This is a genomic window from Comamonas sp. 14P8.1.4 (assembly GCF_057799285.1).
Map to the genome: position 1 here is coordinate 1 of NZ_JBYOKN010000016.1, position 49,966 is coordinate 49,966.

The following is a 49,966-nucleotide window of genomic DNA, read 5'->3' on the forward strand; positions in this document are numbered from 1 at the left end:
CAGGTAGGAAAGCAACGACCACAAACCAGAGCTTTTTTTCTTCAAAGAGGGCTCTGCTTTGTGGGTTACCTGAACTTACCAAGAAGGTGTAACGCACGCACTTCTGGTTGCGAAAGAGATTACTGTGAGCTTGGGGAGGCAGTCGTTTTTATTTTTTCAATCGGAGGTCTTATGTCATGGTTCCACAAGTATTTACCCTCGTTCTGCAAGAACTCTCAGCGCAATTCAAACGCCGCAGCCCAGCAACCAGCGCCGCCTGATAAGGCTCCAAGCCCGCAGGATAAAACAGGCTCACAGCCAGTACCCCCAAGAAAGCGCACACCTCTCAGTGCATCACAGCTGGATTACTAAACACCGAGCGCTCTTCAAACAGAGCACTCTCACTAACAGGGAATAACAAAATGAAAGAATCTAAACAGCAAGGCCAACCTAGCAAGCCTGAGCCGCGCAATCACAGCAAACCGGCTGAGCAAAAAACCAATTCCAAGCCTTCTTCAATTCAGCCATCCACCTTTGACAAGGGACACCCTGGACAGTGCCCAAAGGAAAAAACTGAAGACGTGTACGAGTAAGGAGGATGCGTTTTTTTGATTAACGCACCTGTCTATCAATAGAGCTTTGCCTGCCTAGTGCAGGTTTTTTTTATCCATACAAAAGCTGGCTAACACCCTATTGAATGCTGTGAAGCTAAGCGGATGTAACGCCCAACCAGCAGTCCCCACAAAGATGTACTCTGAACGTGGGAGGGTTTATGGCTATTTCTTAAAGAGGTGTTGTATGTCTTGGCTTCAAAAATGCTTTAAAAACCTGTGTAGATGCTGTGGCGCGAAACCTAACGCCACCGCTACGCACCCTCCTCCTAATCAGCCCGATAAGGCGCCCACCGATCAGGAGCAAAAAAACGATCAGCAGCAACAGCGGCAGCGAATGAATCCGTCAAACCCTCTGCCCCTCACCAAACTTGAGGCTGAATACTAGGTGCCGTAGGCGCTCATCATCACAAGATGAAGCCCTACTTAAACAATGTCGTTACTTACGTATTCGTACAACGATGGTACTCATTTAGGTTCACTGTGAAGACGTGGCAACCATTTCGGTTACCACAAACTTAAGGAGTCATCGCTATGACACAAACCAACCAACCAGGTTCTACCAACCCCAGCCAAAAGCCAGGCCAACCGCAACAAGCAGCGCCTAACGAGCCACAGCCTGGGCAGCAGCCTTCGGATAAAAAGCAAGACGACAAGTCCAAGCAACACAGCTAAAGCTTGTTTCTTGCCAAGGTAACCGTCTCGCTTGCCTGTCTGGATCCTAGTAACAAGGCCCGCACATAGCGGGTTTTTTTTCGTCTTGTTTTAACAGAGCCATCCAGTGAACCCTTTGCGCTTTACGGGTCTCGCTTGCAACGCCTATCCCTCTGGGCAAAGCAGGTAGCAAAGGGTTCGCTAGATGGTGAATGCGCGGCAAGCCGCGTGGCGCTTTGGAATTGAACCGGCGTCGGAATGTCCTAGGCTGTACCCGAAAGGGCTAGGCAGCTGCCATGAAAAAACAGGCGCGACCCTGACCACCATCTACCTTTCCAGCCGGGTCGTGGGCGTCTCCTCCCTCCCTCTCTTAATTCCCATGACATGCCGAAAGGCACCGACTCTTTATCCCCCAGCCCGCAGCACGCGGGCTTTCTTGTTTCTGGAGGTTCCCCATGTTGATGACCGCAAGCCCATGCGCGGATGCTGAGCGCTGGGAAAACGAACAAGACCGCCGCGCCTTTACGGCCGAAGCGCTGGAGATTGAAGCCGGCCAAATGGTGCTGGTCGTCCTCACTGAGGCCAAGCCCACGACGTGGCACACCACCGTCGGCCTCGGCTCCAACAACTGGTCGCCCGACGAGCTGCTTGTCGAAGCACTGGATTGCGACGACGAAACGATCAGCGCTTTTGCTGAGCTGATGACCAGCCCCGCTGCGCAGAAGGTGCGCGAGGCCATTGCAGCGCACCGCGCCAAAGCCTACTGGCGCGACATCGTGGGGGACAAAGCAGATGGAGTTTGAGTACACCCCGCCACCAACATACCCAGAGCCACGCAGCCCTGAAGAAGTGCGCGAGAAGCTGGGGCCAACTGAGAACGAACACCAAGCGGAGGCGATATGAAAGAAACAGGACTGATGTTCAAAGCGCCGCTGGTGCGCGCAATCCTCGCCGGACAGAAGACGCAGACGCGGCGCATTGTGAAAAGGCTGCCATTGCGACTCAATCGTGAGACCAACACGATGGAGATTGATGTAGCCAACATTGAAAACGGGAAATTCGCAAAGCTCGTCCCCTGCCCCATGGGTAAGCCAGGTGACCGCATCTATGTGCGCGAAACATGGCAGCACGCCAATTTCCCACTTGGGCCATACCAGGACGGAACACCTGTGTTCTATCGAGCCGACTACTTGGATGATCCACATGGACCAGATGGCGAAAAGTCACCAGAAGGAAAGTACCGCCACTGGCGCCCTGCAATCCACATGCCTAAGTCGGCCGCCCGCATCTGGCTTGAAATCACTGGAGTGCGCGTCGAGCGCCTGCAGGACATCAGCAACGCTGACTGCATTGCCGAAGGCGCGCATGGCGGGCATGGCTCTATCCCTGGCTATAACTACAACGCACCACCCTATGAGCACTTCAAGCACATATGGGAATCCACAGGCGGCGACTGGAGCGCCAACCCTTGGTGCTGGGTCATAGACTTCAAGCGTACAGATAAACCAGCCGCCCAATGAGGCGGCTTTTTCTTGGAGACAACACCATGGCATTCCTAATCAAAGTGGCCGGCACAAAGTACCCCGGCATCTTCCCTAGCGTAGATGCCGCACAAGCTGATGCCTACGCCAAGTTTCCCGAAGCACGTGCCGTGGTGGTGCTTAACGCAGCGAGACTTAAATGAGCCCACCCATCCAACTCCAGCGCATACCGCGCAAACGCCGCCCCTTCAAGCCCGCCACTGTGCGGGCTTTGTTTTGGGTGGTTCTCGCCTTCGTTCTGGCCGTCTTCGTCTGGGGCTTCATCTCCAAGGTGACTTCGTGAAAGCCGTTTTCCATCTTTTCATCTGGCTGGGCGTCAGCGCCAGCACTTTTGCAGCCGCCGCGCTGATGACTTTTCCACTGTGAGGTTTGAATGAATGCCGTAGTCCAACCAACCGCAAGCACTGCCTTGCGCCCATCGGGTCAGTTTGATCTGAGCCCTCAGACGTTTGAGCAGGCACTGACTTTCTCCAATTACTTGGCAGAAAGTGACCTGGTGCCCAAAGACTTCAAGGGCAAGCCCGGTAATTGCCTGATAGCTATGCAGTGGGGCAGTGAGCTGGGCCTCAAGCCATTGCAGTCCCTGCAAAACCTCGCAGTCATCAATGGTCGCCCCGCCCTCTGGGGTGATGCAGTCATTGCCTTGGTGCTGGCCAGCCCTGTGTGTGAGTACGTCACAGAGGACGATGACGGCAAGACCGCCTTTTGCCGGGTCAAGCGCAAAGGCGCCCCCGAGCAGGTGCGCACTTTCAGCATTGACGATGCGGTGAAAGCTGGCTTGTCCGGAAAGCAAGGTCCTTGGTCACAGTATCCAAAGCGCATGCGCCAGATGCGTGCCCGTGCCTTTGCGCTGCGGGACGTATTTCCGGATGTGCTGCGCGGTATGCCGGTGGCCGAAGAGCTGCAAGACATGGAAACAAGCCAGCAGCACACTGGCGGCGAAAAGAACATGGGCCCTGCTGAAGTCATTCAGCCTGAATGGCCAGCAGACAAGTGGGCAGCAGGCCTGCCCAAGTGGACCAAGGGTATTGCTGGCGGAAAGCCGCTAGATGAAGTGCTGGCGTGGCTTGCCAGCAAGGGGAAGGTATCGGATGCGCAAGAAAAGCAGCTGCGCGATGAAGTGGCCAAGCTGCAGCGACCAGCAAGCACCGGCGCCCCACAAGTAGACCCAGCCAAGCTGGAATCCGACATGAAGTCGTGCACCGACCTGGACAAGCTCTACGAGCTGGGTGGCCTGATTGAAGCCATCTCCGATGAAGCCACAAAGCTTCACCTCAACGAAATCTTTAACGCCAAGTGCGAAGAACTGGAGCAAGCATGACCATGCAAATCGTCAAACTGATTCAGGGTACGCCAGAGTGGCATGCCCACCGCGCTAAGCATTTCAATGCCTCCGACGCACCGGCCATGATGGGCTGCAGCAGCTACAAGAGCCGCTCGGATCTGATCAAAGAGCTGGCCACAGGCCTGACGCCTGAGGTTGATTCCAACACCCAGCGCCGCTTTGACGATGGCCACCGCTTTGAAGCCTTGGCCCGTCCACTGGCCGAGGAAATCATTGGCGACGACTTGTCGCCCTGCGTAGGAGTGAAAGGCAAGTACAGCGCCAGCTTTGACGGCTTGACGTTCATGCATGACGTGGCTTTTGAGCACAAAACACTCAACAAGGCGCTGCGCGACATCATGCACGAAGGTTGTACTGGCGCTGACTTACCTCTGCAATACCGCGTGCAAATGGAGCAGCAGGCCATGGTCTCTGGCTGTGAGCGCATCCTGTTCATGGCAAGCATATGGGTGCCAACTGAAGGCTGTCCACGCGATGCTGAAGATGCCTACACAATGGCAGAGCGCAAATATTGCTGGTACGAGCCCGACGCCGAGCTTCGCGCCCAGATCATTGCTGGTTGGGAGCAGCTGGGAAAGGATGTGGCCGCCTACGACCCCACAGCCGAGCGCCCTGCCCCTGCCGTAGCCGCACCCGTGGAAAGCCTGCCCGCAGTCGTGGTGCAGGTCAAAGGTGCACTCACCGTAGGCGGCAATCTGGACGCTTTCGGTGCTGCGCTGCGCGCTTTCATTGAGCGCATCCCTGCAAAGCCAGCCACTGACCAAGAGTTTGCCGATGCCGAAGCCGCATGCAAGGCGCTCAAGAAGGCTGAAGATGCTCTGGCAACTGCTGAAGATGGTGCACTGGCACAGATCAGCGATGTGGAGCTGATGCGCCGCACCGTGGCCGACCTCAAAAACTTGGCGCGCACTACCCGCTTGGCTACGGTAAAGCTGGTGGACGCTGAGAAGGATGCACGCCGCGCTGCCATCGTCACCGGTGCACAGCAGCAGCTGGACCAGCACATCATCAGCCTGAACCAACGCCTTGGCGCCAACTGGCTGCCACGGGTAAACGGTGGCTTTGGCGAAGTGATCAAGGGCAAGAAGTCGCTGGCCAACATGGATGATGCTGTGGCCGTGGCTTTGACCGGTGCCAAGCTCGAAGCCAACCATCTGACCGACCGTCTGGAAGCCAACCGCAAGCACCTGGTGCAAGAGGATGGTGACTGGATTGCCTTGTTTGCTGACTTCGCCACCGTGGGTACCAAAGAGGCCGAGGACTTTCAGATCCTGACTGCCCACCGCATCGGTCAGCACAAGCAGGCTGAGGCGAAGCGCCTTGAAGCCCAGCGCGAGCAGATCCGCAAGGAAGAAGCAGAGCGCCTGGAGCGCGAAGCCGCCGAGAAAGAGCGTCAACGCATTCAAGAGCAGACTCAGGCACAGCAAGCCGAAATCAACGCTGCTCAGCAAACCGGCCAACTGCCAGCGCCACTAGCTCAAGACCTCACAACTCTGGCGGCTGACAAGGCCGCCGAGGCTGTGGCCGGTATTGATGCCCAGCAGGTCATTGCTGCAGCCAAGACAGGAGCCACACCAAGCGCGGAAGGAGCAACCCTCAAGCTTGGCCAGGTCAACACCATGCTCAAGGATCAAGGCCTTGGTCAGATCTCTGCAGAGACTCTGGAAACCAACGGCATCGCCTTCACCAAGGAGCGTGGCGCCGTGCTGGTGCAGACATCTGACGTGCACTGCCTGTTGATCAAAATGGCAATGGGCATGCGCAAGCTGGCTGAAAAGCTGGCTGTTTCTGCATAAAACCATAGCTGCCAGCGCTTGAAAGACTTGCGCTGGCGCTTCTTTTTAAACAAGGAGAACCCTGTGAACAAAGCAGAGTTGATCGACAAGATCGCATACGACGCCGATATCTCCAAGGCTGCAGCAGCCCGCGCCTTGGACGCCGCCACTGCTGTAGTCACCCGCATGCTGCAAAAAGGCGGCAAGGTGCAAATCGTTGGCTTCGGAACATTCGAGTCCAGCAAGCGCGCAGGACGCACCGGACGCAACCCTCGTACCGGTGAGCTTATCAAGATCAAGGCCTCGAAGGTTCCAGTCTTCCGCCCTGGCAAAAAGCTCAAAGAAGCCCTGAACTGAGCCACCCATCACCCCAGCAAGCCCGCAAACAGCGGGCTTTTTTATTGCCCCACTAAGCTCAATAAAGGAGACCAACGTGAGCTTTGAAATCTCAGAAACCACCGCCGTCGTTGTCACAAACGCCAACCCTCGCCGTGAGCTGCACGGCGAAGAGAAGGTTCGTGCAATCGATATCGCCTGCTCTCTGACCACAGAGAACAACATCCTGAACCAACTCCAGGACGGACTGCGCGAGCACCACTTTTGCAACAAGGCTGCAGACGCACAGCAAGGCACGCTGCCAGATGTGATGATTCCGCTGCCCAATCTGCGCTTCCCACAGTTGCCGACAACCTACCACTTCAACAAAGGCGTGAAGCTGCGTGGCTACACCTTTATTCGTGACTTTGGTACCGACGATGAGCGCGTGCGTTTTGAGGATGCCGTGCTCTCAGCCATCAGCTACGAGATCTTTGAAGGCGGATCTGTCAAGCTGAACTTTACCGTGCAGTACAACGGTGACGAGCTGCAGGACAACGAGCTGTATGGCGATCTTTCTGGCCTTGCATCAGAAGGCGAGATCCACATCCGCCTGCTCAAGCCCGCTGAGCTGAAGGTAGCCAAGAAGGGATATCGCGCTGGCAAGCCCGACACGCAGACCGCCCCGGAAAAGAACAAGGATCAGATGGAGCTTGGTGATGGCCAAACCCCAGAGGATGCCTTGATGCTGGCCGCCCTTGGCAAGGTCTGGTCACGCGGCTGCGAAGAAGAGAAGCACGAGAGCATCGACGCACTGCTGATCGCCACCAACGAAGAGAACCCTCTGGAAGTTGGCGAAGAGCTGGACATTGACTCCGAGCAAGGCACGTTCTTGGTCATTCGCATCAGCGAGATCGATGAAGAAACTGGCAAGGCCGGCTTTGACATCGTGAAGCAAGAAGCGCCAGAGGCAGAAGCCGCCTAAACCCAGCCACCCCAATTCCCGCCTCGAGCGGGCTTTTATATTGAACCCAATCTTTAATGGAGTTTGACATGGTAGTAATGGCATATCTCAGATAAAGATTCACAATTACTAATAAGTTCTTCTTTCTCTTTTATTAGATCTTTGCCTTTGCTCTGCAATTTAAGATTTAGCCTTGCAAGATTGCTAAATAAAACTTCAGTTGCGTGAGTTATTTGCCAGTGATTATTAATATTAGAGATATTTTTTAGAAATCGTCTTTCAAATTGATTCAATTCGAGGATCAATAAGTCTTTGGATTTTTCCAATCTTTCAACAGCATCATTGTTGCTGCCATCGTACGATGGATGTATCTATGGCTGCAATCAAACAGTCACATTCAGTAAGCTTTTTTTTAAGCCAGCTGCAGTTATTTGAAATATCGAAAACTGTATGAAACATTAGCTTGTCTTCATCTAACGACCGCAATTTAATCTCGGATTTGTAGTGCAATTTAGCTTGAACCAAAATACCAAATAAAGCAACTATAGAAAAAATTGCTTGTATCCAAGCCGCAAGCCCATCATTGCGATTAATCCAGCAAAGGATTTCATCACCAATAGCAATAAATAAAAATATAAGAACCAATGAGGCGACTAAAGCGAAAGCAGCAATAAACGACTGATTGGACGTCATTGGATAAATCTTAGTTTTACTCACTTCACCCTCGCAATGCTTTTAATTGCAATGAGGTTACACGAAACCATCCAACAAACACAGAGGCATGAGCACAGCGCCTGCCCGGGCGCTGTCCTGATCCCCCTGAACACGGAGACCGACATGCACGCACAAGCACATAACCCATTCAATATTGCCAATACAGCAAAGACCAAGACCGGCTACCGCACCCGCGTGAATCCCGAAGACTTGGAGATCTGCGACGACCCCGTCCCTGTCAAACGCCAGCTCGGCAGCCAGTACGACAGCATCTTCGCAAAGATGAAGCCCGGCCAGTGCATCAAGGTAGAGGCTGAATACACCGGCACCGTAGGCAACGCACTGCGCAACTGGATCCGCAGAAACAAGAAAAAGGGCGTGACCGTCAAAAGCGTGCGCCTGTATCCAGGCTGCAAAGAGAAGCTGGGCCGCGTTTGGCTGATTGAAAAGCCCAAGGCCGCATGACCCCGGCATACGTTCGCTGGCGCTGTGAGCGCATCGACCAGCTGCTCAAGACCGTGGGCAGACACGAAGCTCTGCAAGCCATCAAGGCTGAAGAGTTGGACAAGCCCTGGGAGCATGACCCAAGACCAGTGCCGAAGCCTCTGCCCATGGGCGGGCCCCACGGCCTGAACCCACCACACCTGCAACCCGCCTGAGAGCGGGTTTTGTTTTATCTGGAGAGAGACATGATGGATTTCACAATGAGTCAGTTCGCCAGCAAGGACGACTTGATCAAAGCTCAGGCTGCGCGGATAGCGGAGCTGGAAGGCCAGCTGGAGGCAATAGGGGCTGGTGGTGTGGAGCCGCTGCGCAAGCTATCCAGCGCGCAGAGCGGGGAGCAAGCAGCACCGCAGGAAGTGCAGTACGAAGTGCCGGATGGCTGGGCACTGGTGCCGGTGAAAGTTACGGATGAAATGCTAATGGCTGGCTATACCGCTGTGGCGCCCGACGTAATCTTGGGACCTGCTTGGGACAGGATGCTCGCCGCCGCCCCCGCGCACCCCGCAGAGGGAGTGCCATCGCATGCAGTGGCTGGGAATGATCTGATTCGCGCGGCAAAACAGGCGCTCGCATGCATGGATGGGTTGCAGCAGCACCTGGGGCGAGCAGTTTGCCAGATCGAGGCCGACGAACTTCGCACCGCGCTTGCCGCCACCCAGCCAACAGAAGCAGCCCGCAGCGGACTTGCAGAGCGCGCCCGCCAGATTGCCGCCGAGGGCTGGACGCCAGAGAAAGACGATGCATACAACCCTGGAGTACTGGCAGAAGCTGGCGGGATTTACGCGCTGCACGCTTTTGACCCATTCCGAGCCAAAGAAGCCCCAGAGGGTTGGCCATGGTCCCCCGGCTGGTGGAAGCCAAAAGACCCGCGCACCAATTTAGTGAAAGCTGGCGCGCTGGTCTTGGCTGAAATTGAGCGCATTGACCGTACTTATGCAGCCCAAGCCAAGCAAGGGGGTGCAGCATGAGCCAAACCAGTACAACTCCAGCAACTCCTCAAGAGGCAGAGCAACTGGCCATCGAGGCGGTGAATGAGTACCTGGCCGCCTGCCGCGCCAATCCAAGCGATCCAAACTACGGCAACTACTTGATGAAGTTGTGCAGCGTTGCAGGCGTGTTCATTGCCAAAAGAGATGGCTATGTCACAGCAGCACAGCGCCTAGAGGGAACTGCCCTTTTTCTGCTCGGCCAAGCGCCTGCAGCAATACAAGGACAACTCCAATGAGTCGCAGAGCTCGCAACAGACGTGACAAGCGCACACCTTGGCCTGATTTTGACGAACCCCAGCCCCGCCACTGAGCGGGGTTCTTTTTTTGGAGAGAGCAATGCTCACCCCTCAATTTCTGCTTCCTGTACACAGCGAGCTGGTGGTGGATCTGTTTGCCGGCGGTGGCGGCGCGTCAACTGGCCATCGAGCAAGCCATAGGCCGCCCGGTAGACATTGCCGTCAACCACGACCCCGAGGCCATCAGCCTACACACAAAGAACCACCCGCAAACGCGCCACTTCTGCAGTGATGTGTTTGAAGTGGATCCGCTGACCGTCACCGAAGGCCAGCCCGTGGGCCTGCTATGGGCCAGCCCCGACTGCAAACACTTCAGCAAGGCCAAGGGCGGCAAACCCGTGAGCAAGAAGATTCGAGGCTTGGCATGGGTAGTGGTCGAGTGGGTTAAAGCACTCTTGCCAACTGATACGCACCCCAAGCTCATCCTGCTGGAGAACGTGGAAGAGTTTCAGACGTGGGGCCCACTGGGTGCTGATGACCGCCCTTGCCCTGAGCGTAAAGGCCAAACCTTTCAGCTGTGGGTGCAAGAGCTGCGTAACCTTGGCTACAAGGTGGAGTGGAAAGAGCTGCGCGCCTGTGACTTTGGTGCTCCCACGATCCGCAAACGACTGTTCCTGGTGGCGCGCCGTGATGGGTTACCTATCGTGTGGCCCGCCCCTACGCATGCAAAACCCGATGCAAAGGGCAAGGTGCCCGCTGGTATGAAGCCATGGCGCACAGCAGCAGACTGCATCGACTGGAGCATCCCAGCCCCCAGCATCTTTGAGCGCAGCAAGCCGCTGGCAGATGCCACCTGCCGGCGCATTGCCAAGGGCATTGATCGTTATGTGGTGAAGGCGGACAAGCCTTTCATCGTGGGCGAAAGCGCACCCTTCCTGACAGAGCACGCCAACGCCAGTACGCAGCGCACATTCCGCGCCAACGACCCCCTGCGCACTCAGGTAGCCCAAATCAAGGGCGGGCACTTTGCCCTGGTGCAAGCCTTCCTGGCCAAGCACTACACCGGCGTGGTGGGCAGCGATCTGCAAGACCCCATCGGCACGGTCACCAGCGTGGACCATCACAGCCTGGTGACGGCACACATGACCAAGTTTCGGGTGGGCAGTGTCGGTACCGCAATGGATGAACCGGTGCACACCATCAGCGCGCAAGGCACCCATCACGGGGAGGTACGCGCCTTCTTGGTGAAGTACTACGGCAATGACAAGGATGGCCAAGACCTGCCAGACCCGCTGCACACCATACCTACCCGGGACCGCTTCGGGCTGGTGATGGTCAAAGGTGAGTCATACGCCATCGTAGACATTGGTCTTCGAATGCTTACCCCGCGTGAGCTGTACCGCGCCCAAGGTTTTCCTGACAGCTACGTCATCGACACCGGTGCAGCTGGTGAGCCAATTACCAAGACAGCCCAGGTGCGCATGTGTGGCAACAGCGTATGCCCGCCACTATCTCGCGCACTTGTGGCAGCCAACTACAGCGAGCAGCAGGCATTGCGCCTAGCAGCCTAACAACCAGCCCCGCTAAGTCGGGGCTTTTTTACACCTGAATGAATATGAGCCTTCACCTCACTGAACAAGAAGTCAATGAGCTGTGTGCGCCTAGAAAGCAGCGCGCAGCACAAATGCGCTTCATTGAAAAAGTTCTTGGTATACCTGTTGCTGGCCGACGCCCAGATGGCCTACCGCTTGTAGGCAGAACTGCTGCCGAACAGCGACTAAACAGTAAGCAAGCACTAGCATCGAACCAAAAATCCGGATTTAAATGGAGTAAATGATGGGAAGAAGACGCGAACGCGCCTCAGGCTTTGGCCTCCTGCCACGCATGGAGGCACGCCCGCGCAAAGATGGGAAAGTGACATACCGCTATCACCCTTTGGGTGGTAAGCCGGTAAACCTTGGCACTGATCGAGAAGAAGCAATTCGCCAAGTCCTTGGTGTAAATGCAGAAGCGCACCACCAAGGAACAGTGAGAGAGCTTTGGGGGCTGTACCAAAAGACTCAAAAGTGGTTAGACCTTAAACCTCGCACACAAAGTGACTACCAGCAGTACAGCATGAGACTCATGGAAGTTATGGGCGATGTGCCAGCAGCCGTTATCAGGCCAACAGACATTGCACGCTACCTGCGAGTCGAGCGCGCAGATGCTCCGGTTCGAGGAAATAGAGAGATCGCACTACTCTCCAACCTAATGACACTAGCCATTGAGCGCGGTGAGATAGATGCAAATCCATGCAAGCAGGTTAAAAAGAACAGTGAAAGACCGCGTACAGAAGCTCCTGAGCCAGAGGAATTGCGCGCATTCTTAGATTGGCTTTTTAGATCAGGACCTGCACGGCGCATGCTAGCTCTTATGGCTGAATTTGCTGCTTTAGCTGGGTCACGCCGTGTTGAGTTCTTGACTTTGCAAACACCACAGATTGATCTACAGGCTGGGGTTATCCGTTTAATGCGCGCCAAGCAGCATGGTGGCACCAAGAAAGCCGAAAGCATTGTCATGGGTCCAGCAATGGTGGATTTAGCCAAACGCCTGCTTGCCCTGCCGCGCCCTGATGCATCGCTGAATGTATTTATCAATCAGCAGGGCAACCCTTTAACTGAATCTGGATTTACCACCGGATGGCAGCGCGCTATGGTCGAAGCCCTGGGTGAAGGCGTGATTCAACGAAGATTTACTTTCCACGACTTGCGGGCTTACTACACGACGCAATTCAAGGAGCAGCACGGAACGCTGCCAGAACTGCATGCAAACACAGCCACTACCGCCCGCGTCTACGACCGCTCAAAGATCGCAAAGAGAGCTTCGTTGAAGTGATGAATATTCCCACGGTGGGAATATAACGAGAAAAGCGCTATAGCCTTTATAGCTATAGCGCTTTGAAATCTCTGGTGGGTCCTGAGGGATTCGAACCCTCGACCAACGGATTAAAAGTCCGCTGCTCTACCGACTGAGCTAAAGACCCAACCGACTAATTAAACAAGCTGTCTAACTAGCGAATAAATGAATTCTAACATTGCTTTTTTGGCGTTTTCCCAAATTCGTGCTATTTTTTCGGATTGCTCGAAATTTGGTCCAGCACCCAACCTGCCGCGCATTGACCAAAGGTGGCAGTAACCGCCACGACAGAGCCATAACCGCTGCAGTTCAAACTGCCATCACGGCCTTCCACGTTGCAAGAAGCATCGGGTTGCGCCACAGCCTCACGGCTGAAAACTGCGGTCACACCCATTTTTTTGCCATCCTTGGGGGCATTGAACTCTTTGCGCAAACGGTAGCGCAGTTGTGCCAGCAAAGGGTCATGGGTGGTTTGCGACAGGTCGTCTATTTCTACCTTGTGGGCCAGTCGTTTACCGCCCGCGGCGCCAATGCTGATGAACAAGCGCTTGTTACGGCGCGCCCACTGCGCCATGGCCAACTTGGCTTTGATCTGGTCACACGCATCAATCACAGCGTCGACACCCTCAGGCAAAATGCCCGGCCAATTCTCAGGCTCGGCAAAATCTTCCACGCAATGCACTGTGCATGTGGGGTTGATCTGCGCAATACGCTCGCGCATGGCATCCACCTTGGCCTGCCCCACCGTGCCAGTTAGCGCATGAATCTGGCGATTGATATTGGACTCTGCAATGTTGTCCAGGTCGATCAATGTCAAAGCGGCCACGCCACTGCGTGCCAGCGCTTCGGCTGTCCAAGAGCCCACGCCACCAATGCCAATCACAGCGACGTGCGCACGCCGGATACGGGATGCCCCCTCGACGCCATAAAGGCGCTCGAGCCCACCAAAGCGACGCTGTAGATCCACGTCACCCAAAAAATCATCGCCGGCAGAGCCGGCGATGATGTTGCTTACATTGTCAGCAGAAGTCATTACTTCAAACGTTGCAGGCGTTCTTTCGCCGTGGTGGCAGCTTCGCTGCCAGGGTAGTCTTTCACCAAGTCCTGCAATGTTTTGATTGCACCCTTGGTGTCTTTCAGCTCAAGCTGGCAGTTCGCAATGGATAACGATGCATCGGCTGCACGCGCATGCTGCGGGGCAGCCTTGAGCATGGAGCGGAAATTCGCAATCGCCTCTTTGTAGTCGCGCCCGGCATACTGCGTATTGCCCAGCCAAAAGCGCGCAGAAGGCATGTAGCCGCTGCTGGGGTAAGCATTCACAAAACCTGCGAATGCCTTGCGTGCGTCGGCAAATTCACCAGCGCGAAACTTCTCCAGTGCTGCATCAAAGTCCCGCTTTTCAGCAGGATCTGCCACAAACTCCAGACCATCCATTTGCACACGTGTGGGCTCGAACTTGCGCAGGCGATCGTCCATGCCGGCAGCCAAATCTTTTTGGCGGCGCTGCATTTCAGAGACGTCACGCTCCAGCTGTTCCTTGTTGCCCGTCAGCTGGGCAATCTCACGACGCATGGTTTCAATTTGCGACTGCAAATCCAGCATGCTGCGGCGCATCTGTGCCGCTTCTTCCGCACTGCTGTCAAAGCGCTGGCGCAGTTCCAAAATGGCACGCCGCGCTTCAGCGTCTTCCAGAAAAGCGTGAGCAGGATGAACAAATGCCGTGCACAGACCAATCACGGCCAGTGCACGGCAACTCATCCGCAAATATCCATTGCGAACGTTCATGCTTTAACGGTAAGAGATTTCAGCGCGACGATTCTGCGAGAAAGCAGCTTCGTTGCTGCCAGTAGCAGCAGGCTTTTCTTCACCAAAGCTCACGGCTTCGACTTGGCTGTCGCTCACGCCCAGCAGTGTCAAAGAACGACGCACAGCTTCTGCACGCTTTTGGCCCAGAGCCAGGTTGTATTCACGACCACCGCGCTCGTCGGTGTGACCTTCTACAGTCACCTTGCGCGAAGCATCAGCCTTTATGAAACGCGCATTAGCGTCCACCAGGCCTTGGGCTTCTTGCTTCACAACAAAGCTGTCGAAGTCAAAGTGCACCACGCGACCAACGCCCTTAGGGCCGCCGTCTGCGTCGATTTGCGAACCGGTCAGGTCCACACCAGCCACGCCGCTGGCGGAGCCGGAAGTGTTTGCGCCGTTACCGGCAGCATTCGCGTTTTCATCCAGCTTCACGCCGGAAGAGCAGCCTGCCATCAAAGCAGCTACGGACAATGCGATAGAAACTCGCTTGAAAGTCATCATTAAATTCTCCTTGCCTAGGGATGCTAGGTCACTAATAGAACGCAAGCCAGACACAAAGGTTTACGTAAATTCAATATTTTTGATAAGGGCCCCAATCCGGCTCTCGGATTTCACCGCCTTGACCCGCCAGACGCGCTTTGATTTTGCCGTCCAGCGTGGTGGTCATCAGCGCCTCGCGCCCACCTTGCTTGGTTGCGTAAGCGATTAGACGACTATTTGGCGCAAAGCTGGGGCTTTCATCATCGGAAGTGTCGGTCACAGCAGTGGCATTGCCCGTCTCCAGCTCCATGACGTAGAGCTTAAAGGCGCCGCCAACGCGGGAAATGTAGGCCAACCACCGGCCATCAGGACTGACCGAAGGCGAGATGTTGTAGTTGCCCGAGAAGGTAACGCGCTGTGCGCTACCACCCGATGCAGGCACCTTGTAGACCTGCGGCGAGCCGCCACGGTCGCTGACAAAGTAGATGGTCTTGCCGTCTGCAGAAAATGCGGGCTCGGTGTCAATACCGTTGCTTTGCGTCAGGCGCGTGGGCTGGCCGCCATGGGAGCTGATGCGGTAGAGCTGAGAGAGACCATCGCGCGTCAGGGTCACGGCCAAAGAAGCGCCGTCTGGCGACCATGCTGGCGCACTGTTCGAGCCACGGAAATTGGCCACCAAGCGGCGGCGGCCACTGGCCACCTCGTGCACGTAGACCACGGGCTTGCGGGCTTCGAACGACACGTAGGCCAGCTCGCCCCCATTGGGCGACCAGGCTGGAGAAATGATCGGCTCGGTGCTCGACAGTGCAGACTGGGCGTTTTCGCCATCGGCATCGGCCACCCACAGCACGTAGCGCTTGCCGGCCTTGGTAACGTAGGCAATGCGGGTCGAGAAGATACCGCGCTCGCCCGTCAGCTTTTCATAGATGAAGTCTGCGATGCGGTGTGCCACCAGACGCAGGTCGGCTTGAGACACTGCAAAACCTTGGCCACCCAGATCTTGGGTTTTCACCACATCCCACAGGCGAAAGCGCACGTCATAGCGGCCATCGGCCAAGCGCGTGATGCTACCGGTCACCAGGGCATCTGCAGCACGCTGGCGCCACTGCGCCATGTCTGGGCGAGAGGTTTCGTCCAGCTTTTCGCCTGCCGCATCAATGTTGCGGAATTGACCGCTGCGCTCCAAGTCGGCGCGGATGATCTGTGAAATTTTTTGCGGTGCGCCCTCTTCCCCACGGAAAGCAGGCAAGGCAATAGGCAACTGGGTCAGGCCAACGCCGGTGACTTCCACACGGAATTGCGCCAGAGCAGGCAACGCAGGGGTTGCGACCATGGCCGCAAGCAAGGTGCGGCGCGAGGCAAGCGGCATAGCCGCTTGAAGGGAGGAAATGAGGGATTGGTGTTCAGTATTCATGCGCAGCCAATATGTGCCGGAAGATGCTCCGGGTACGCCCTAGGATGTTACACATACTTCTCCCCATTAGGCCGCTTTGTTGCTGTGTCAATGTGTATAACAGGGAGTTGTTAACGGCCACGTAGAATCCTAAGCCACATGCACAACACCGACAAAAAAATCCGCATGGCGGCCCCGGCCACCACCGAGTTAACCCTGCGCCAACGCTTGGCACGCGTTGCACCCTACTTTGGCAATCAACGCCTGGCTTGGGGCCTGGCAATATTTGCCACCCTGATTGGAGCGATCACCGAGCCGCTGATCCCCGCCCTCTTGCAACCCTTGCTTGACAGTGGGTTTACCCAAGGAACGCTGAACCTGTGGATGGTGCCGCTGTTCATCATTGGCTTGTTCTTGATCCGCGGCGTTGCCCAATTCGCCGGCCAGTACGCACTGTCGCGCATTGCCAATGAGGGCATGCTGCGCCTGCGCAAGGATTTGTTCGAGCGCGTGCAGGTCGCGCAGATGGATCTGTTTTCCAAGCAATCGGCCAGTGCCTTGTCCAACACCGTGGTGTACGAGGTGCAAACCGGCGCCACGCAACTGGTGCAAGCGTTCTTGGCCATTTCGCGCGATGGTTTTACCTTGGTGGCCCTGCTGGGTTACCTGCTGTATTTGAACTGGCAGCTGACCTTGGCGGTGGCCTTCATCGTGCCAGCGGTGGGCTGGATCATGAAAACGCTGTCCAAGCGCCTGTACCGCATCACCAAAAGCAGCCAGCAGTCCACCGATGCCCTGGCCTATGTGGTGGAAGAGAACGTGCTGGCCCACCGCATGGTGCGACTGCACGGCGCGCAACAGGCACAGGCCACGCGCTTTGTGGAACTGAGTCGCCAACTGCGCAAACTCAACATCAAGTCCACCATCGCCTCTGCGGCCATGACACCCACCACCCAGCTGATGGCCGCCGTGGCTCTGTCGGCCGTGATTTGCATTGCGCTGTGGCAAGGCCGCAGTGAGAACGTCTCCGTTGGCAGCTTTGTGGCCTTCATCAGTGCCATGCTGATGCTGATTGCCCCCCTGCGCCGCATGGCCGATGTGGCCAACCCGATCACCCGTGGTGTGGCTGCACTGGAGCGTGGCCTGGCCCTGATGGAAGACAGCAGTGCCGAACAAAGCGGCACGCAGCAACCCCATCCTGTGCAAGGTGCCATTGAGTTGCGCGATGTGGGCGTGTCCTTTGGCGACGACAAAGCGGCCGCACTGGCGGGCGTGAATTTACAAGTGCGCCCTGGCGATGTGGTCGCCCTGGTGGGACCTTCCGGTGCGGGCAAGACCACCCTGGTCAACCTGCTGCCCCGCTTCCTCAACCCCACCACGGGTGAGGTGCGCATGGATGGCGTCGCCCTGCCGGACTGGGATCTGCAGTATCTGCGCCAGCAATTTGCCATGGTCAGCCAGGACGTGGTGATGTTCAACGACACCGTCGCCGCCAATGTGGCACTAGGCGCTGAAGTAGATGAAGCACGCGTGTGGTCCTGCCTAGAGGCGGCCAACCTGGCCAGCCATGTGCGCCAGATGCCCGAGGAGATTCACACCGAGGTGGGCCACAACGCCGCCCAGCTGTCTGGCGGCCAGCGCCAGCGCCTGGCGATTGCGCGCGCCTTGTACAAAAACGCGCCCGTGCTGATTCTGGATGAGGCCACATCGGCCCTGGACACCGAATCCGAGCGCCTGGTGCAGCAAGCGCTGCAGACCCTGATGCAGGGGCGCACCACCTTGGTGATTGCCCACCGCCTGTCCACCATTGAGCACGCGGACCGCGTGGTGGTGATGGAGCGCGGGCGCATTGCCGAGCAAGGTACACACGCCGAATTGCTGGCGTTGAATGGTTTGTACGCACGCCTGCAGGCGCACACCAGCCACTAAAGCTCAAAAAAACATAGCGCCTTGCGCTGGTCAATCTTCACTTTCAGCATCCAATGCTTTGCAAGTGCAAGAAATACCAGCGCAAGGCGCTATTTTTTTGAATGCAGCGGGTTACCAGCTGCCTTTGGAGCGGCGCGTGGCCTGTTGCGCCGTCTGCAGCAGGCGCACCATGTACTCACGCTCGGAACGCTGGGCAAAATCTACCGCGCTGAGCCCCAGCTGGTTGCGCAACTGCACATCGGCGCCCGCATCCAGCAGCAGTTGCACCATGGCCTGCGAGCCGTATTGCGCGGCCAGCATCAAGGGCGTGCTTTTGTTGGCCGACTCTGCATCAATGTACGCATGGCGATCCAACAGCAGTGTGGCAATGGCCAGGCTGTGTTCATGATCGGCGCTGGCCGCGTAATGCAGCGGCGTCCAGCCGGGCTGATTCACCCGCGCATCCATGGCCAGCAACTGCTGCACCACATCCAGATGGCCTTTGATGCAGGCGTGCATCAGCGCGGTTTCGCCGGAAGGGCTGGCCGCATCAATGCGCACGCCCGGGGCCTTGATCAGCTCTTGCGCCACCCGCAGCGAATCCAGCTGCATGGCCTTGGCCAATGCAGGCCGGCCGTGCTCGTCTGGCGTATTGGGGTCCATCCCCTGCTGCAACAGCTTGCGCACCGTGACGTAGTTATCGCGAATGATGGCGGTTTGCCAGTTCGCTGCCGCATCGGCATGCACCAGCGGCAGCGCGCCGCTCAGCCCTGCGGCCAGCAGTGATTGCAGCAGCGTACGTCGTTTCATCCGGTCACTACCCCTGTAAACAAACGGTCAAAGTTAGTGCTGGTCAAGTGCGCCACATCTTCCACGGTCAGGCCGCGCACCTGCGCCACTTGTTGGGCCACAAAAGGCACATAAGCAGGCGTATTTGTCTTGCCACGATAAGGCACGGGCGCCAGATAGGGACTGTCCGTCTCAATCAAGATGCGGTCGGCTGGCACAAAGGCCGCCACATCGCGCAGGTACTGCGCGCTTTTGAAGGTCACGATGCCGGAAAACGAGATGTAAAAGCCCAGGTCCAGCGCTTGCTTGGCCACTTCCAGGCTCTCGGTAAAGCAGTGGAACACGCCGCCCGCACTGCCCGTGCTGCCGTCTTCACCCTCTTCCTGGAGGATACGAATCGTGTCTTCCTGCGCCGCACGGGTGTGAATCACCAGCGGCTTGCCACACTGCTGGGCTGCACGAATGTGGGTGCGAAAACGCTCACGCTGCCATTCCATATCGGCAATGGTGCGACCGCCCTTGCGGTCTTCCATACCGTAGTAATCCAGCCCCGTCTCGCCAATGCCCACCACGCGCGGCAGCGCCGCACGCTCCACCAGATCTTGCACGCTGGGCTCGGTCATATGCTCGGTATCAGGATGCACGCCGACGGTGCACCACAGGTTCTCGTGCTGGGTGGCCAGGGCGTGCACATCGGGGAACTCTTCCATCGTGCAAGAGATCACCATGGCGCGCGTGACCTGCGCCTGCGCCATGGCCTCCTGAATGGCAGGCAGATTGGCGGACAGCTCCGGAAAATTCAGATGGCAGTGGGAATCGGTAAACATCAGAAATCGATCGTACAAAAAACAATGCCGGCCTGGGTGTGCCCCCAGCCGGCATGGCAAGAAAAACCGTGGTTGGCCTACAGCGTCTGCGTGGGCCGCTCCGAAGCGATTGCTGCGCCCAGCAGTTGCTCAATCTTGGCCTTGAGCTGCGTAGATTTTTCGTCTTTCGGAAAACGCACACCAATGCCCTGGGTGCGATGACCGCCTGCGCCCGCCGGTGTGACCCAGCCGACTTTGCCAGCAATGGGGTAGCGCTGCGTGTCGTCCGGCAAGGTCAACAACACATACACATCATCGCCCAGGCGGAACTCTCTGGGTGTCGCTACAAAGATACCGCCTTCGGCAAACAACGGAATGTAGGCAGCATACAAAGCCCCTTTTTCTTTGAGGGCCAGCTGCAAAACACTGGGACGGGGTGGCGGCGTCTGCATATCCATCACACGAATACCTTGGTCGAGTCGCTTAATGCTTGGAGTGTAGAACCGTGCGTGCCTGTGCCGCAAGGGCCTCTGTCATCAAACCCGCATTAAAAGGATGTTCTGCCGTGCGTGCTTCTTGCGCCAGCGACCTGGCCCAGCGTGCCAGCACCATGGCTGACGGTGCTTTGGGCAAATCAGGCACCGCAAAATAACGCGGTGCAGCGCCCTGCGCCGCACACATCAGGTCATGGCAGAGCTTTTGCAACCATTGCACCACTTCAGGCGGTGCCATGTCGGCAAAAATGGCCACATCACCCGCCGCCACCGCTTTGGGCAAGCGCTGAAACACATCCAGCCCCTTGCCCGCCTGCGCCATGGCCAGGGCATCGAGCGGCCGCCCGCCTGCTGCACGCAACCAAGCGTCAGCCTCCTCGGCAGCCAGGCCCTGCTGCTGCAGCCATTGCTGCATATCTGCCGCCTGCGGCCACTGCATGGTGTGCGCCAAGCAGCGGCTGCGAATGGTGGGCAGCAACTGGTGAGCCGCTTCCGTGGCCAGGATGAAGCGCACATCACCCGGCGGCTCTTCCAGCGTTTTGAGCAGCGCATTGGCCGTGATCGCGTTCATTTGCTCTGCCGGATACACCAGCACCGCCTTACCCCTGCCGCGCGCACTGGTGCGCTGGGTGAATTCCACGGCATCACGCATGGCGTCCACCCGGATTTCCTTGCTCGCCTTGCGCTTTTTGTCGTCGATGTCGCTCTGGGCTTTTTCGCTCAGTGGCCAGCCGCGCTCCAGCATGTCGACTTCCGGCATCAGCACACACAAGTCGGCATGGGCATGCACATCGATGCTGTGGCAGCTTGCGCACTGGCCGCAGGCGCCGTGCTCCGTGGGCTGTTCGCACAGCCAGGCACGCACCATGGCCATTCCCAGCTCAAACTGCCCCATGCCTGACGGCCCCTGCAGCAGCCAGGCATGGCCACGCTGGGCCAGCAAGGCCTGGCGCTGCTGCACCAGCCAAGGGGCCAATTGTCCTGCGCCGCTCACGCCTGCGCTCCTGGCTCGGGCGGCAGGTAGCCGCGCTGCTGTAGCACATTGGCCACCTGCTGCCACACGGCTTCCCGGGTCTGGCGGGCATCAATGCGGGCAAAGCGCTGCGGCGCCTGCGCGCAGCGGCGTGCATAGCCACCCGCCACTGCGGCAAAAAAATCCTGCGGCTGGGCTTCAAAGCGATCCGGCACACGGGCGGCCGCCAAGCGCTGCGCCGCAACTTCGGCGGGCAAATCAAACCAGAGGGTCAAATCAGGTTCACGCATCAAATGGGCATCAAGCCCGCTTCCAGTCTGCGCCATGCGCTCCAAAACTTGAAGCTGCTCCCAATCAAAGCCACGGCCTGCGCCTTGGTAGGCAAACGTCGCATCGGTGAAGCGGTCGCTCACCACCACGTTACCACGTGCCAGTGCAGGCTCAATCACGTTCACCAGGTGGTCACGGCGCGCCGCAAAAGCGACCAGAGCCTCCGTCAATGGGTCCATGGCATCGTGCAGCAGCAGGTTGCGCAGCTTTTCAGCCAAGGGCGTGCCACCGGGCTCACGCGTCAAAGTCACGGTACGGCCTGCGTCCTGAAAGGCTTGCGCCATCGCGGCAATGTGCGAGGACTTGCCGGCGCCATCAATGCCTTCAATGCTGATAAACAGGCCAGTCACGGGTGTGTGGTTCAAAACAGAATCTCTATGTACAGGTTCAGCGGCACGCACGGTCAATCCGCTGCGCACCACTGTCAATGAAGTCTCAGTTGCCACCACGAATGTAGCGGTTGACGGCACGGTTGTGCTCATCGAGGCTGGGGCTGAAGTGGCTGCTTCCATCGCCACGCGCCACGAAATAATAGGCCTTTGTCGGCTGCGGGCGCACGGCCGCCATCAAAGATGCCTTGCCAGGCAGCGCAATCGGTGTGGGTGGCAAGCCTGCGCGGGTATAAGTGTTCCAGGGGGTATCTGTTTGCAGATCCTTGCGGCGAATGTTGCCATCAAACGACTCACCCATGCCGTAGATCACCGAAGGGTCGGTTTGCAAGCGCATGCCCACGCGCAAACGATTGCTGAACACCCCAGCGATCTGACCGCGGTCGCTGGCGCTGCCAGTTTCTTTTTCCACGATGCTGGCCAGAATCAGCGCTTCGTAGGCATTTTTGAGCGGCGTATCAGCCACCCGCTGCGCCCACACCTCATCCAGACGCCGCTCCATGGCATGCAAGGCACGGCGCAGCACCGCCAGTTCGCTGCTGCCCTTGGCATAGGTATAGGTATCCGGGAAGAACATGCCTTCGGCAGCCACACCGGGCTTGCCCAGCGCCGTCATGATGTCGGCCTCGCTCATGGCAGCCGTGTCGTGCTTGAGGAATTCATCCCTGGCGATGAGCGCGCGCATCTGGCGGAAGGTCCAGCCCTCGACAAACGTGATGGCACGCAGGCTTTCTTCACCGCGCACCAGCTTTTGCAGCAGACTGCGCGGTGTAGTCCCCGCCGTTAGCTCATAGTTGCCTGCGCGGATTTGGCGATCCTGCTTGGACAGGCGAAACCAGTAGTAGAGCAAGCGTGCATCGGTGTGCACCCCGGCATTCACCACCGCCTGCGCCACACCACGCGGCGAGGTTCCGGGCTCAATCTCCAGCTCCAGGCTGGATGCAGACATCTGCAGTGGCTGACCCAGCCACCATGCGGCCGCACCACCGACCATGGCGGCCAATGCAGCCCCCAACAACAGCACCATCAAAAAACGTCGCACAACCTTTTGCATCCTATGAAAAAGATCGGGGATCATAATTCACCCATGACCCAGACACTCCAAGGCATTGCCCCCATTTCTCATCTGGGCGTCATTCGCGTACAGGGCGATGACGCTGCCAGCTTTTTGCACGGTCAGATGACCAACGACTTTGCGCTGCTGGATCTGCAGCACGCCCGCTTGGCGGCGTTTTGCTCGGCCAAGGGCCGCATGCAAGCCAGCTTCATCGGCTTCAAGCGCGCGCCCAACGACATTTTGCTGATCTGCAGCCGCGATCTGCTGGCGCAGACGCTCAAGCTGCTGTCCATGTTTGTGCTGCGCGCCAAAGCCAAGCTGGCCGATGCCAGCCAGGAATTTCAATTGCTGGGCCTGCTAGGCAGCGCCGTGCCGCACCCCGAACTAGCCCCCTGGAGTCTGCAAACCGAAGGCGATGCCCACCTGGTGCAGCTGTACCCTGCCGCCGACCAGCCCCGCGCACTGTGGGTGGCCCCCGTGGGCACTCCAGCGCCGCAAGCCGCAGCGCTAACGGCCGAGCAATGGCTGTGGAGTGAGGTTGCCAGCGGTGTTGCCACTGTCTCGCAGCCCGTGTTTGAGCAATTTGTGCCCCAGATGCTCAATTACGAATCGGTCGGTGGTGTGAATTTCAAAAAAGGCTGCTACCCCGGTCAGGAAGTAGTGGCACGCAGCCAGTTCCGCGGCACGCTCAAGCGCCGCGCCTTCATCATGCACGCAGACCAGGCCCTGCAAGCGGGCACCGAAGTGTTTGCCGCCAGCGACAGCGAGCAAGCCACAGGCACGGTGGTGCAAGCGGCGCCAGCGCCCCAAGGGGGCTGGGATGCCATTGTGAGCATGCAGATCAGCTCAACCGATGAGGCGCTGACGGCAGGCAGCGCCAGCGGCACCCCGCTCTCGCTGCTGCCCCTGCCTTATGCGCTGCTGGAAGACATCTGAGCGACCCGGACCGATAAAAAAAGCCACCTTGCGGTGGCTTTTTTGTGGGCGCAGCCCCTGGCTTTACGGCTTGATCGCAATCTTCAGCACCCCGTCGCGCTGATTGGCGAACAGGTCGTAGGCCTCAACGATATCGTCGAGCTTGCGTTCATGGGTCACCAACGCACCCAAATCCAAGCGGCTCGACCCGATGACGTTCATCAGGCGGCGCATCCGTTCCTTGCCGCCGGGGCACAGTGCAGTGCGAATGGTGTGGTCCCCCAACCCAGCCGCAAACGCAGACAGCGGGATCTTCAGATCTTCGGAGTACACCCCCAAACTGGAGAGCGTGCCCCCCGGCTTGATCACTTTCATGGCTTGCTCAAACGTTGCCTGCGTGCCCAGCGCTTCAATGGAGCTGTCGGCACCTTTGCCCCCCGTGAGCTTGAGCACTTCGCTGACCACATCCACATCGCGGAAGTTCAGCGTCACATCGGCCCCCAAACGCTTGGCGATCCCCAGACGGTGGTCATTGCCATCCACCGCAATGATGGTGGTGGCGCCCAGCAAGCGCGCGCCCGCCGTGGCGCACAGGCCAATTGGGCCCTGTGCAAACACCACCACCGTATCGCCAATCTTGATGTGGGCGTTTTCCGCGCCGGCAAAGCCCGTGGACATGATGTCCGGGCACATCAGCACCTGTTCGTCGGTCAACCCACCAGGGATGGGTGCCAGATTGGCTTGCGCATCCGGCACCAGCACGTACTCGGCTTGCGTGCCATCAATCAGATTGCCAAAGCGCCAGCCTGCGGTCGCCTTGTAGCCATGACACCCACACAGGCCGCGCGCAGCCAGGTAGCTCCCGTCCTGACTGGGGTAGCCGTCTTGCGCCGCATAGCTGTTGAAGTTGGGGCAAATGGCACCGGCAATCACACGCTGCCCCTCGGTGTAGCCTTGCACGGCACTGCCCAGTTTTTCAATCACGCCTACGGGCTCGTGGCCCACGGTCAAACCCTGCTCAACGGGGTATTCGCCTTTGAGAATGTGCACATCGGTGCCGCAAATGGTGGTGGTCGTGATGCGAATGAGTGCATCGTTGGGGCCCACATTGGGAATTGGCTTCTCAACGATCTCAATGCGCCCTTTGCCCAAGAATGCAGCGGCTTTCATCATGCCCATACGTGTTCTCCTTGCGGTGTTGTCTGTTTCAACGCAGCGCCACATCCTTGCAACGCAGTCCACACCATCCTAGAACATGCACCTGGAAAACCAAGCCCCGCGCCTGCACCACTTGATGCCCATCAAGATCCCTTCAACAGGCTGACAGCAGCTTCCCCCCACTCACCCACTGACATGCAGAAGTTCGTTAGAATGGTAGGCTTGTCTGGCTCATTGAACTGCTGCATGCAGCACAGGGGCCGGCATGTTGGCCGAAATCCGAAAAGATCGCCGCGACTTCTGATGCAGCATTTTTTCGGCATATAATCTAGGTCTTGTCGGCGTGTAGCGCAGCCTGGTAGCGCACTTGCATGGGGTGCAAGGGGTCGCGAGTTCGAATCCCGCCACGCCGACCATTGATATAGAAAAGGGCTAACAGTTCGCTGTTAGCCCTTTTTGTTTTTCATTTTTATTTTTAGCCTGATCGCACAGGCAGCAAAGAGCAATAGAAAAATGATCGAAGGTTTGATTACCGGACGTTTGACCACCGACCCCAGCGAGCGCACCGACCGTTTTGGCAAGACTTTCATGGTAGCCCGCATGCGCGCTACGGTAGGTGACGGCGGCCTGCGCGCCAATACGGGCGACGGCCCCAGCAGCCTGTTTGTGAACGTGGTGGCGTTTGACCCCGTACCCTGCAGCCAGTTGCGCGACCTGCTGGAAGGCGATGTGGTGTCTTTGGTTGGCCCCATCACCCCCAAGGTCTGGACCGATCGCCAAGACATCAGCTACCCCGCCTTGGACGTGGTGGCCTACCGGGTGATGGCGCTGCCCAAGCCCACCGTCCCCGAGTACAACGTTTAATTGACGACTCTCACAGGGTTGCAGCGCATAGGGCGCCCCGCACTCTTATTATGAATAAATATATAAAAATAAAAATATATTCTCAAAAAACATATGAAAGCCGCATTACAGTGCGGTATCCATTCTTTTGAGAGTTCGAGATGCTCCACAAACGTCTATTCATTCAAGCGACATTGGCTGTTGCAGCTGCTGGCGCATTCCACGTGCAGGCCCAAGATGCCATCAAGGTAGGCGTCACGGCAGGCCCTCACGCCCAGATCATGGAGCACGTCAAGCAAGTGGCCGAAAAAGATGGTTTGAAAATTCAAATCATTGAGTTCAGCGACTACGTGCAGCCCAACGCGGCTTTGGTGGCAGGCGATTTGCACGCCAACAGCTACCAGCACGGCCCCTACCTGGATGCCCAGATCAAGGACCGCGGCTACAAGATCGTGAAGCTGGCCAACACCGTCAACTTCCCCATCGGCCTGTATTCCAAGAAGGTCAAAAAGCTCAGCGACCTGCAGCAAGGCGCCAAGTTCGGCATCCCTAACGACCCCACCAACGGTGGTCGCGTGCTACTGCTGCTGCAAGAGCAAGGCCTGATCAAGCTCAAGCCCAGCGCAGGCCTGAAGGCCACACCGCTGGACGTGGTGGAGAACCCCAAGAAGCTGAAGTTTGTGGAGTTGGATGCCGCGCAGCTGCCCCGTTCGCTGGATGACCTGGATGCCTCGGCCATCAACACCAACTTCGCCATGTCCGCCGGCATGAACCCCAAGAAGGACGCCATTGTGCTGGAGCGCGCAGATGGCCCCTACGTCAACCTCTTGGTCGTGCGTGAAGCCGATGTGAAGCAGCCTTGGGCCTCCAAGCTGGTCAAGGCCTACCAGTCGGAATCGACCCGCGCCTTCGTAGACAAGCAATTCCAAGGCTCGGTGCTGCTGGGCTTCTAGTCCTGCGCATCCGCCAGCCCTGGCATATATGTTGCAAGCCCTTGGCAGCCGCCAAGGGCTTTTTCTTTACAGAAAAAGAGAGCTGCTTGCGCTTGCCCTTGCTTTCATTCAGCAAGAAATTGACCTGGAACCCAGGTTATGCGAGCGCTTGCAGCTATGAAAACAAAGAATCCTTGTGGCCAAACCGTGGACTTTTTGAGACTGTTACATGGCAACACGAGGTGCTAAAATCCGCCCCGAATCGCGCACGCCAGCGCTCTGGCCTTCCGGCCACCGCAGCGGCATGCGCGTGAGCGATTTCAAAAGCCCCGCTATGCGTCACTTCATAGCGGGGCTTTTACATCGCAGCTGCCCAGCTCCATGCCCGCATGAAGCCGACGCCGCTTGCGGTATTTCACGAAGAAAACAGGCCCACAGAGGCCGATTTTTATGCCTGACAGAAGCACACACCGTTTTTCCAACCACGCGCTGCATATGACACAGCTGCCCGATCGCCCCAAGGCGAAGCCACCCGAGTTCACCGCTCCCTGATCTTTCAAGAGGTAGAAGTAAATTGACCACCCATCATGATTCCCATGGAGTCGCCAAACTCCAAAAGACACTTGTCCTGTGGCAAGTCATCATCATCGGCCTGGCGTACATCCAGCCCATGACGCTGCTGGATACGTTCGGCATGGTGTCGAGAGACAGCCTGCAGCACGTACCCACGTCTTACATGATTGCGTTGATCGCCGTGTTGCTGACATCGATCAGCTACGGCCACATGATCCGCAAACACCCTTCCTCGGGTTCTGCGTACACCTATGTGCAAAAGTCCATCCACCCCAATGCGGGTTTCATGGTGGGCTGGTCCTCGTTGCTGGATTACTTGTTGTCCCCCATGGTCAACATCTTGCTGGCCAACATCTACCTCACTGAACTCTTCCCCGATGTGAACCATTGGGTCTGGATCATTGGTCTGTCGCTACTGATGGTGGGCGTGAACCTGCGTGGTGCACGCTTTGTGGCCAACTTCAACAGCCTGATCGTGGTGGTCCAAATTCTGGTCATCGCTATCTTCACCTACCTCATCTACACCAAGCTGTACGCAGGCCAAAACGCCCTGGGCGATATTGCCGAGCAAGGTGCCGATGCGCTGTGGAGCTTCAACCCCTTCTGGAGCGCCAGCACTGAAATTGGTGCCCTGATCACCGGCGCCACCATCCTGTGCTTCTCGTTCACCGGCTTTGACTCGCTGAGCTCGCTGGCCGAAGAAACCAAGGATGTGAAGAAGACCCTGCCCCGCGCCATCTTCCTGACCGCGCTGATCTCGGGCCTGATCTTCATCGCCTCCACCTACTTCATGCAGCTGTACTTCCCCGGCAACCCCGAGCAGTACTTCGAGCTGGTGGACGAAACCCAGCCTGAAATCCTGTTGCTGGTCGGCGGTGCGTTCTTTCAGTCTGTGGTGCTTGCGTTCGCGATCGTGACCGTGATGGCTTCGGGCATCTCGGCCCACGCCGGTGTCTCGCGCCTGATGTACGTGATGGGCCGCGACGGCGTGCTGCCCAAGAAGTTCTTCGGCTACATCAGCCCCAAGAACTTCACCCCTTCGCTGAACATCTGGCTGGCGGGCGTGATCTGCCTGACTGCAGGCTTTATGAGCCTGGAATTCGTGGTTGCTCTGATCTCGTTCGGCGCACTGACGGCTTTCAGCTTTGTGAACCTGTCGGTGATCTGCAGCTACGGCTTCCGTGATGGCCGCCTGAAGACCCCCAAGGACTTCCTGAACTTCTTCGTCGTGCCACTGCTGGGCTTTATCTCCATCGGTGCGCTGTGGCTGGAAGTGGAAGACACCTCGCTCAAGGCCGGTATCGCCTGGGCAGCCATCGGCATCATTTACCTGGCCTGGCTGACCAAGGGCTTCCGCAAGCCCACACCACAGCACCATTTCTCTGACGATCAGGAGTAAATCCGACGTCTTGCCCACGCCGCATCTGCGGCGTGGGCCGTGCACACTGTCATTCTTGACCCGGGCTTTGACCCGGGTCTTTTTTTGCCTGTGCAGTGCCCCCTCTTAAGCCTGCAGACAACACCGCAGTGGATGCTCATCGGGATGTACTCATCCGTGCGAAGCGCACCTGCAGCGCATGCATGCACCAGCCTGAACCCTCACCTCGCCCACTTGAACGCTGTCTGCACCTCTGCCCATGCAAGCTCGTACGTGTGAGTCGCCTCACCACTCACCGTGCCCGCACGCAACACATTGCAGACAACAGCCCTAGCCCGCGCCCAGCGTACAGGCACAAAAAAGCCCGCCAGAAACCTGGCGGGCTGCTTCATCTGCGCGGTGCAGGATTACTTGTGGCTGATGCGGCGCACCACCCAGTCACCCAGGCTTTGAATCGCTTGCACAAAGAAGATCAGAATGATCACCACCGCCAGCATGATGTCGGGCAGGAAACGCTGGTAGCCATAGCGGATACCCAAGTCACCCAGACCGCCACCACCGATGGCACCGGCCATGGCCGAGTAACCCGTCAAGCTCACAAAGCTGATCGTCAGGCCCGCCACGATGCCGGGCATCGCTTCAGGCAGCAACACCTTCCAGACGATCTGGCTGGTGGTCGCACCCATGGATTGCGCAGCTTCAACCAGGCCGTTGTCCACCTCGCGCAGCGAAGTCTCCACCAGGCGCGCAATGAACGGTGCAGCCGCAATGGTCAACGGCACCACAGCCGCCCATGTGCCGATGGACGAGCCCGTGATCAGGCGCGTGAACGGAATGATGGCCACCAGCAAGATGATGAAGGGGGTGGAGCGCACCGCATTCACCACCCAGCCCACCGAATTGTTCAGCGGTGCGTTTTGCAGCACGCCTCCCTTGTCGGTCAGGCGCAGGAACACGCCCAGCGGAATACCAATCACACCGCCCAGCAGGCCGGAGATGCCGACCATGATCAGCGTCTCCCAGAACGAGTCGATGAACAACTCGATCATCATTTCAGAAAAATTCTCGAACATCGCTTAGCCCTTCACTTCCACCACTTGCACCACCACGCCGCTGTTCTTCAAGTGGCTGATGGCTGCGTCAATCTTGGCTGCATCACCGCTGGCATACACCGCCAGCGAGCCAAAGGTTTGCTCCTGAATTTCATCGATCTGCCCGTGCAGGATGGACAGGTCCAGACCCAGGGTGCGAATCAGGTGCGACAAGATGGGCTCATACGCGCTCTCGCCCGCATACGACAGGCGCAGCAGCTGGCCGCTTTGCCCTTCAGGCAAACGCTGGGCCAGGGCACGCACGCGGTCCAGCACGCTGGAAGGCAGCTCCTGGGGCACGATCTCGTCGATCAGGCTCTTGGTGATGCTTTGCTGGGGCTGCGTAAACACGTCAATGACCGAGCCCATTTCGGCAATTTCACCGGCATCGATCACGGCCACGCGGTCTGCAATCTGCTTGATGACCTGCATCTGGTGGGTAATCAGCACCACCGTCACCTTCAGCTCGCGGTTCACCTTGCGCAGCAAGTCCAGAATGGAACGGGTGGTCTCGGGGTCCAGCGCCGAAGTGGCTTCATCGCTCAGCAGCACCTTGGGGTTGGATGCCAACGCACGCGCAATGCCCACGCGCTGCTTTTGACCGCCAGAGATTTGCGAGGGGTAGCGGTCCGCCAGGTGCGACAGGCCCACCAGCTCCAGCAGCGGGTCAATGCGCTGCTGAATTTCGGCCTTGGACATGCCAGCCAGCTCCAGCGGCAGTGCGGCGTTGTCATACACGGTGCGCGAAGACAGCAGGTTGAAATGCTGGAACACCATGCCAATTTCATGGCGCGCGGCGCGCAGCTGCGCGTCACTGAGGGTCATCAGGTCACGGCCGTCCACCACCATCTGGCCCGATGTGGGGCGGTTGAGCAAGTTGATGCAGCGCACCAAAGAGCTTTTGCCCGCGCCAGAGCGGCCGATGATGCCGAAAATCTCCCCCTGCTCAATATGCAGGTTGATGTGCTTGAGCGCTTCGACCGGCCCCTTGGAGCCTTGATAAGTCAGGGACAAATCCCGAATGTCGATCATGTAATTCGCTGCAGCACGCGCCGGGCCAAGGCTGGCCACGTGCTCTTTAAAAAATAAGATGTTGAAATGTAACGCGCAGATATAAATAAACCAAAGAAGCAATACTTAAGTAATAAGAGGCTTTGGTTATATCGACGAGCCTGGGGCTAACCCACAATGATGCCCGAAATAGCGGCACAGCCACGCCTGCGCTGGCGATAACCATGCCAAAAACACATGACTGCCAGTGCAGCAGCTATGTATTCATGAGCAGCAAGCGCCTGCTTTTCAAGCACTTCCTTACCATACCAGCACGAAAAGCTTGAAGTACAGGCGCTAGCTGCTCTTATTTTCCGTAGTTGAGCTCGTAGGGCTTGTCACCAAACAGGCCACTCAGGCCCATGGAAACTTCCTTGTCCGTGCCTTTGTACGCCTCAAACACCAAGCGTTTGAAAGCGTCGGCAGCAGGGCTGCTGCGCTCGCCGGTGTACATCGACTCTTCAATCACGCCGCCGTCCGTGCTCACGCGCACCCAGGCGCTTTTGCCAAAAGCCACGCGCTCCATCGTCTCCATGGGCACCACAAAGGCTGTGACGCCAGGCATATCCGCACCGTCCTTGGCGAGCGAGCGCACACGCAGAGGCGCATACGGGCGGGCATTGAACTCAATCGACTCCACCTTGGCCTGGCCACCCCAGGTGCCCACCAGCAAGGTGGCACGGTTAGGGGTCGCACTGCTCCAGCGCGCCCCCAAAGTGGGGCAACGTGCCGTGCGGCCACAGTCAATCAGCTGCGGCGGGAAGTCAATTGTGGTCACGCGCTGTACGTTGTCGACATGCACCTGCACCACGCCTTGCGTGCCCTCTTTCTTGCCCGAACTGGCACAACCTGCCAGCGCGACCGCTCCGACCACGGCCCACAGCCACTGCTTCATGCGCATTGCCTCACCCCTGTTTTCCAAAACCTTGGATCTTGCCACGAATGGCCCTTCACCCCGTACACCCCATGTGCCTGGTGCCAAGCCCGTTTACACGCCAGCACGCGGGTAATCCGTCAGCCCCCGTGCGCCACCCCCAAAGAAGGTGTCGCCATCCGCAGCGTTCAATGGCAGGCCACGCTGCAGGCGCTGTGGCAAGTCGGGGTTGGCAATATAGGGGCGGCCAAAGCCAATCAAATCCGCCCAGCCCGCCTGCAATGCGGCCTCGGCCTTTTCCTGGGTGTACTTGCCCGCGTAAATCAGCGTGCCGCCGTAGACCATGCGCAGCGCTTCTTTGAACGCCAGCGGCATCTCCGGTGCATCTTCCCAGTCGACCTCGGCAATGTGGATGTAGGCCACACCCAGCCCGTCGAGCAACTTGGCCGCAGCCAGGTAGGTGGCCTGGGGCGTGTCGTCCACCGCGCCATTGAGCGTGGTCAACGGCGCCAGGCGCACGCCCACACGCTCCTTGCCCAGCACGGCAATCACGGCCTGCGTCACTTCCTGCAGCAAGCGCAGACGCTTTGGCAAAGTGCCTCCATAACCATCGCTGCGCTGGTTGGCCTGCGAGTCAATGAACTGGTTGATCAGGTAGCCATTCGCCGCATGCAGCTCAATCCCGTCAAAGCCCGCCTCCAGCGCATTGCGCGCGGCCTGGGCAAACTGCGCCACGATGGCAGGGATCTCGTCTTCACGCAGCGCACGCGGCATGCTGTGCTGCACCATGCCACCCACACCGCCAACGCCCACTTCGCAGCCACGGCGCTCGGGGTCGACAAATACCTTCACGCCTTCGGCCTGCAAGGCGGATGACGACACGGGCGCTGCGCCACCGGGCTGCAAGTCCACGTGCGAGACACGCCCCACATGCCACAGCTGCGCAAAAATGCGCCCACCTTCAGCGTGCACAGCCTCCGTCACGCGCTTCCAGCCTGCCACCTGCTGCGCACTGTAAATACCGGGCGTCCAGGCGTAGCCCTGGCCTTCAGGGCAAATTTGGGTGCCCTCACTGATGATCAGCGCCGCGCCAGCACGCTGCGCGTAGTACTCGGCCATCAATGGCGTGGCCACATCACCCGACGCGGCACGCGAGCGGGTCATCGGTGGCATCACGATGCGGTGGGGCAGCTGCAGCGCGCCCAATTGGTAAGGACTAAATAACATGGGTCTTCCCTGGAAAAACAATACGAAACGAGGAGCAATGCGGGGCCTGCCGCCCCACGGCGTTGCGCCGACACACCACCCTCGCTAGTGAAAGCGTGCAGATGCAAGCTAAGCCAGTCCACATCACACCAAAGCTGACTCCTGCTTTTATCCGTCCAATCACATGCCAGCGCTTATAGAGAAAGCGCTGACAGCTATTAAACTTTCTACGCCGTCTCTGTGCGGGCACCTTCCGCAGTGGAAGCTGCGGGCGCCGCATCGCTGGCCGCAGCGGGTTGCGGCGATCCTGCAGCTGCGGTGCCAACTGGGTTGGCTGGGGCCGAAGCGCGCGGCATGCTGCTTGCGGCCTCTAGCCGTGTGCCGCAGCGGCGGCAAAAACGGGCATCCTCTTCATGGCGCGCCAGGCCGCAGACCTCGCACTCCCCCCCCTTGCGTCGGGCCTTGGTGCCGACGCTGCGCGAGAGCTCGGCCCCCACAATCCCGGTGGGCACGGCCAGTACGCCCCAGCCCAGCAGCATCATGATGGAAGCAAAGATGCGCCCAATGGCCGTCGACGGGGTGACATCCCCGTAGCCCACCGTGGTGACGGTCGAGATGGCCCAGTAAATGCCGATGGGCACACTGGTAAAGCCGTTCTCGGCCCCCTCAATCACATACATCAGCGTGCCCATGACAAACACAATCAGGGCCACCACACTGAGGAACACAAAAATCTTGCGCGCACTGGCCTTGAGCGCCTGGCCCAGCATGAGGTACTCATCCAGAAACTGGCGCAGCACCGGGAAAATATGGAAGGTGCGCACCAGGCGCAGTGCGCGCACGGCAGCCAGGAAATGCGCCTCAGGGTAGAACATGCCCAGATAAGTGGGCACGATGGCCAGCAAATCGACCAACCCATAAAAACTCAGCGCATAGCGCAAGGGGTGGCGCACCGAAATCAGCCGCAGCACATATTCGACCGTAAAACCCAACGTAAACACCCACTCCAGTGCACGCAGCAGGTAGTACAGCTGCCAATGCCCTGCAATGGATGGAATGCTGTGCGCAATGACCACCACCAGACTCAAAATGATGGCCAGCGTCAGACGCCGTTCAAAGCGCTTGCCCATCTCCGAGTTGGACTCGAACACCGTGCGGTAAATACTCTGCCGCCAGCGCGCCACAGGCACGCCAAGTCGCTCAGAAGAAGGATAGTTGTCGCGAAAAAACTCAGGAATGGAAGCAAAAAAACGCATAGCAAAGATGGAGTGTCACAGCGCCATTGCGTTCCCTCAATAGCAACGCAAGCAGTAAAAAGCCTGCGCCACTATCGCGCAATGCCTGTCCATGGGCTCAGCACCGATTGTGGCAGACGGTGCCACCGTCCATGCCGTGCTGCAGCGCCCAGCTCGTTGTCATGGCCTTATGGCCTCTGTGCGCCACACAGCAAAAAGCCTCGCGGGCGGCACACCGGCGAGGCTGTCTTCAGGGTCCATCGTCCCCATTCCCATGGTGAACAGCCATGGCTCACCAGGGCTGGACATCTTGCAGGGTCACCAGCCTACTCACGCATCAGCGCAGCCCGCTGCCTGCATGTCCATCCAGAAAGTCTCCCAGCCGTGGCCGTCCAGATCATCGAATGCACCGCCATACATTCCCTCCTGTGCTTTCAGCGCCCGCGTCTCACGACCGCCTGCAGCCAAGGCCTGGCGATGGATAGCGTCTACAGCCTCCCCGCTGTCAAAGGACAGGCACAGCAAGGCACCGCTGACCTGGTGCGCGTCAATGATGGTTTTGTTGGTGAACGTCGCGTAAAAACGCTGATCCAGCAGCATCACATGGATGGCATCGGACCAGACCATTGCACTGGCCTGATCGTTAGAAAAATGTGCATTCTTCTCAAAACCGAGGGCTTGGTAAAAAACCGTGGCCTTGGCCAGATCTGCTACTGGCAGGTTCACAAAAATCTTCTTTGACATCCGATGGCTCCTTGCGTGTGTGCCCGGTGAGAACAGCTGTGTTGGTATTGTGCTGAGGCACTCACCGACAACGTTGCCTTGGCAGCTTACTACCGCACTGGCAGATGGCCACACCGCAGTGAATGCCTGCATCGATCCTGATGAACGGCTACGTGCGTGAAGTGTTGCAGTCGATGCTGGTCCGAGGAGAAAGCGGCCGCCTGTGTACGAAGCAGTGATCACTGCTGCCACAGAACAGCCGCACGATGCAGGGCAAGGTCAGGCCATTAAAGGCAGGCCACCGCTGACCTCCAGAACCTCACCAGTAATGTAATCCGCCATGCTCGAAGCCAAGAACACCACCGGTCCAGCAATATCAAGAGGCTGACCAACACGCCCCAACGGGATTGCTTTAATACGCTCTGCATATTTATCGGCGACGTTGATGTCTCCGTAAAAGGCAGTATCAATCAGACCAGGTGCAACCGCATTCACTTGAATACCGTAAGCGGCGAAATCCTTGGCGAAAGCTTTGGTCAAAGAGCTGACCGCACCTTTGGAAGCTGAGTAAGCCGACCCACCCACTGCACCACCATTGCGCGCAGCCGTAGAGCTGATATTGATAATTCGCCCTTTTTCAGATTTTTTCAGCAAAGGCAAACAAACTTGCGTCACCAGAAAAACTGAGCGCAAATTAATATTAATTACCCGATCCCAAGCATCTACAGGCAGATCTAAAAAAGGCATTTTATTTGGTGATGCGCCTGCATTGTTGACAAGTACATCCACTTTACCAAAAGCACTTTTTATCTTTTCTATAATAGATTTAACTTCATCCGGCTTGGTCAAATCGCCTTCAACCAAGATGGAACGAACACCCAAATTTTCAACTTCTTTCTGTAACTTCAGCGCCTTTTCTTTCATGCCAAAGTCATGCAAAATGATATCGGCACCTAGCTTGGCAAACTCTTTAGCGACTTGCCCCCCAATGCCGCCACTGGCACCAGTGACAAAAACAACTTTATTTTTAAAATTAATCATTTTCAATTTCTTTCAAGCAGAACGGTTGATCAGGTAAGATTTTTTTCGGGTGAAACGGTAAATTGAGTCATAACCCAATCTTGACCCAGAGAGGCCTGATTGTTTAAACGCATGCTTTTCAAGCTCATTACCTTCACCAATTGCTGCCGTACCGTACCCCGTCCCATTGATGCTGACGGCGCCTACCTCAAGCTTTTGAGCAATCGAAATCGCATCTTCCGCATGCTTAGAGAAAACTGCTGCGCTTAATCCATATTCTGAATCATTCGCCAAATCAATGGCCTCTTGCAAAGACGCGTAAGCCATTACTGGAATAATTGGCCCAAATGTTTCTTCAGTCATCAAAGACATAGCATGATTGACATCTGTCACAATAGTTGGTGCCCCCCAATAACCGCCATTGATCTCTTGCACATGCCCACCGGATGCAATTTTTGCACCTTTTGAGATGGCATCATCCAGCTGCCTGTTAATGACGCCAACTTGGTTCTCCTGAATGATTGGCCCTATATTTCCATCGTGGATGGTGGGATATGCCAATTTGAATTCCTTGATTTTTTCAAGCAACTTCCCAGTGAATGAATGCACAACTCTTTCATCCACATATACACGTTCAATAGAAACACAAACTTGACCCGCATTCGACAATGCGCCCTTTGCAATAGCCGCCACTGCCAAGTCTAAGTCTGCATCTGCGGTAACAATTGCAGGATCTTTGCCACCGAGTTCCAAACATGCCGGAATAAAATTGCGCGCCGCAGCCTCCGCAACTTTGCGGCCAGTCGCTACGCTGCCCGTAAAACAAATCGCATCCACTTTGGTAATGAGCTCTGCGCCGATGTCCCCATGGCCTTGCACATACTGCAACACGGCCGCCATCTCCGGTACACGCGCGAGTGTGGCCAGCAGTGGTTGAACAAACCGAGGCGTAAATTCACTGGGTTTGACGATGACTGCGCACCCTGCAACCAGCGCTGGAATCGTGTCCAACAAGGAACTCGACAGCGGGAAATTCCAAGGACTGATCACACCTACCAAGGGGTAAGGCGACAAGTCACCTTGAATCTCTACCGCGGGCATCGAACGCAGGTGATGGCTGCGCTGCGCGAACACTTCTTTGGCCAAAACTCCCAGCTTCGCAATGCTCGTGGGCAGTCGCAGCATTTCCATCTCGGACTCAGCAAGCCGCCCTGTATCGCAGATCAGTGCTTCGAGGATGACATCGCGGTCTTTCTTGACCTCTTCACTCCAAGCAGAGAGTATTTCCAATCTTTTTTCAAACCCTATCGCCTGCCAATTCACTTGGTTGTTGCGGAGTGTTTTCGCTGTAGCTTCTAGTTCTTGCTTGGAAGTGCAATTCAGCGTGTAGTCGTAATGCCCGGTACGTGGATTTCTGATATTAATAGACGTATTCATTATTTATTTTCAGTACTTAATCAATTTGAATTCTTGCGTCAGAAATGACCTTCGCCCATTTACTTCTTTCATTCTCAACAAATCCATTAATTTCTTTCAGATTCATTGTTTTAGTGATCATTCCAAGCTTCAACAATTGCTCCATCACCTCTGGTTTCTGCATCACTTGGTTAATAATTTTGTTATATTTTTCATCCACAACTACGGGAGTCCCCTTGGGCAATACCAGCAAATTCCAAATATCTGCTTCATAACCTTCAATTCCTGATTCCGCTACGGTTGGCACATTCGCCAGCGAGGCCAATCTTTTGCTTGATGTAATAGCAATCGCTTTGAGTGATCCTGCACTAATCTGCGACGCAACACTGGCGATTCCAACCACAGCAATATCCACTCGACCGGACGATAAATCGCTTAATACAGCTGAATCCCCTGTATATGGAATATGAGTTAATTGGATGTTTGTTTGATGAGCCAAATATTCTGTTGCCAAGTGTGCGGGAGATGCATTACCAGCAGTTGCTACCGCAATAGACCCCGGCTTCTTTTTAGAAACTTCAATAATATCCTTTACAGAATTCAGTGGCGACGCATTACGCGTGATAAGCACCATACCTGAGGACCCCAAGTAGGCTACTGGATTAATGTCTTTTTTGGAGGAATAAGGTAACTTCCTCCCCAAAAGTTCATGCAAAACTGTTGTTGAAACACCGGATAAGGCACTGGCATAGCCATCGGGTGCAGCTCTCAAAACTTGCGCAACCCCAATCACGCCTGCAGCACCAGCACGATTTTCAATCACTACTGCAGTGCCAATTTGATCCGTAATTGCTTTAGCAACAATTCTTCCAGCCAAGTCTGTGGACCCACCAGGTGCGTACGGAACAACCATCTGCATAGGTTTGACTGGGAATTCTTGTGCTTTTGCATGATTTATTGAAATCGCCAGCAATAATGAAAGCGAAACAACCCCGGAATAATTTCTTTTCCAACTTCTCATGATTTTTGTCTCCTTGGTTTTACGATTTTTTTATAAATCACCATAAAATACTAGATAAATTAGTACTTGGGAGACATTGCTGTTATGCGCTGTGATTTGACTTTTTGTAAAAACAAGAATTACCCACCAGCTCTGGCATGTGATGTCAAGCACATACTTACCCTAAAAGATATCGAATTACTTAGAAAGTAAAAAACCAACAACTACATCAAAAAAATTTCTTTAATTATAAAAACCCACAAACATTATAATTAATTTGTACTTCTTATACTGACACCCAATGATGACAGATAATTTCCTTCAGAAATTGTTTAAAAATATCAAATGTTGATGTAATGACACTTCAAATTGCAAACTTTTCTATTAGCCAGTTTTTGAAAAGCAATGCACCATTTTTAATATTTTTTTCTGGCAAAATCACATAGTATTTAAGACCTGTCTTTACAGGCAAATTAAATGGCGTCACTAGTTTTCCAGAACTTATTTTATCGTTCAGCAATATTGGCTGCCCCATAGCTACGCCCATTCCGCTGATTGCTGCATCCCACGCCAATATGGCATTGGCGAACTGAACTTTGTTTTCTGGATTGAAATCTTCTGCATAATCACATTTCTCAATCCAGGTTTCCCAATCAAAGTCTCTGTAATCCGTTGATATCAGTGTTTTTCTTAGAATTGAAGAAGGGAATTTTTTATTTGGAGCAAATTTATCCAAAAACTCAGGAGAACAGACCGGCTCAATCATATCTTCAAACAACAAGGTGGTTTGATACCCAGGCCTTTCTCTATTCAATATTTGTATAGAAATATCAGCTTCATCTCCTTTGAAATCTATTGACTTAGCCCCCGTTTTAATTGTCAGTTTTATATCCGGATACAAAGCACAAAATTCATTCAAGTTGGGTATAAGCCAATTTCCCGCAAAACTGGTATAAGTTTTTATAACAACATTGGTTTCATTGCTCTGCAAGACTTTGACAAAGTTTTCCGATGATTTTGAAATCAAATTAAAAGCATCTGAAGATGATTGTGCCAGTTCTTTTGCAAGCGGCAGCAACTCCAGTCCATGCTTTTTTCTTTTAAACAATCGGCAACCATAGTACTCTTCCAAAGCCGATATTTGACGACTTACCGCTGACTGGGTCACTCCCAATATTTGAGAGACCAACAATAAACTCTGGTGTTCAGCCACCAATGAAAAAACATAAAAAGGATTCAACGGAGGAATTTTCATCACACCTGCACTTTAGAGTTGAGTTTTTGTAAACCATCATAACTTTTGCGCGCAGCCTGCACAAGAGAATCCCGGAAAATAGTGACGCACATCTCATCGAAAAATGAGCACTAGAACACTGTAACCAACCATACCTTATGAACACGCAGACTCTGAAAGACAAAGCCATCGTTGTGACCGGCGCAAGCGGTGGCGTCGGCCGCGGCATCGCTCTCGAACTCGCCAGAGAGGGCGCAAAAGTTGTCGTGAATGACTTGGGCGTTTCTTTGAACGGTGAGCAGGACAAATTGTCTGCAGCCCAAGAAGTGGTCAATGAAATTACTCAAATGGGTGGTATTGCGATTGCAAATACCGAGAGCGTTTCAGAATGGAATAGCGCAAACAATATTATTAATTCCTGTGCCAATGAATTTGGTCGCATTGATGCGGTCATTAACAGTGCCGGAATTCTCCGTGATTCGATTTTCCACAAGATGACACCGAATGATTTTGAATCGGTCATCAAGGTTCACTTGTTTGGTGCTTTCAACATGAGTCGCGCTGCAGCAGCATATTTCCGCGAGCAAGGTGGCGGTGCACTGGTGCATATGACCTCTACGTCCGGCTTGATCGGTGCCATGGGTCAAGCGAACTATGCGGCCGCCAAGCTCGGTATTGTGGGTTTGTCGCGCTCTATTGCCATGGACATGGCTCGCTTTGGCGTTCGCTCCAACTGCATTGCTCCGCACGCATTCAGCCGCATGATCGAAAGCGTCCCAGGTCTATCGCCTGAAGAGCAAGAAAAATATTTGGAAAAACGCCGCCAAACCACGCGACCAGAGCAAATTGCACCTTTGGCGGCATTTCTTTGCGCTGATGCGGCCAAAGACATTACCGGCCAAATTTTCGGTGCGCGCGGCAACGAAATTTATCTCTATAACCAGCCACGTCCTGTACGTACCTTGCACCGCAGCGAAGGCTGGTCCGTTACATCCCTCGCTGACACGCTGCCCAATGCATTCAAAAACAGCTTGACGCCTTTGGAACGCACCAAAGATGTCATTTCTTGGGAAGCTATTTAAGTCAAGTCTCCTCCTTCTAAGGCCTGCCAAGGCCTTTTTTGCTATTTACGCCTATGCCATTGAATATTGAGAATTTGAAGAATTGGCAGTTTCCCGAAGTTCGCACTACCTACCAAGACAAAGACTGCATGCTGTATGCATTGAGCCTGGGGTTCGGCTGTGACCCGCTGGATAAACAAGAGCTGCCATTTGTCTACGAGCCGCAATTGCAAACTGTTCCGACCATGGGTGCGGTGCTCTGTCATCCAGGTGCGTGGCTGACGGATCCACGCACAGGCGCAACCCGCACCAAAGTCGTACATGGTGAGCAACGCATGCAGTTTCACCAGCCACTTCCAGCCACTGGAACGCTGATTTCCAAAGCACATGTCATGGGGGTACAAGACAAGGGAAGTGAGAAAGGTGCCATCCTGCATCTGCAGCGCCAGCTGTTTGGAGAAGATGGCACGCATTACATAACCATCTTGCACTCTTCATTTTGCCGAGCGGATGGCGGCTGCGGATCCTTTGGTGTCGCCCTGCAGCTGGCGGCCTTGCCCGAGCGCGCAGCTGAGCGCACCATCACACTTGCAACCACGCCGCAGGCGGCTTTGCTCTATCGTCTCAACGTCGATCGCAACCCTTTGCATGTGGATCCTGCCACCGCCCAAAAAGCAGGATTCGCACAACCACCACTCCATGGTCTCTGCACTTACGGCATGGCAGCTCGGGCTATTCTCAAAGGCTGGCTGGATTACCAGCCGCAGCGCCTGCAAGGATTGGAAGCACGCTTTTCTGCCAGTGTCTTTCCGGGTGAAACACTGGTGTTTGAGACCTGGCAGGAAGACCAGCGAATTGCATTCCGTGCATTTACCAAAGAACGTGGCGCTAAGGTGCTGGATAACGGCTGGGCATCGGTTGTGCGGTGATGGCTCCACCCCAGTAAGCGGTAAAAAGGGCACTCTTGGTGCCCTTTTTTGTGTCAATTTTGGTGCCTGATGGGCATCTCACTATGCCCATCCGGTACATCAACTGCGCCGAATAATCAAAGCATCGACCGCATAGCCCCCGTTGGGAAGCGCGATAAAGGGATTGATTTCTACGCTGGCCAAATCGGCAGCATTGTCAAAAACAAAATTCGACAAACTTACCAATGCGCTGGCCAAGCACTCCAGATCTGCTTTCTTTTTTCCACGTGCACCATTGAGTAAAGGGAACCCTTTGATGGCCTGAATCATGGCCTTGGCTTGTTGCAAATTCAGGGGGGCCGTATGGAATTTCACATCCTTGAAAATTTCCACAAAAATTCCGCCCAGCCCAAACATCACCATAGGGCCAAAAACCGGATCATTGACCATCCCCAATACGGTTTCGGTGCCTCCAGTAATCATGGGCGAGACCACTGCGCCCTGCAGCAACGCGTCCGGACACTTGCTACGCACGATCTGCATCATGCGATCCCAACCCTCTAGCACTTCTTGCTCAGACGCCAGATTCAAAAGCACGCCTCCCACATCGCTTTTGTGAGCAATGTCGGGTGACAGTACTTTCATCACGACGGGGAACCCTAAATCTACCGCTGCCTTGGCTGCATCTTGGGCAGTTGCCACCACCTTTTGTGGGGCGAAAGGAATCTGCGCGCCCTCCAGAATCTGCCGCGCCTGCGCTTCATCGATTTGCGCGGCTGGCCATTGCACCTTAGCTCTTGCAGGTGCATGCGCTGGCACGTCGACCACAGGCCAACGCTGTGCTTGCGCAATCCAAGCCAACGCACCAATCGTGCGTGTTGCTACCGCCGTGTCTGGGAAATACAAAATCTGATTGTCTTCGAGCTCTTTGACCACCTCTGGGGCTGAGCGCATGCTCAAGGCGACCAGTTTGTGCGGATACTGGCGGCGTAGTGCCAGCAAATCTTCACGCACCTTGCCCCATTCAATCTGCGTTTTGCCAATATTGGCATTGAAGCTCAGGATGCTGTCAAAGCCATCGAACTCAAACACGATCTTCATGATCTTGTTGAACAACTGGCGGTCGCTAACCACTTGCCCCGTGGTGTCGACAGGGTTCACACCGCTGGCAAAGGGTACGATGGACTTGATTTCATCTTGCAGGGGTTGCGGCAAATGCGGTAGGACCAAACCGCTGCGCTCGCACTCATCAGCAGCAATGACACCGATGCCACCGGAGGGAGTGATCACCCCCAGACGATTCCCGCTTGGCAGTACCGACACAGAGCAGGCATAGGCCACATCGACCAGTTCTTCCATCGTCTGAGCACGCCATGCACCGCACTCCTTGAAGACACTGTCAAAAACGACATCTGCACCCGCCAGCGAGCCGGTGTGTGATGCTGCTGCTGCGGCCCCCTGCTCGGAGGCACCCACCTTCATAACAATGACGGGCTTGGCCTGCTGGCGCGCAGTCTCCAGTGCACGACGCAGGCGATAGCCATCTTGGCAACCTTCCAGGTACGCCAGAATCACTTTCGTATTGGCATCGTGTGCCATCCATTCAATACAGGCTGCAACGTCTACGCCAGCTTCGTTGCCTGTAGCGACAAAGTGACTAAAGCGCACGCCCCGATCACCAGCGAGCCCATACAAGTACGAGCCAATGGCACCGCTTTGGCTGACAATGCCGACATTGCCAGGCTCAAACATTTCATGCTCTAAAGCGCTCATGAACGTGGAGTACATGGCATTGCGTGTGCTGAAAATACCGATGCAGTTAGGCCCCACCAACTGCACACCTGCTTGTGCACAACGGCGTGCCAGCTGCTCCTGCTTTTCCTTACCTTCATGCCCCACTTCTCCGAAGCCGGAGCTGAAGATCACGATGGAGCGTGCCTGCTGGGCCAGTGCTTCTTCGACGGCACTTTCCACCAGCGCACCTGAAACTGCGACGATCACCTGGTCGACAGGGTGCCCCACTGCAGCCAAAGACGTATAGGCGGGTAGGCCTTGAATTTCAGCTTGCTTAGGATTAATAGGAAGAATCTTGCCAGCGTAGCCACTGCGCAGCATATAGGCGATAGGACGGCCGCCAATTTTGCGAGGATCCGAGGACGCACCAATCACCGCAATCGATGTGGGCGTGAATAAAGGGTCAAGAGACTGGTAAGTCATAAGGCAACCATGTTCCAGTGCGGGCACTCTCTGTGCAGCCGCCAAACGCAAAAAAAGGCTGCAACCCATGCTGCAGCCAAATACTCAGGATTTAGGCAAACCCAGCGTGCGGGCTGCCAGCAAATTGCGCTGAACCTGCGCTGTACCACCAAAAATGGTCACCGGGCGCGTAATCATGTAGAGCCATTCAAGGTCTGTTTCCAAACCAGGCACAGATTCTTCTCCCATCAAACCGCCGTGCTGGTTCACCACTTCGGTACATGCTTCCGCGATGCGCTGCAATGTCTCACTGTTGAATAACTTGAGCATCGAGAAATCATCATCGGCATTGCCACCAGCCAATGCGGTTTCACAGACTTGCTCATACAGTGCTCCGGCATCTGCCACATCGCACTCAAAACCTGCCAGCAATTGCTGAAAGCTTTGCTGCGCCGTGATACCCATGGCTTCACCAGCCTGATGCAAAACACGCAAGGCATAACGAATCAGTTCCGGCGATCCATGGCTGAAACGCTCAAAGCCCAGCAAAGCTTTGCCCACTGTCCAACCATCACCTACCTCTCCAACCACGTTGGTACGTGGGACACGGACATCATCAAAAAACACTTCGCAAAAGTGCTCGTCGCCAGCCAAGGTACGAATAGGACGAATCTTGATGCCAGGGGTGCTCAGGTCGGCCAGCAGGAACGTCATACCCTGCTGCTTCTTGGCTTCCTGGCTGGTGCGAACCAGCATAAAGATCTTGCTCGCATCGGTCGCCAGCGTAGTCCAGATTTTTTGCCCATTGACGATGAAGTCATCACCATCCACCACCGCTGCAGTCTTGAGGTTGGCCAGATCCGAGCCTGCGTTGGGCTCTGAATAGCCTTGGCACCACATGTCCTCACAACTCAAAATGCGTGGCAAACAGCTGGCTTTCTGCGCAGAAGTTCCGTATTTGAGCAGCACTGGTGCTAGCAAGCGCAGCCCATGATCGATCGGGCGCGCTACGCCATAAAGCTCCAGCTCTTCTTGGTAGATCAGTTGCTTGTCGAGGCTCAGCCCCATACCACCAAAATCTCGTGGCAAGCTGGGAGCACGCCAACCATCACGCAGCTGCGCACGCAACCATTGGCGCGCCTCATCGCCGGTCAGACGCTTCAGAGGGTTACGTAGGTCAGACGGATAGTTTTGAGCGATCCAGGCGCGCCAGCGGTTGCGAAACTCTGCATTATCGAGAGTGTTGAAATCAAACTGCTGGCTCATATGGACACCTGTTGCACAAAAATTTCCTGCGCCACTTTTTGACGCTGGTAGCTGCTGTTACCCAAGTAGGCAGACAGACGCAACGCGGCTTTCAGATACAGACCGATGTCTGCCTCTGCGGCAAAGCCGATGGCTCCGTGCGCCTGCACACCAAAGCGACCACTCAGTTGCGCAGCCTGTGAAGTACGGGCCTTGGCACGGGCCACGGTAGCGCTGACACCTGAGGTCACTGATGGTGCATCCAGCTCTCGCACCGCCGCTTGCAATGCAGCTTGCGCCAACGCCTGCTGCACACGCACGTCCACAGCCAGATGCTGCAGGCTTTGGAAACTGCCAATGGCTTTACCAAACTGCTGGCGTGTGCCCATGTATTCCACAGTGATGCAGAGCGCCTGTTCTGCAATCCCTTGCAGTTGAGCACTGGTCAGAACAATAGCTTCTCGGTGTGCCTGGTGCAGCGCTTGCAGCACTGCATCACCACGGCCCAAGCACTGGGCTTGCGCCAATGACACATGGTCCATGCACACGCGTGAAACGCTGCTGCCGTCGCTGCCCAAGGTGGTTTCCAGGGTCAGCCCCGACGTGTTAGTCGGTAGACTCCACAACTGAATTTCTGCGCCCTCTACGGCTGTCACCAACAAGTGATCCGCCATATCTGCCGCTATCACAGCGTGCTTGACCCCATCTAGGTACGCGATACCTTGTGAATCTCTTTGCAGTTGCAGACACGGCACTACATCCACGGCCTGCATGCTTTCCTGCCATGCAGGCACGATCCACGCATTGCCAGTCAGCAGAGCTTCTGCGATCGCTTGCCAGCCTCCAGGATTGCTCGCATGAAGGTGATTGGCCAGCGTTGCGACCATGATGGCACTGCTGACAAACGGTTCTGGCACGACATATTTACCCAACTGTTTGGCAATCACTGCTGCATGGCGGGGCTGCAGCCCTGATCCACCCAGTTCTTCGGCCAGACTGATAGACAGCCACCCCTGCTCTGCCATTTCGCGCCACAGCGTGCGGCTATAGGCATTGCGGCCTTGGTATATCTCACGCAGGCGCTCTTTTTCGTGGCGATCCTTGAGCATGACCTCTGCGGCATCTGCCAACATGACTTCAGTTTCGTCCATGTTCTTCTTTACAAGAAATTGAAGGCCGCTGCTGAAGCGGCCCAGACATCACAACGTAGCCGCACTACCCAGAATCACGGTGCTTTGGCTCGACAGAGCACCACCGTTACCGTGCGCCAGAGCCACGTCGCAACCAGCTACCTGGCGTGCACTGCACTCACCGCGAATCTGCCGTGTGGCCTCAATCAGCAGAAACAACCCATACATGCCGGGGTGGCAATAGGACAGTCCGCCGCCATTGGTGTTTGTTGGCAAGGCGCCCCCGGGGCGCAATTTGCCGTCAGAGACAAACACACCACCTTCGCCTTTTTGGCAAAAACCCAAATCTTCCAAAAACAACAAGGTGGTGAGCGTGAAAGCGTCATACAGCTCGCGAACGTTCACATCCTTGGGACCCAGGCCTGCCATCGCATAGGCTTTTTCACCCGACTGTTTGGCGGCTGTCACCGTCAGGTCCGCCATATTCGAGATGGACTGGTGGCTATAGGACTCCCCACAGCCCAGTACAAAAGCTGCAGGTTTTTTCAAGTCCTTGGCGCGCTCCGCCGAGGTCATGACAATGGCACCACCGCCATCAGTGACCAAGCAGCAATCTCGCACAGTGAGGGGATAGCTGATCATGCGTGCACTGAGCACGTCCTCAATGGTGAGTGGCTTCTTCTCCCAAGCCGCAGGATTGAGCATGGCCCACTGACGCGCAGCAACCGCAATTTCTGCCAGTTGCTCGCGTGTTGTGCCGTATTTGTGCATGTGCTGAGATGCAGCCAATGCATAGGCAGTAGAAGGCATGAACGGTTTGTAGGGCGTCTCATAGGGATTGGTCTCGCGCCCCCCGGTGGCTGCTCGCCCATCACTACGTTGCGTGCTGCCATAAGTAATGACTGCCACTTCGCACAAACCTGCCTGAATGGCTGCCTGCGCATGTGCCACATGCGTCATGAACGATGAACCACCCAAATAGGTGGAATCGCCATACCGAGGCTGAATACCCAGGTATTCACGCAAAGCCAGTGTCACCATGCGGCTCTGTGTCGCTGCCCCAAACAGACCATCCACATCCTTGAGCTGCAGGCCGCAGTCATCCAGTGCACGCACAATGCCTTGTGCCATCAAATCCACAGGTGTCATTCCTTGAGCGACTTGCCCCAGGTCCGACTCAGCCACCCCTACGATGGCGACGCTGCCACGGCGATTAGTCATTGCGTGCGCCCTCCTGCAGCACAAACACCGGCAAAGGTGCTGGAGTCCCCTCTTCCACAACAAACTTCACGCGTACGCGCTGGCCAATACGCACGGCATGGGGGTCAAGCTCTTCCACGCGGCTCATCATGCGAAAGCCCTCATCCAACTCAATCAGGGCGACGTTGTAAGGATCGCCATCACGGGGGTAAACCACGGTCGTTGCATGCACCTCACCCATTCCGGCACTGACGCGCCACTCCAAGGTGGTGCTTCCGGTGAAGGGGCACACCATTCGTGGGAAAAAGACGGCCCGGCCTGCTGCAGGGCTGTATTGATAGGCCAGCTGCTCCTGCTGCAAATAGGTGCGGTAGGTTCCCAGCGGGGAGTTTTCACATTGCTTATTCATGGCACATGACTCAGTTTCACGCAGGCTTCAGGTTCACCAACTTGGCGATACGTTCCCACTTTTGCTTTTCTTTCACGACAAACGCCTGTGTTTGCTCCAGCGAATAAGGTTCGAAATCAATGCTTTGCAACTGCAGCTGCTTTTGCACTTCAGGGTGTGCAAATGCCTTGTTGATCGCGGTATTCATGCGCTGCAGCAATTCACGGTCTGTGCCTTTGCGACACACCACCAAATTCCACAAAGTGGCTTCAAAACCTGGGTAGCCAGACTCCGCTACCGTGGGGATATCGGGCAAGCTGTTCGAGCGCTTCGCACTCGTCACAGCCAGCGCCTTGAGTTTTTTGTTTTTGACCAGCTCCTGCGCCTGAGGCAGTGAGACGATGCCCATGTCAATCTCACCAGACAGCACGCCATTGAGAATTTCTGTGTGTCCCTTGTAGGGCACGCCCAAGATCTTGATTCCAGCGGCATCCTGCAAATACTCCAGCGTCAAATGGCTGGGTGATCCGCCAGGCGGGGTGCCAAAAGACAGGGTTTCAGGCTTCTTCTTGGCGTGGGCGATCATGTCCTGCAGGCTTTGGAATGGGCTGCTTGACCGTGTCAGCACCAAGCTGCCAAATGCGCCCAAATGGCCGACTACCTCCAGATCGCGCTCAAACACGTAGGGGGGATTCTTCTGTGTGACCGACACCAGCGAGGTTGTTCCAATGCCACTCACACCAAAGACCGCGCCATCCGGCTTGGAGCGCACCACTTCCTGCATACCAATCAAGCCCGCAGCACCGCCCTTGTTTTCAGGAACGATCGTGACGCCCATTTCCTGGCCGACTGCATGCGCAAAGATGCGGCCCACAATATCTGTGGAACCACCAGGGGTGTAGGGAATGACAAGCTTCAAAGCACGAGCTTGTGCCCAAGCCATGGAAGTACCCAGCCCCCAGCTGGCAGCAGCTGCCAAACCACCCTGCATCCATTCACGCCGTGCAATTAATGCCTTGGTCGATGTGTCTTTAGCCATCTATGTCTCCTTGAATTTATGCATTCAATTTTGAGCATCCACCATCCCCTTCAGCTCGCCATTAAGTTCTTATGATTTGCAAAAAAATCAACTTTCATAGTGCAAAGCACACCAACCGCACTTTCAGATGTGCCCAAAACTCATGCCTGTCGCGGCAATCTAGCTTGGAGTGAAGGGCGCAAACACAGGTGGCATCTGAATCACGCTAGCAGGCCTTAATCAAGTTAGCCTGCGCCATAGCCAGCAGGCCCTCCTCGCCATTGCGGATGGCAGATTGGATGCAGGCAGTGTTGCGCCCCAGTCGCATGGGGATGGCTTCAATCAGCGCATAGGGGCCGCCAACGGGCTCCAGATACTGCACAGAGATATCGCTCAACGCAAAAGCGTCACGGGATATCGCTTCAGACGCACTGGCCAGCAGCGCCATGAGCACTCCACCCTGCAGATGCCCTACGCGATTGCTGTTGTGCTTGCCGATGTCAATGCGCCGACTTATGCCGCCTGCGCATACGTCTTCAGGCATGCAAGGCAATGACCAAAAAGACTCCAATGCCGCCGCTCCACCAGATTCACAGGCTTTGGCTCTGCGCCACACTGTTCGCTCGGTTTCATCCAGCTCCGAACTATCTAGACAACCATGCAACGTAGACTGCCTAGGCAGGGGATGCTGTGCGGTGCCTGTTTTGTTGGGCAGTGCAGCAAATGTTGACTCCCCCGTCACACACACACTACCAGCCTGATCTTCGATGCGCACAGACACAATCGCTGTCGCAACCACCCGATCGCTGGGTAAAAACTGCACATGGGCTACAGCACGGAGCCGACCATGCAGCGGCAGCTGATTGAAAGACAAACGCATGGTCACTGTAGCGACACGCACGCTTTTTCCAACATACCCACGAACCGCTGCAGCCATGCAAACATCAGCCAGCAAAGACACGGCAGCCTTGCTGACACGCCCTGACATATCCCGACAGTGATCACCAATCTGCATCAGCGCAATCGCGCCTTGCTCAGAGACTTCGTGCTCGAAATACACATCCATCAAGTGCGCTGGAAACATCCAGCCCGGCGTTCTGGCCGCATGCAGCGCGCGCAACACCTGATCAGAGAAAGATACAAAGGCCATGGTTGGACTTCCCCATACACAAGGGAAGCCAGCTTCCCTTCTAAATCTGCTGCCGCAGTGATGCGATGCCTAAAC

Annotated in this window: 52 protein-coding genes, 2 tRNA genes and 1 pseudogene; 25 read left to right on the forward strand and 30 right to left on the reverse strand. The window is 56.0% G+C overall.

Translation table 11 applies throughout. The annotated features are described in order from the left end of the window. The first annotated feature begins 401 nt into the window (after positions 1 to 401). The 10 genes from AC27VO_RS15520 to AC27VO_RS15565 all read left to right on the forward strand — a co-directional run bounded on the left by AC27VO_RS15520 (position 402) and on the right by AC27VO_RS15565 (position 7,205). Positions 402 to 572, forward strand: a complete 171-nt coding sequence (locus AC27VO_RS15520) for a hypothetical protein (protein ID WP_286996673.1) — start codon at positions 402 to 404, stop codon at positions 570 to 572. Between the two features lie 552 nt (positions 573 to 1,124). Next, a complete protein-coding gene (locus AC27VO_RS15525) occupies positions 1,125 to 1,265 on the forward strand; it encodes a hypothetical protein (RefSeq protein ID WP_488667621.1) in 141 nt (46 codons plus the stop codon). 434 nt (positions 1,266 to 1,699) lie between these two features. Next, positions 1,700 to 2,047, forward strand: coding sequence for a hypothetical protein (locus AC27VO_RS15530; protein ID WP_488667622.1), 348 nt, complete (start codon positions 1,700 to 1,702; stop codon positions 2,045 to 2,047). A 96-nt stretch (positions 2,048 to 2,143) separates the two neighbouring features. Next, complete coding sequence (locus AC27VO_RS15535; protein ID WP_488667623.1) at positions 2,144 to 2,764, forward strand: hypothetical protein; 621 nt, start codon at positions 2,144 to 2,146, stop codon at positions 2,762 to 2,764. A gap of 26 nt (positions 2,765 to 2,790) precedes the next feature. Then, entirely contained in the window at positions 2,791 to 2,928 is a 138-nt protein-coding gene (locus AC27VO_RS15540; protein ID WP_488667624.1) for a hypothetical protein, read from the forward strand. Then, the gene (locus AC27VO_RS15545; RefSeq protein ID WP_488667625.1) at positions 2,925 to 3,068 is read left to right on the forward strand and encodes a hypothetical protein; all 144 of its coding nucleotides are present in this window, start codon (positions 2,925 to 2,927) and stop codon (positions 3,066 to 3,068) included. The genes AC27VO_RS15540 and AC27VO_RS15545 overlap by 4 nt, the downstream gene beginning before the upstream one ends. Before the next feature lie 90 nt (positions 3,069 to 3,158). Beyond that, positions 3,159 to 4,106, forward strand: a complete 948-nt coding sequence (locus tag AC27VO_RS15550; RefSeq protein ID WP_488667626.1) for a recombinase RecT — start codon at positions 3,159 to 3,161, stop codon at positions 4,104 to 4,106. Next, positions 4,103 to 5,926, forward strand: coding sequence for a YqaJ viral recombinase family protein (locus AC27VO_RS15555; protein WP_488667627.1), 1,824 nt, complete (start codon positions 4,103 to 4,105; stop codon positions 5,924 to 5,926). The genes AC27VO_RS15550 and AC27VO_RS15555 overlap by 4 nt, the downstream gene beginning before the upstream one ends. A gap of 63 nt (positions 5,927 to 5,989) precedes the next feature. Next, entirely contained in the window at positions 5,990 to 6,262 is a 273-nt protein-coding gene (locus AC27VO_RS15560) for an HU family DNA-binding protein (protein WP_488667628.1), read from the forward strand. A 76-nt stretch (positions 6,263 to 6,338) separates the two neighbouring features. Continuing rightward, entirely contained in the window at positions 6,339 to 7,205 is an 867-nt protein-coding gene (locus tag AC27VO_RS15565; protein WP_488667629.1) for a hypothetical protein, read from the forward strand. A gap of 318 nt (positions 7,206 to 7,523) precedes the next feature. Here the strand turns inward: AC27VO_RS15565 and AC27VO_RS15570 are convergent, their stop codons facing one another. After that, complete coding sequence (locus AC27VO_RS15570) at positions 7,524 to 7,877, reverse strand: hypothetical protein (RefSeq protein ID WP_488667630.1); 354 nt, start codon at positions 7,875 to 7,877, stop codon at positions 7,524 to 7,526. Between the two features lie 144 nt (positions 7,878 to 8,021). Here AC27VO_RS15570 and AC27VO_RS15575 point away from each other — a divergent pair, with 144 nt between their 5' ends. The 6 genes and pseudogenes from AC27VO_RS15575 to AC27VO_RS15600 all read left to right on the forward strand — a co-directional run bounded on the left by AC27VO_RS15575 (position 8,022) and on the right by AC27VO_RS15600 (position 12,501). Continuing rightward, positions 8,022 to 8,363, forward strand: coding sequence for a hypothetical protein (locus AC27VO_RS15575; protein WP_488667631.1), 342 nt, complete (start codon positions 8,022 to 8,024; stop codon positions 8,361 to 8,363). Continuing rightward, entirely contained in the window at positions 8,360 to 8,557 is a 198-nt protein-coding gene (locus AC27VO_RS15580; RefSeq protein WP_488667632.1) for a hypothetical protein, read from the forward strand. The genes AC27VO_RS15575 and AC27VO_RS15580 overlap by 4 nt, the downstream gene beginning before the upstream one ends. Positions 8,558 to 8,587: 30 nt before the next feature. Further along, complete coding sequence (locus AC27VO_RS15585; protein ID WP_488667633.1) at positions 8,588 to 9,370, forward strand: hypothetical protein; 783 nt, start codon at positions 8,588 to 8,590, stop codon at positions 9,368 to 9,370. Beyond that, entirely contained in the window at positions 9,367 to 9,627 is a 261-nt protein-coding gene (locus AC27VO_RS15590; RefSeq protein WP_314711653.1) for a hypothetical protein, read from the forward strand. Before AC27VO_RS15585 ends, AC27VO_RS15590 begins: the two co-directional genes overlap by 4 nt. Before the next feature lie 100 nt (positions 9,628 to 9,727). Then, a pseudogene (locus AC27VO_RS15595) lies at positions 9,728 to 11,198 on the forward strand (DNA cytosine methyltransferase). Positions 11,199 to 11,541: 343 nt separating this feature from the next. Then, positions 11,542 to 12,501: a tyrosine-type recombinase/integrase gene (locus AC27VO_RS15600; protein ID WP_488667634.1), complete on the forward strand. Its 960-nt coding sequence runs from the start codon at positions 11,542 to 11,544 to the stop codon at positions 12,499 to 12,501. Between the two features lie 72 nt (positions 12,502 to 12,573). On the opposite strand, the gene AC27VO_RS15605 is transcribed toward AC27VO_RS15600, so the two are convergent. From AC27VO_RS15605 to tolB, 5 genes are all read right to left on the reverse strand, one after another. After that, a tRNA-Lys gene (locus tag AC27VO_RS15605) sits at positions 12,574 to 12,649 on the reverse strand. A gap of 81 nt (positions 12,650 to 12,730) precedes the next feature. After that, positions 12,731 to 13,555, reverse strand: a complete 825-nt coding sequence (locus AC27VO_RS15610; RefSeq protein WP_488667635.1) for a tRNA threonylcarbamoyladenosine dehydratase — start codon at positions 13,553 to 13,555, stop codon at positions 12,731 to 12,733. Continuing rightward, positions 13,555 to 14,280, reverse strand: coding sequence for a tol-pal system protein YbgF (gene ybgF / locus AC27VO_RS15615; RefSeq protein WP_488667636.1), 726 nt, complete (start codon positions 14,278 to 14,280; stop codon positions 13,555 to 13,557). Before ybgF ends, AC27VO_RS15610 begins: the two co-directional genes overlap by 1 nt. Positions 14,281 to 14,310: 30 nt before the next feature. Next, entirely contained in the window at positions 14,311 to 14,829 is a 519-nt protein-coding gene (gene pal, locus AC27VO_RS15620) for a peptidoglycan-associated lipoprotein Pal (protein WP_488667637.1), read from the reverse strand. A gap of 70 nt (positions 14,830 to 14,899) precedes the next feature. Further along, a complete protein-coding gene (gene tolB / locus AC27VO_RS15625; protein ID WP_488667638.1) occupies positions 14,900 to 16,222 on the reverse strand; it encodes a Tol-Pal system beta propeller repeat protein TolB in 1,323 nt (440 codons plus the stop codon). Between the two features lie 165 nt (positions 16,223 to 16,387). On the opposite strand from tolB, the gene msbA reads away from it, so the two are divergent. Next, positions 16,388 to 18,130, forward strand: coding sequence for a lipid A export permease/ATP-binding protein MsbA (gene msbA / locus AC27VO_RS15630; protein ID WP_488667669.1), 1,743 nt, complete (start codon positions 16,388 to 16,390; stop codon positions 18,128 to 18,130). 111 nt (positions 18,131 to 18,241) lie between these two features. Here the strand turns inward: msbA and AC27VO_RS15635 are convergent, their stop codons facing one another. The 6 genes from AC27VO_RS15635 to mltG all read right to left on the reverse strand — a co-directional run bounded on the left by AC27VO_RS15635 (position 18,242) and on the right by mltG (position 22,968). Beyond that, positions 18,242 to 18,919 (reverse strand): ankyrin repeat domain-containing protein, encoded by a 678-nt coding sequence (locus AC27VO_RS15635; protein ID WP_488667639.1) that lies wholly within the window; start codon positions 18,917 to 18,919, stop codon positions 18,242 to 18,244. Continuing rightward, positions 18,916 to 19,725, reverse strand: a complete 810-nt coding sequence (locus tag AC27VO_RS15640; RefSeq protein WP_488667640.1) for a TatD family hydrolase — start codon at positions 19,723 to 19,725, stop codon at positions 18,916 to 18,918. The genes AC27VO_RS15635 and AC27VO_RS15640 overlap by 4 nt, the downstream gene beginning before the upstream one ends. A gap of 77 nt (positions 19,726 to 19,802) precedes the next feature. Further along, positions 19,803 to 20,156 (reverse strand): PilZ domain-containing protein, encoded by a 354-nt coding sequence (locus AC27VO_RS15645; protein WP_488667670.1) that lies wholly within the window; start codon positions 20,154 to 20,156, stop codon positions 19,803 to 19,805. 31 nt (positions 20,157 to 20,187) lie between these two features. Continuing rightward, positions 20,188 to 21,192, reverse strand: a complete 1,005-nt coding sequence (holB, locus tag AC27VO_RS15650; RefSeq protein ID WP_488667641.1) for a DNA polymerase III subunit delta' — start codon at positions 21,190 to 21,192, stop codon at positions 20,188 to 20,190. Beyond that, entirely contained in the window at positions 21,189 to 21,866 is a 678-nt protein-coding gene (tmk, locus tag AC27VO_RS15655; protein ID WP_488667642.1) for a dTMP kinase, read from the reverse strand. The genes holB and tmk overlap by 4 nt, the downstream gene beginning before the upstream one ends. A gap of 70 nt (positions 21,867 to 21,936) precedes the next feature. Then, on the reverse strand, positions 21,937 to 22,968 hold the full coding sequence (gene mltG / locus AC27VO_RS15660) for an endolytic transglycosylase MltG (RefSeq protein ID WP_488667643.1): 1,032 nt from the start codon (positions 22,966 to 22,968) through the stop codon (positions 21,937 to 21,939). A 9-nt stretch (positions 22,969 to 22,977) separates the two neighbouring features. Between mltG and ygfZ the strand changes: the two genes are divergently transcribed. After that, positions 22,978 to 23,883, forward strand: a complete 906-nt coding sequence (ygfZ, locus tag AC27VO_RS15665; protein ID WP_488667644.1) for a CAF17-like 4Fe-4S cluster assembly/insertion protein YgfZ — start codon at positions 22,978 to 22,980, stop codon at positions 23,881 to 23,883. Positions 23,884 to 23,946: 63 nt separating this feature from the next. Here the strand turns inward: ygfZ and AC27VO_RS15670 are convergent, their stop codons facing one another. Further along, on the reverse strand, positions 23,947 to 25,041 hold the full coding sequence (locus AC27VO_RS15670) for an NAD(P)-dependent alcohol dehydrogenase (RefSeq protein WP_488667645.1): 1,095 nt from the start codon (positions 25,039 to 25,041) through the stop codon (positions 23,947 to 23,949). A 318-nt stretch (positions 25,042 to 25,359) separates the two neighbouring features. On the opposite strand from AC27VO_RS15670, the gene AC27VO_RS15675 reads away from it, so the two are divergent. From AC27VO_RS15675 to AC27VO_RS15690, 4 genes are all read left to right on the forward strand, one after another. Then, positions 25,360 to 25,436: transfer RNA gene (locus AC27VO_RS15675), tRNA-Pro, on the forward strand. A gap of 97 nt (positions 25,437 to 25,533) precedes the next feature. Beyond that, positions 25,534 to 25,884: a single stranded DNA-binding domain-containing protein gene (locus tag AC27VO_RS15680; protein WP_488667646.1), complete on the forward strand. Its 351-nt coding sequence runs from the start codon at positions 25,534 to 25,536 to the stop codon at positions 25,882 to 25,884. A gap of 140 nt (positions 25,885 to 26,024) precedes the next feature. Beyond that, positions 26,025 to 26,816, forward strand: a complete 792-nt coding sequence (locus tag AC27VO_RS15685; RefSeq protein ID WP_488667647.1) for a MetQ/NlpA family ABC transporter substrate-binding protein — start codon at positions 26,025 to 26,027, stop codon at positions 26,814 to 26,816. Positions 26,817 to 27,369: 553 nt separating this feature from the next. Beyond that, positions 27,370 to 28,767 (forward strand): APC family permease, encoded by a 1,398-nt coding sequence (locus AC27VO_RS15690; RefSeq protein ID WP_488667648.1) that lies wholly within the window; start codon positions 27,370 to 27,372, stop codon positions 28,765 to 28,767. Between the two features lie 386 nt (positions 28,768 to 29,153). On the opposite strand, the gene AC27VO_RS15695 is transcribed toward AC27VO_RS15690, so the two are convergent. The 10 genes from AC27VO_RS15695 to AC27VO_RS15740 form a co-directional block, all read right to left on the reverse strand. Continuing rightward, a complete protein-coding gene (locus tag AC27VO_RS15695; RefSeq protein ID WP_488667649.1) occupies positions 29,154 to 29,819 on the reverse strand; it encodes a methionine ABC transporter permease in 666 nt (221 codons plus the stop codon). A gap of 3 nt (positions 29,820 to 29,822) precedes the next feature. Further along, the gene (locus AC27VO_RS15700; protein WP_488667650.1) at positions 29,823 to 30,869 is read right to left on the reverse strand and encodes a methionine ABC transporter ATP-binding protein; all 1,047 of its coding nucleotides are present in this window, start codon (positions 30,867 to 30,869) and stop codon (positions 29,823 to 29,825) included. 325 nt (positions 30,870 to 31,194) lie between these two features. Then, complete coding sequence (locus AC27VO_RS15705; RefSeq protein ID WP_488667651.1) at positions 31,195 to 31,782, reverse strand: hypothetical protein; 588 nt, start codon at positions 31,780 to 31,782, stop codon at positions 31,195 to 31,197. Between the two features lie 93 nt (positions 31,783 to 31,875). Further along, positions 31,876 to 32,988, reverse strand: a complete 1,113-nt coding sequence (locus AC27VO_RS15710) for an alkene reductase (protein WP_488667652.1) — start codon at positions 32,986 to 32,988, stop codon at positions 31,876 to 31,878. A 206-nt stretch (positions 32,989 to 33,194) separates the two neighbouring features. After that, positions 33,195 to 34,223 (reverse strand): ion transporter, encoded by a 1,029-nt coding sequence (locus tag AC27VO_RS15715; protein WP_488667653.1) that lies wholly within the window; start codon positions 34,221 to 34,223, stop codon positions 33,195 to 33,197. Between the two features lie 309 nt (positions 34,224 to 34,532). Next, positions 34,533 to 34,946: a VOC family protein gene (locus AC27VO_RS15720; protein ID WP_488667654.1), complete on the reverse strand. Its 414-nt coding sequence runs from the start codon at positions 34,944 to 34,946 to the stop codon at positions 34,533 to 34,535. A gap of 258 nt (positions 34,947 to 35,204) precedes the next feature. Further along, entirely contained in the window at positions 35,205 to 35,966 is a 762-nt protein-coding gene (locus AC27VO_RS15725; RefSeq protein ID WP_488667655.1) for an SDR family NAD(P)-dependent oxidoreductase, read from the reverse strand. Positions 35,967 to 35,978: 12 nt separating this feature from the next. Next, the gene (locus AC27VO_RS15730; RefSeq protein WP_488667656.1) at positions 35,979 to 37,382 is read right to left on the reverse strand and encodes an aldehyde dehydrogenase family protein; all 1,404 of its coding nucleotides are present in this window, start codon (positions 37,380 to 37,382) and stop codon (positions 35,979 to 35,981) included. Between the two features lie 16 nt (positions 37,383 to 37,398). Then, entirely contained in the window at positions 37,399 to 38,382 is a 984-nt protein-coding gene (locus AC27VO_RS15735) for a Bug family tripartite tricarboxylate transporter substrate binding protein (protein WP_488667657.1), read from the reverse strand. Between the two features lie 343 nt (positions 38,383 to 38,725). Continuing rightward, complete coding sequence (locus AC27VO_RS15740) at positions 38,726 to 39,616, reverse strand: LysR substrate-binding domain-containing protein (protein WP_488667658.1); 891 nt, start codon at positions 39,614 to 39,616, stop codon at positions 38,726 to 38,728. Between the two features lie 137 nt (positions 39,617 to 39,753). Between AC27VO_RS15740 and AC27VO_RS15745 the strand changes: the two genes are divergently transcribed. Next, complete coding sequence (locus tag AC27VO_RS15745; protein WP_488667659.1) at positions 39,754 to 40,677, forward strand: SDR family oxidoreductase; 924 nt, start codon at positions 39,754 to 39,756, stop codon at positions 40,675 to 40,677. 53 nt (positions 40,678 to 40,730) lie between these two features. Continuing rightward, positions 40,731 to 41,585, forward strand: a complete 855-nt coding sequence (locus AC27VO_RS15750; protein ID WP_488667660.1) for a MaoC/PaaZ C-terminal domain-containing protein — start codon at positions 40,731 to 40,733, stop codon at positions 41,583 to 41,585. Positions 41,586 to 41,684: 99 nt separating this feature from the next. Here the strand turns inward: AC27VO_RS15750 and AC27VO_RS15755 are convergent, their stop codons facing one another. From AC27VO_RS15755 to AC27VO_RS15785, 7 genes are all read right to left on the reverse strand, one after another. Next, on the reverse strand, positions 41,685 to 43,781 hold the full coding sequence (locus AC27VO_RS15755) for an acetate--CoA ligase family protein (protein ID WP_488667661.1): 2,097 nt from the start codon (positions 43,779 to 43,781) through the stop codon (positions 41,685 to 41,687). Between the two features lie 84 nt (positions 43,782 to 43,865). Next, the gene (locus AC27VO_RS15760; protein ID WP_488667662.1) at positions 43,866 to 45,026 is read right to left on the reverse strand and encodes an acyl-CoA dehydrogenase family protein; all 1,161 of its coding nucleotides are present in this window, start codon (positions 45,024 to 45,026) and stop codon (positions 43,866 to 43,868) included. Then, complete coding sequence (locus tag AC27VO_RS15765) at positions 45,023 to 46,156, reverse strand: acyl-CoA dehydrogenase family protein (protein ID WP_488667663.1); 1,134 nt, start codon at positions 46,154 to 46,156, stop codon at positions 45,023 to 45,025. Before AC27VO_RS15765 ends, AC27VO_RS15760 begins: the two co-directional genes overlap by 4 nt. Before the next feature lie 48 nt (positions 46,157 to 46,204). Then, a complete protein-coding gene (locus AC27VO_RS15770) occupies positions 46,205 to 47,356 on the reverse strand; it encodes an acetyl-CoA acetyltransferase (protein WP_488667664.1) in 1,152 nt (383 codons plus the stop codon). Further along, positions 47,349 to 47,744, reverse strand: coding sequence for a Zn-ribbon domain-containing OB-fold protein (locus AC27VO_RS15775; RefSeq protein WP_488667665.1), 396 nt, complete (start codon positions 47,742 to 47,744; stop codon positions 47,349 to 47,351). Before AC27VO_RS15775 ends, AC27VO_RS15770 begins: the two co-directional genes overlap by 8 nt. 16 nt (positions 47,745 to 47,760) lie before the next feature. Further along, positions 47,761 to 48,762, reverse strand: coding sequence for a Bug family tripartite tricarboxylate transporter substrate binding protein (locus tag AC27VO_RS15780; RefSeq protein ID WP_488667666.1), 1,002 nt, complete (start codon positions 48,760 to 48,762; stop codon positions 47,761 to 47,763). A gap of 205 nt (positions 48,763 to 48,967) precedes the next feature. Next, positions 48,968 to 49,285, reverse strand: coding sequence for a PaaI family thioesterase (locus AC27VO_RS15785; RefSeq protein WP_488667667.1), 318 nt, complete (start codon positions 49,283 to 49,285; stop codon positions 48,968 to 48,970). Positions 49,286 to 49,738: 453 nt separating this feature from the next. Between AC27VO_RS15785 and AC27VO_RS15790 the strand changes: the two genes are divergently transcribed. Beyond that, positions 49,739 to 49,966 (forward strand): hypothetical protein (locus AC27VO_RS15790; RefSeq protein ID WP_488667668.1); only part of this gene is annotated, 228 nt, incomplete at its 3' end.

What these genes read in the sequence shown, in the direction of transcription:
- AC27VO_RS15520 (WP_286996673.1), top strand. Translation starts at nt 402, where the DNA reads ATGAAAGAATCTAAACAGCAAGGCCAACCTAGCAAGCCTGAGCCGCGC.
- AC27VO_RS15525 (WP_488667621.1), top strand. Translation starts at nt 1,125, where the DNA reads ATGACACAAACCAACCAACCAGGTTCTACCAACCCCAGCCAAAAGCCA.
- AC27VO_RS15530 (WP_488667622.1), top strand. Translation starts at nt 1,700, where the DNA reads ATGTTGATGACCGCAAGCCCATGCGCGGATGCTGAGCGCTGGGAAAAC.
- AC27VO_RS15535 (WP_488667623.1), top strand. Translation starts at nt 2,144, where the DNA reads ATGAAAGAAACAGGACTGATGTTCAAAGCGCCGCTGGTGCGCGCAATC.
- AC27VO_RS15540 (WP_488667624.1), top strand. Translation starts at nt 2,791, where the DNA reads ATGGCATTCCTAATCAAAGTGGCCGGCACAAAGTACCCCGGCATCTTC.
- AC27VO_RS15545 (WP_488667625.1), top strand. Translation starts at nt 2,925, where the DNA reads ATGAGCCCACCCATCCAACTCCAGCGCATACCGCGCAAACGCCGCCCC.
- AC27VO_RS15550 (WP_488667626.1), top strand. Translation starts at nt 3,159, where the DNA reads ATGAATGCCGTAGTCCAACCAACCGCAAGCACTGCCTTGCGCCCATCG.
- AC27VO_RS15555 (WP_488667627.1), top strand. Translation starts at nt 4,103, where the DNA reads ATGACCATGCAAATCGTCAAACTGATTCAGGGTACGCCAGAGTGGCAT.
- AC27VO_RS15570 (WP_488667630.1), bottom strand. Translation starts at nt 7,877, where the DNA reads ATGACGTCCAATCAGTCGTTTATTGCTGCTTTCGCTTTAGTCGCCTCA.
- AC27VO_RS15575 (WP_488667631.1), top strand. Translation starts at nt 8,022, where the DNA reads ATGCACGCACAAGCACATAACCCATTCAATATTGCCAATACAGCAAAG.
- AC27VO_RS15580 (WP_488667632.1), top strand. Translation starts at nt 8,360, where the DNA reads ATGACCCCGGCATACGTTCGCTGGCGCTGTGAGCGCATCGACCAGCTG.
- AC27VO_RS15585 (WP_488667633.1), top strand. Translation starts at nt 8,588, where the DNA reads ATGATGGATTTCACAATGAGTCAGTTCGCCAGCAAGGACGACTTGATC.
- AC27VO_RS15590 (WP_314711653.1), top strand. Translation starts at nt 9,367, where the DNA reads ATGAGCCAAACCAGTACAACTCCAGCAACTCCTCAAGAGGCAGAGCAA.
- AC27VO_RS15610 (WP_488667635.1), bottom strand. Translation starts at nt 13,555, where the DNA reads ATGACTTCTGCTGACAATGTAAGCAACATCATCGCCGGCTCTGCCGGC.
- ybgF (WP_488667636.1), bottom strand. Translation starts at nt 14,280, where the DNA reads ATGAGTTGCCGTGCACTGGCCGTGATTGGTCTGTGCACGGCATTTGTT.
- pal (WP_488667637.1), bottom strand. Translation starts at nt 14,829, where the DNA reads ATGATGACTTTCAAGCGAGTTTCTATCGCATTGTCCGTAGCTGCTTTG.
- tolB (WP_488667638.1), bottom strand. Translation starts at nt 16,222, where the DNA reads ATGAATACTGAACACCAATCCCTCATTTCCTCCCTTCAAGCGGCTATG.
- msbA (WP_488667669.1), top strand. Translation starts at nt 16,388, where the DNA reads ATGGCGGCCCCGGCCACCACCGAGTTAACCCTGCGCCAACGCTTGGCA.
- AC27VO_RS15635 (WP_488667639.1), bottom strand. Translation starts at nt 18,919, where the DNA reads ATGAAACGACGTACGCTGCTGCAATCACTGCTGGCCGCAGGGCTGAGC.
- AC27VO_RS15640 (WP_488667640.1), bottom strand. Translation starts at nt 19,725, where the DNA reads ATGTTTACCGATTCCCACTGCCATCTGAATTTTCCGGAGCTGTCCGCC.
- AC27VO_RS15645 (WP_488667670.1), bottom strand. Translation starts at nt 20,156, where the DNA reads ATGCAGACGCCGCCACCCCGTCCCAGTGTTTTGCAGCTGGCCCTCAAA.
- mltG (WP_488667643.1), bottom strand. Translation starts at nt 22,968, where the DNA reads ATGATCCCCGATCTTTTTCATAGGATGCAAAAGGTTGTGCGACGTTTT.
- ygfZ (WP_488667644.1), top strand. Translation starts at nt 22,978, where the DNA reads ATGACCCAGACACTCCAAGGCATTGCCCCCATTTCTCATCTGGGCGTC.
- AC27VO_RS15670 (WP_488667645.1), bottom strand. Translation starts at nt 25,041, where the DNA reads ATGGGCATGATGAAAGCCGCTGCATTCTTGGGCAAAGGGCGCATTGAG.
- AC27VO_RS15680 (WP_488667646.1), top strand. Translation starts at nt 25,534, where the DNA reads ATGATCGAAGGTTTGATTACCGGACGTTTGACCACCGACCCCAGCGAG.
- AC27VO_RS15685 (WP_488667647.1), top strand. Translation starts at nt 26,025, where the DNA reads ATGCTCCACAAACGTCTATTCATTCAAGCGACATTGGCTGTTGCAGCT.
- AC27VO_RS15695 (WP_488667649.1), bottom strand. Translation starts at nt 29,819, where the DNA reads ATGTTCGAGAATTTTTCTGAAATGATGATCGAGTTGTTCATCGACTCG.
- AC27VO_RS15700 (WP_488667650.1), bottom strand. Translation starts at nt 30,869, where the DNA reads ATGATCGACATTCGGGATTTGTCCCTGACTTATCAAGGCTCCAAGGGG.
- AC27VO_RS15705 (WP_488667651.1), bottom strand. Translation starts at nt 31,782, where the DNA reads ATGAAGCAGTGGCTGTGGGCCGTGGTCGGAGCGGTCGCGCTGGCAGGT.
- AC27VO_RS15710 (WP_488667652.1), bottom strand. Translation starts at nt 32,988, where the DNA reads ATGTTATTTAGTCCTTACCAATTGGGCGCGCTGCAGCTGCCCCACCGC.
- AC27VO_RS15715 (WP_488667653.1), bottom strand. Translation starts at nt 34,223, where the DNA reads ATGCGTTTTTTTGCTTCCATTCCTGAGTTTTTTCGCGACAACTATCCT.
- AC27VO_RS15720 (WP_488667654.1), bottom strand. Translation starts at nt 34,946, where the DNA reads ATGTCAAAGAAGATTTTTGTGAACCTGCCAGTAGCAGATCTGGCCAAG.
- AC27VO_RS15725 (WP_488667655.1), bottom strand. Translation starts at nt 35,966, where the DNA reads ATGATTAATTTTAAAAATAAAGTTGTTTTTGTCACTGGTGCCAGTGGC.
- AC27VO_RS15730 (WP_488667656.1), bottom strand. Translation starts at nt 37,382, where the DNA reads ATGAATACGTCTATTAATATCAGAAATCCACGTACCGGGCATTACGAC.
- AC27VO_RS15735 (WP_488667657.1), bottom strand. Translation starts at nt 38,382, where the DNA reads ATGAGAAGTTGGAAAAGAAATTATTCCGGGGTTGTTTCGCTTTCATTA.
- AC27VO_RS15740 (WP_488667658.1), bottom strand. Translation starts at nt 39,616, where the DNA reads ATGAAAATTCCTCCGTTGAATCCTTTTTATGTTTTTTCATTGGTGGCT.
- AC27VO_RS15745 (WP_488667659.1), top strand. Translation starts at nt 39,754, where the DNA reads ATGAACACGCAGACTCTGAAAGACAAAGCCATCGTTGTGACCGGCGCA.
- AC27VO_RS15750 (WP_488667660.1), top strand. Translation starts at nt 40,731, where the DNA reads ATGCCATTGAATATTGAGAATTTGAAGAATTGGCAGTTTCCCGAAGTT.
- AC27VO_RS15755 (WP_488667661.1), bottom strand. Translation starts at nt 43,781, where the DNA reads ATGACTTACCAGTCTCTTGACCCTTTATTCACGCCCACATCGATTGCG.
- AC27VO_RS15760 (WP_488667662.1), bottom strand. Translation starts at nt 45,026, where the DNA reads ATGAGCCAGCAGTTTGATTTCAACACTCTCGATAATGCAGAGTTTCGC.
- AC27VO_RS15765 (WP_488667663.1), bottom strand. Translation starts at nt 46,156, where the DNA reads ATGGACGAAACTGAAGTCATGTTGGCAGATGCCGCAGAGGTCATGCTC.
- AC27VO_RS15770 (WP_488667664.1), bottom strand. Translation starts at nt 47,356, where the DNA reads ATGACTAATCGCCGTGGCAGCGTCGCCATCGTAGGGGTGGCTGAGTCG.
- AC27VO_RS15775 (WP_488667665.1), bottom strand. Translation starts at nt 47,744, where the DNA reads ATGAATAAGCAATGTGAAAACTCCCCGCTGGGAACCTACCGCACCTAT.
- AC27VO_RS15780 (WP_488667666.1), bottom strand. Translation starts at nt 48,762, where the DNA reads ATGGCTAAAGACACATCGACCAAGGCATTAATTGCACGGCGTGAATGG.
- AC27VO_RS15785 (WP_488667667.1), bottom strand. Translation starts at nt 49,285, where the DNA reads ATGCCTGAAGACGTATGCGCAGGCGGCATAAGTCGGCGCATTGACATC.